This window comes from Puniceispirillum sp. (SeqCode) (assembly GCF_965657105.1).
In the GTDB taxonomy this organism is placed as follows: Bacteria; Pseudomonadota; Alphaproteobacteria; order Puniceispirillales; family Puniceispirillaceae; genus Puniceispirillum.
On sequence record NZ_CBFHNB010000007.1, the window covers coordinates 1 to 45,425 of the forward strand.

At 50.0% G+C, this 45,425-nt stretch carries 44 protein-coding genes and 2 pseudogenes; 23 read left to right on the forward strand and 23 right to left on the reverse strand.

The window, feature by feature from the left end; translation table 11 throughout:
* Positions 1 to 255, forward strand: a pseudogene (locus tag ACTF7Q_RS01870) (DNA mismatch repair endonuclease MutL); the annotation flags it as partial.
* A 1-nt stretch (position 256) separates the two neighbouring features.
* On the opposite strand, the gene rsmD reads toward ACTF7Q_RS01870, so the two are convergent.
* Positions 257 to 826: a 16S rRNA (guanine(966)-N(2))-methyltransferase RsmD gene (gene rsmD, locus ACTF7Q_RS01875; RefSeq protein WP_438996155.1), complete on the reverse strand. Its 570-nt coding sequence runs from the start codon at positions 824 to 826 to the stop codon at positions 257 to 259.
* Positions 768 to 1,706: a pseudouridine synthase gene (locus ACTF7Q_RS01880; protein ID WP_438996156.1), complete on the reverse strand. Its 939-nt coding sequence runs from the start codon at positions 1,704 to 1,706 to the stop codon at positions 768 to 770. Before ACTF7Q_RS01880 ends, rsmD begins: the two co-directional genes overlap by 59 nt.
* Positions 1,707 to 1,769: 63 nt before the next feature.
* On the opposite strand from ACTF7Q_RS01880, the gene ACTF7Q_RS01885 reads away from it, so the two are divergent.
* Entirely contained in the window at positions 1,770 to 2,246 is a 477-nt protein-coding gene (locus ACTF7Q_RS01885; protein WP_438996157.1) for a nucleoside deaminase, read from the forward strand.
* On the opposite strand, the gene purD is transcribed toward ACTF7Q_RS01885, so the two are convergent.
* Positions 2,153 to 3,472: a phosphoribosylamine--glycine ligase gene (gene purD, locus ACTF7Q_RS01890; protein WP_438996158.1), complete on the reverse strand. Its 1,320-nt coding sequence runs from the start codon at positions 3,470 to 3,472 to the stop codon at positions 2,153 to 2,155. The genes ACTF7Q_RS01885 and purD overlap by 94 nt on opposite strands.
* Positions 3,473 to 3,545: 73 nt before the next feature.
* Here purD and xseA point away from each other — a divergent pair, with 73 nt between their 5' ends.
* The gene (gene xseA / locus ACTF7Q_RS01895) at positions 3,546 to 5,024 is read left to right on the forward strand and encodes an exodeoxyribonuclease VII large subunit (protein WP_438996159.1); all 1,479 of its coding nucleotides are present in this window, start codon (positions 3,546 to 3,548) and stop codon (positions 5,022 to 5,024) included.
* A gap of 41 nt (positions 5,025 to 5,065) precedes the next feature.
* On the opposite strand, the gene ACTF7Q_RS01900 is transcribed toward xseA, so the two are convergent.
* Genes ACTF7Q_RS01900 through ACTF7Q_RS01915 form a run of 4 tightly spaced genes read right to left on the reverse strand, consistent with a single transcriptional unit; the run spans position 5,066 to position 8,928 of the window.
* On the reverse strand, positions 5,066 to 5,962 hold the full coding sequence (locus tag ACTF7Q_RS01900; RefSeq protein ID WP_438996160.1) for a lysophospholipid acyltransferase family protein: 897 nt from the start codon (positions 5,960 to 5,962) through the stop codon (positions 5,066 to 5,068).
* Positions 5,955 to 6,959: a tetraacyldisaccharide 4'-kinase gene (gene lpxK, locus ACTF7Q_RS01905; RefSeq protein ID WP_438996161.1), complete on the reverse strand. Its 1,005-nt coding sequence runs from the start codon at positions 6,957 to 6,959 to the stop codon at positions 5,955 to 5,957. Before lpxK ends, ACTF7Q_RS01900 begins: the two co-directional genes overlap by 8 nt.
* Positions 6,956 to 8,248 carry a 3-deoxy-D-manno-octulosonic acid transferase gene (locus tag ACTF7Q_RS01910; protein ID WP_438996162.1) on the reverse strand — a complete coding sequence of 431 codons (1,293 nt, stop codon included), beginning with the start codon at positions 8,246 to 8,248 and terminating at the stop codon, positions 6,956 to 6,958. Before ACTF7Q_RS01910 ends, lpxK begins: the two co-directional genes overlap by 4 nt.
* Positions 8,248 to 8,928, reverse strand: coding sequence for a lysophospholipid acyltransferase family protein (locus ACTF7Q_RS01915; RefSeq protein WP_438996163.1), 681 nt, complete (start codon positions 8,926 to 8,928; stop codon positions 8,248 to 8,250). The genes ACTF7Q_RS01910 and ACTF7Q_RS01915 overlap by 1 nt, the downstream gene beginning before the upstream one ends.
* 180 nt (positions 8,929 to 9,108) lie before the next feature.
* Here ACTF7Q_RS01915 and ACTF7Q_RS01920 point away from each other — a divergent pair, with 180 nt between their 5' ends.
* Together ACTF7Q_RS01920 and ACTF7Q_RS01925 are read left to right on the forward strand one after the other, a co-directional pair.
* The gene (locus ACTF7Q_RS01920) at positions 9,109 to 10,191 is read left to right on the forward strand and encodes a glycosyltransferase family 9 protein (protein ID WP_438996164.1); all 1,083 of its coding nucleotides are present in this window, start codon (positions 9,109 to 9,111) and stop codon (positions 10,189 to 10,191) included.
* The gene (locus ACTF7Q_RS01925; protein ID WP_438996165.1) at positions 10,184 to 11,953 is read left to right on the forward strand and encodes an ABC transporter ATP-binding protein; all 1,770 of its coding nucleotides are present in this window, start codon (positions 10,184 to 10,186) and stop codon (positions 11,951 to 11,953) included. Before ACTF7Q_RS01920 ends, ACTF7Q_RS01925 begins: the two co-directional genes overlap by 8 nt.
* Before the next feature lie 15 nt (positions 11,954 to 11,968).
* On the opposite strand, the gene ACTF7Q_RS01930 is transcribed toward ACTF7Q_RS01925, so the two are convergent.
* The gene (locus tag ACTF7Q_RS01930) at positions 11,969 to 12,628 is read right to left on the reverse strand and encodes a fused DSP-PTPase phosphatase/NAD kinase-like protein (RefSeq protein WP_438996166.1); all 660 of its coding nucleotides are present in this window, start codon (positions 12,626 to 12,628) and stop codon (positions 11,969 to 11,971) included.
* On the reverse strand, positions 12,625 to 13,962 hold the full coding sequence (locus tag ACTF7Q_RS01935; RefSeq protein WP_438996167.1) for a TldD/PmbA family protein: 1,338 nt from the start codon (positions 13,960 to 13,962) through the stop codon (positions 12,625 to 12,627). Before ACTF7Q_RS01935 ends, ACTF7Q_RS01930 begins: the two co-directional genes overlap by 4 nt.
* Positions 13,963 to 14,070: 108 nt before the next feature.
* Between ACTF7Q_RS01935 and argC the strand changes: the two genes are divergently transcribed.
* Together argC and ACTF7Q_RS01945 are read left to right on the forward strand one after the other, a co-directional pair.
* Positions 14,071 to 15,012 carry an N-acetyl-gamma-glutamyl-phosphate reductase gene (argC, locus tag ACTF7Q_RS01940; protein WP_438996168.1) on the forward strand — a complete coding sequence of 314 codons (942 nt, stop codon included), beginning with the start codon at positions 14,071 to 14,073 and terminating at the stop codon, positions 15,010 to 15,012.
* A complete protein-coding gene (locus tag ACTF7Q_RS01945) occupies positions 15,005 to 15,847 on the forward strand; it encodes a hypothetical protein (protein ID WP_438996169.1) in 843 nt (280 codons plus the stop codon). Before argC ends, ACTF7Q_RS01945 begins: the two co-directional genes overlap by 8 nt.
* On the opposite strand, the gene ubiA is transcribed toward ACTF7Q_RS01945, so the two are convergent.
* Entirely contained in the window at positions 15,842 to 16,783 is a 942-nt protein-coding gene (gene ubiA / locus ACTF7Q_RS01950) for a 4-hydroxybenzoate octaprenyltransferase (protein ID WP_438996170.1), read from the reverse strand. The two genes, ACTF7Q_RS01945 and ubiA, sit on opposite strands and share 6 nt — an antisense overlap.
* 104 nt (positions 16,784 to 16,887) lie before the next feature.
* Between ubiA and ACTF7Q_RS01955 the strand changes: the two genes are divergently transcribed.
* The 3 genes from ACTF7Q_RS01955 (at position 16,888) to ACTF7Q_RS01965 (ending at position 20,338) form a co-directional block, all read left to right on the forward strand.
* Positions 16,888 to 17,649: a 16S rRNA (uracil(1498)-N(3))-methyltransferase gene (locus ACTF7Q_RS01955; protein WP_438996171.1), complete on the forward strand. Its 762-nt coding sequence runs from the start codon at positions 16,888 to 16,890 to the stop codon at positions 17,647 to 17,649.
* A gap of 45 nt (positions 17,650 to 17,694) precedes the next feature.
* Positions 17,695 to 19,059: a glutamate--cysteine ligase gene (locus ACTF7Q_RS01960; RefSeq protein ID WP_438996172.1), complete on the forward strand. Its 1,365-nt coding sequence runs from the start codon at positions 17,695 to 17,697 to the stop codon at positions 19,057 to 19,059.
* A gap of 79 nt (positions 19,060 to 19,138) precedes the next feature.
* Entirely contained in the window at positions 19,139 to 20,338 is a 1,200-nt protein-coding gene (locus tag ACTF7Q_RS01965; RefSeq protein WP_438996173.1) for an MFS transporter, read from the forward strand.
* On the opposite strand, the gene tldD is transcribed toward ACTF7Q_RS01965, so the two are convergent.
* Positions 20,335 to 21,774 carry a metalloprotease TldD gene (gene tldD, locus ACTF7Q_RS01970; RefSeq protein ID WP_438996174.1) on the reverse strand — a complete coding sequence of 480 codons (1,440 nt, stop codon included), beginning with the start codon at positions 21,772 to 21,774 and terminating at the stop codon, positions 20,335 to 20,337. The genes ACTF7Q_RS01965 and tldD overlap by 4 nt on opposite strands.
* 300 nt (positions 21,775 to 22,074) lie before the next feature.
* On the opposite strand from tldD, the gene coxB reads away from it, so the two are divergent.
* From coxB to ACTF7Q_RS02015, 9 genes are all read left to right on the forward strand, one after another.
* Positions 22,075 to 22,983, forward strand: a complete 909-nt coding sequence (coxB, locus tag ACTF7Q_RS01975) for a cytochrome c oxidase subunit II (protein ID WP_438996175.1) — start codon at positions 22,075 to 22,077, stop codon at positions 22,981 to 22,983.
* Between the two features lie 22 nt (positions 22,984 to 23,005).
* On the forward strand, positions 23,006 to 24,595 hold the full coding sequence (gene ctaD, locus ACTF7Q_RS01980) for a cytochrome c oxidase subunit I (RefSeq protein WP_438996176.1): 1,590 nt from the start codon (positions 23,006 to 23,008) through the stop codon (positions 24,593 to 24,595).
* Positions 24,596 to 24,644: 49 nt separating this feature from the next.
* Positions 24,645 to 25,565, forward strand: coding sequence for a heme o synthase (locus tag ACTF7Q_RS01985; protein ID WP_438996177.1), 921 nt, complete (start codon positions 24,645 to 24,647; stop codon positions 25,563 to 25,565).
* Complete coding sequence (locus ACTF7Q_RS01990; protein ID WP_438996178.1) at positions 25,562 to 25,717, forward strand: hypothetical protein; 156 nt, start codon at positions 25,562 to 25,564, stop codon at positions 25,715 to 25,717. Before ACTF7Q_RS01985 ends, ACTF7Q_RS01990 begins: the two co-directional genes overlap by 4 nt.
* Before the next feature lie 8 nt (positions 25,718 to 25,725).
* Positions 25,726 to 26,274, forward strand: a complete 549-nt coding sequence (locus ACTF7Q_RS01995) for a cytochrome c oxidase assembly protein (protein ID WP_438996196.1) — start codon at positions 25,726 to 25,728, stop codon at positions 26,272 to 26,274.
* Positions 26,275 to 26,349: 75 nt separating this feature from the next.
* Positions 26,350 to 27,135 (forward strand): cytochrome c oxidase subunit 3, encoded by a 786-nt coding sequence (locus ACTF7Q_RS02000; RefSeq protein WP_438996179.1) that lies wholly within the window; start codon positions 26,350 to 26,352, stop codon positions 27,133 to 27,135.
* A gap of 130 nt (positions 27,136 to 27,265) precedes the next feature.
* Positions 27,266 to 28,018 carry an SURF1 family protein gene (locus ACTF7Q_RS02005; protein WP_438996180.1) on the forward strand — a complete coding sequence of 251 codons (753 nt, stop codon included), beginning with the start codon at positions 27,266 to 27,268 and terminating at the stop codon, positions 28,016 to 28,018.
* The gene (thrC, locus tag ACTF7Q_RS02010) at positions 28,018 to 29,427 is read left to right on the forward strand and encodes a threonine synthase (protein ID WP_438996181.1); all 1,410 of its coding nucleotides are present in this window, start codon (positions 28,018 to 28,020) and stop codon (positions 29,425 to 29,427) included. The genes ACTF7Q_RS02005 and thrC overlap by 1 nt, the downstream gene beginning before the upstream one ends.
* Positions 29,424 to 30,689, forward strand: coding sequence for a M16 family metallopeptidase (locus ACTF7Q_RS02015; RefSeq protein ID WP_438996182.1), 1,266 nt, complete (start codon positions 29,424 to 29,426; stop codon positions 30,687 to 30,689). The genes thrC and ACTF7Q_RS02015 overlap by 4 nt, the downstream gene beginning before the upstream one ends.
* Positions 30,690 to 30,710: 21 nt before the next feature.
* On the opposite strand, the gene ACTF7Q_RS02020 is transcribed toward ACTF7Q_RS02015, so the two are convergent.
* A complete protein-coding gene (locus tag ACTF7Q_RS02020) occupies positions 30,711 to 31,307 on the reverse strand; it encodes a YqgE/AlgH family protein (protein ID WP_438996183.1) in 597 nt (198 codons plus the stop codon).
* A gap of 229 nt (positions 31,308 to 31,536) precedes the next feature.
* On the opposite strand from ACTF7Q_RS02020, the gene ACTF7Q_RS02025 reads away from it, so the two are divergent.
* Together ACTF7Q_RS02025 and ACTF7Q_RS02030 are read left to right on the forward strand one after the other, a co-directional pair.
* Positions 31,537 to 33,615, forward strand: coding sequence for a protein-disulfide reductase DsbD family protein (locus ACTF7Q_RS02025; RefSeq protein ID WP_438996184.1), 2,079 nt, complete (start codon positions 31,537 to 31,539; stop codon positions 33,613 to 33,615).
* 96 nt (positions 33,616 to 33,711) lie between these two features.
* Complete coding sequence (locus ACTF7Q_RS02030; RefSeq protein ID WP_438996185.1) at positions 33,712 to 34,173, forward strand: peroxiredoxin; 462 nt, start codon at positions 33,712 to 33,714, stop codon at positions 34,171 to 34,173.
* Positions 34,174 to 34,181: 8 nt separating this feature from the next.
* Here ACTF7Q_RS02030 and rnhA read toward each other — a convergent pair whose 3' ends face one another.
* From rnhA to ispH, 3 genes are read right to left on the reverse strand one after another with little or no spacing between them, the layout of a single operon-like run.
* Positions 34,182 to 34,619, reverse strand: a complete 438-nt coding sequence (gene rnhA, locus ACTF7Q_RS02035) for a ribonuclease HI (RefSeq protein ID WP_438996186.1) — start codon at positions 34,617 to 34,619, stop codon at positions 34,182 to 34,184.
* Positions 34,616 to 35,581, reverse strand: coding sequence for a homoserine kinase (locus ACTF7Q_RS02040; protein ID WP_438996187.1), 966 nt, complete (start codon positions 35,579 to 35,581; stop codon positions 34,616 to 34,618). The genes rnhA and ACTF7Q_RS02040 overlap by 4 nt, the downstream gene beginning before the upstream one ends.
* 24 nt (positions 35,582 to 35,605) lie before the next feature.
* Positions 35,606 to 36,562 carry a 4-hydroxy-3-methylbut-2-enyl diphosphate reductase gene (gene ispH / locus ACTF7Q_RS02045; RefSeq protein WP_438996188.1) on the reverse strand — a complete coding sequence of 319 codons (957 nt, stop codon included), beginning with the start codon at positions 36,560 to 36,562 and terminating at the stop codon, positions 35,606 to 35,608.
* Between the two features lie 70 nt (positions 36,563 to 36,632).
* Between ispH and ACTF7Q_RS02050 the strand changes: the two genes are divergently transcribed.
* Entirely contained in the window at positions 36,633 to 37,118 is a 486-nt protein-coding gene (locus tag ACTF7Q_RS02050; RefSeq protein WP_438996189.1) for a hypothetical protein, read from the forward strand.
* A gap of 67 nt (positions 37,119 to 37,185) precedes the next feature.
* Here ACTF7Q_RS02050 and atpF read toward each other — a convergent pair whose 3' ends face one another.
* The 8 genes from atpF to ACTF7Q_RS02090 all read right to left on the reverse strand — a co-directional run bounded on the left by atpF (position 37,186) and on the right by ACTF7Q_RS02090 (position 44,773).
* Positions 37,186 to 37,674, reverse strand: a complete 489-nt coding sequence (gene atpF / locus ACTF7Q_RS02055; RefSeq protein WP_438996190.1) for a F0F1 ATP synthase subunit B — start codon at positions 37,672 to 37,674, stop codon at positions 37,186 to 37,188.
* Positions 37,674 to 38,279: a F0F1 ATP synthase subunit B family protein gene (locus ACTF7Q_RS02060; RefSeq protein WP_438996191.1), complete on the reverse strand. Its 606-nt coding sequence runs from the start codon at positions 38,277 to 38,279 to the stop codon at positions 37,674 to 37,676. Before ACTF7Q_RS02060 ends, atpF begins: the two co-directional genes overlap by 1 nt.
* A gap of 64 nt (positions 38,280 to 38,343) precedes the next feature.
* Positions 38,344 to 38,571, reverse strand: a complete 228-nt coding sequence (locus ACTF7Q_RS02065) for a F0F1 ATP synthase subunit C (RefSeq protein ID WP_013045974.1) — start codon at positions 38,569 to 38,571, stop codon at positions 38,344 to 38,346.
* A gap of 85 nt (positions 38,572 to 38,656) precedes the next feature.
* Complete coding sequence (locus ACTF7Q_RS02070) at positions 38,657 to 39,418, reverse strand: F0F1 ATP synthase subunit A (RefSeq protein ID WP_438996192.1); 762 nt, start codon at positions 39,416 to 39,418, stop codon at positions 38,657 to 38,659.
* Positions 39,411 to 39,785 (reverse strand): AtpZ/AtpI family protein, encoded by a 375-nt coding sequence (locus ACTF7Q_RS02075; RefSeq protein WP_438996193.1) that lies wholly within the window; start codon positions 39,783 to 39,785, stop codon positions 39,411 to 39,413. The genes ACTF7Q_RS02070 and ACTF7Q_RS02075 overlap by 8 nt, the downstream gene beginning before the upstream one ends.
* 295 nt (positions 39,786 to 40,080) lie before the next feature.
* Positions 40,081 to 43,479, reverse strand: coding sequence for an AAA family ATPase (locus ACTF7Q_RS02080; RefSeq protein ID WP_438996197.1), 3,399 nt, complete (start codon positions 43,477 to 43,479; stop codon positions 40,081 to 40,083).
* Positions 43,480 to 43,531: 52 nt separating this feature from the next.
* Positions 43,532 to 44,209 carry a DsbA family protein gene (locus ACTF7Q_RS02085; RefSeq protein ID WP_438996194.1) on the reverse strand — a complete coding sequence of 226 codons (678 nt, stop codon included), beginning with the start codon at positions 44,207 to 44,209 and terminating at the stop codon, positions 43,532 to 43,534.
* A gap of 108 nt (positions 44,210 to 44,317) precedes the next feature.
* On the reverse strand, positions 44,318 to 44,773 hold the full coding sequence (locus tag ACTF7Q_RS02090; protein WP_438996195.1) for a DUF721 domain-containing protein: 456 nt from the start codon (positions 44,771 to 44,773) through the stop codon (positions 44,318 to 44,320).
* 206 nt (positions 44,774 to 44,979) lie between these two features.
* On the opposite strand from ACTF7Q_RS02090, the pseudogene ACTF7Q_RS02095 reads away from it, so the two are divergent.
* A pseudogene (locus tag ACTF7Q_RS02095) lies at positions 44,980 to 45,425 on the forward strand (A/G-specific adenine glycosylase); the annotation flags it as partial.

Consider the following 45,425-nt stretch of genomic DNA (forward strand, 5'->3'; position numbering starts at 1 on the left):
CTGGTTCAGGATATTGCCGAAGAATTGATCGAACTGGGCGATAGCACCAGCCTTGAAGATCGAATAAATCACGTGCTGGCTACGGTATCCTGTCATGGTTCGGTGCGCGCAGGGCGTGTTTTGAATGGTGACGAGATGAATGCGCTTTTGCGCGAAATGGAAGTCACGCCACGTTCGGGACAATGCAATCATGGTCGCCCAACATGGGTAAGCCTTAGCTTGACCGAGATTGAAACCCTGTTTGGTCGCAAATAAGCTAACTGACTTTTGTTAGGAAATGAAGCGAGGCCTTTCCATAGGTCCGGCTTTCATGGCATGTCAGTTGGTGCGTCTGCATCACATCCGCGTCGAGTGTCTCAGATTTTGCCGTTTCAACGACGATCAAGGCATCTGTCGCCAGCGCACCGATGGTCAGCATATGTGCGACTGCCAGCAAACCGTCACCAGTACCATAGGGGGCATCGGCCAAAACCAAACTGGCTTTATCGCCGCGAATCCCTGTTAATGAGAGGGCGTTTCCAGCAATAATCATACAGCTATTTTGTTGTTTCAGGCGGGCGATATTGGCACGTATGACCGATAGGGCGTTGTGATCTTTTTCGACAAAGCAGGCGGTGCGTGCGCCGCGGGATAGGGCTTCCAGCCCCAAAGCACCAGTGCCAGAAAACAGATCAAGCACATGGGCATCTCTTAGCTGTTCACCATAATTGCCGCCAGCCAGAACATTGAACAGATTCTCACGCACACGATCGGCAGTTGGGCGGGTTTTATCGCCGTCCAGATCGGCCAGTTTTGTGCCGCGATGACGGCCCCCGATTATGCGCATCTTTGCCTCGTTTATCGTCTTGTTGTGATGAGCTCGATTTACCTTGATAGCGTTCGCCACCTGATCGTTTCATGCCTGGTTTTGCACGCAGACGTGGTTTGGCTGTAGCATGACCATCATCTTCAGGATCGGTCAGGCCAAGTTGATCTGATAAAACGCGGGCTCGTATTAGCTCGACATCGCCGTCACGCATATCACCTAGCTGAAATGGTCCATAGGAAACCCGGATAAGGCGGCTAACCTTATGACCAAGATGCTCCATGATACGACGTACTTCGCGGTTTTTACCTTCGCGGATGGCTATCGTTAGCCAAGCATTGCTCTGCATTTGCCGGTCAAGATTTGCAACAATACGTCCATAGCGCACCCCGTCAATGGTGATGCCCTTTTCAAGCGGTGCCAGTGCAGCTTCATTTACATGGCCTTGAACCCGCACCCGGTATTTACGACTCCAGCCGGTTGCTGGCAGCTCAAGATGACGCGCAAGGTCGCCGTCATTAGTCAAAAGCAATAGACCTTCTGAATCAATGTCGAGCCGACCAACGGTCATGACGCGTGGCAGTGAGGCGGGCAGATGATCAAAAATTGTTTCACGGTCTTTTTCGTCGCGATCGCTGACCACCAGCCCACGTGGTTTATAATAGCGCCATAATTTAGCCGGTTCACGATGCGGCAATGCCTGTCCATCAACATTGATCCGGTCAGTGTCAGATACATTCAATGCGGGGCTAGTGATGACCTTGCCATTTACTTTGACGCGGCCTTCATTGATACGTGCCTCGGCTTCACGGCGTGAGCAGACCCCCGCCCGTGCAATGCGCTTGGCAATGCGTTCGCTGTCACTTTTTTTATCAAGCGTAAATGTTTCGTTATTAGCCATATCGATGACATAATCTTAAAAACGAGGCTTGGAAACAATTATCTTATATGTCAGGACTGTTTGATGATGAAAAATAGCCTAATGGATGATTTGCTGGTGGCAGCACAAGATGCTGCCAAGGCCGGAGATGTGCCTGTTGCGGCGGCCATTGTTGCGCCAGATGGAACCATAGTTGCGCTTGAGTCCAACCGTATGATGCGTGATGGCAATGCCTTGCATCATGCTGAAATACTGGCAATTAATGCTGCATTGGCTAAAACTGGCGGATCGCGACTTGATGGCTATGATCTATGGGTCACGCTCGAACCATGCGCGATGTGTGCAGGCGCGATTGCGCATGCGCGACTAAGGCGGGTCTATTTTGCCGCTTATGACGCAAAGGCAGGGGCGGTTGAGTCAGGCATCCGCTATTTTGACCACCCAAGCTGTCATCATCATCCAGAAATCTATGGTGGCCTGTCTGAAAAGGCGGCCAGTGTCATGCTATCTGATTTTTTTGCTGCGAAACGCTCGCTAATAGCGGCGATATCGCTACGGTAAAATCCTTCGGGCCAGTCGATTTTGTCAACGGCGTCATAGGCCTTTTGGCGGGCTGTGGCGGCATCATCACCCATGCCGGTTACGGCCAGAACGCGGCCACCTGCGGCAATAAGCTGTCCATTGCTATCGCGCGCTGTTCCCGCGTGAAAGACAATGCAATTCGGATCATCACGTTCATTAATAGTGATAGCACTGCCTTTGTCATAAGCCTCTGGATAGCCCTTAGTTGCCATCACAACGGTCACGGCATTGGCATCGTCCCAGCGCATATCAAAATGACCAAGCCCGCCATCGGTTGCCGCCAGCATGGCGCTGATGATATCGGTTTTTAGACGCGGCAGAATAACTTGGGCTTCGGGATCGCCAAAACGACAGTTGAATTCGATAACTTGAGGACCTGTTGCCGTCAGCATCAAACCAACATAAAGAACCCCCCGATAGGGAATATCTTCATCTGCCATACCGCGCGCAAGCGGACGAACAACATTATCCATGACCTGTTCAATCAGCGCGTCATCAAGCCGTGGCGATGGCGAGATAGCCCCCATGCCACCAGTATTGGGACCTTTGTCACCATCATAGGCACGCTTGTGATCTTGGGCACTCGCCATATAAAGCGCGTCGCGGCCATCAAGCAAAGCGAAAAGCGAGGCTTCGGGACCAGTGATACGTTCTTCGATTAGAATGGTTTTGCTCGCATCACCAAAGCGACCGCCTAGCATGGCATCGGCGGCGGCCTTTGCCTCATCGGCTGTATCGGCGACAACAACGCCTTTTCCGGCGGCCAAACCATCAGCCTTGATCACGCAAAATCCGTTCATCGCATCAATATGTCGATAGGCAGTGTCACTATCTTGCGCCGCAAAGAAGCCCGGTTGAGGAATATTGTGGCGCGTGCAGAAGTCACGGGCAAATTCTTTTGACCCTTCGAGTTGCGCCGCTGCCGCGGATGGTCCAAAGGCACGAATACCAGCATCACCTAGCCGGTCAGCAAGTCCGGCAACAAGAGGGGCCTCGGGGCCGATGACAACCAGATCAATAGCTTCGGTTACAGCATAATCGAATAAGGCGTCATAATCGTCTGCTTTGATTTGAATAAGTGTGCCTAGCCGTTCCATGCCGGGATTGCCCGGTGCGATGCGTAAATCCGAGACGAGTGGTGAGTCGGCAATTGATCGGGCAAGCGCATGTTCGCGTCCACCACTACCGATCAGTAGAATTTTCATTTTGCTTTGTTTCCTTTGGAGTTGCAGCCGCGCCAATATGCCATAGAATAGTCACAACATGGAAGAGATCCCAATGACCGAATCTAACGATATTTACAGTAGCCAGAATGATGTCGCCCCAGCAGGTGATAACGCACCCTATATGACGATTGGTGAATTGTCCAAACGCGTCAAGGCCACGGTTGAAGGGGCGTTTGACTATGTAAGGGTGCGGGCAGAAATTTCACGACCGACGCGGGCGCCATCTGGCCATGTCTATTTCACCTTGAAAGATGACCGATCAACCTTGGCAGCGGTATGCTGGAAAACGGTAGCTGGTAATTTGCAGGTTCAGCCAGAAGAGGGGCTGGAGGTTATTTGTTCAGGCAAGCTGACCACATATCCCGGTCAGTCCAAATATCAAATTGTTGTCACTCAGATGGAAATAGCTGGCGAAGGTGCAATGTTGAAAATGCTCGAAGAACGCCGCCGTATGCTGGCGGCCGAAGGGCTTTTCGATGCTGACCGTAAGCGACCAATTCCCGAGATGCCAACAACGATTGGCGTCATTACCAGCCCCACTGGTGCTGTTATCCGGGATATTCTACATCGTCTCAACGCCCGCTTTGGGGTGCATGTTTTGGTGTGGGGCACGCTGGTTCAGGGCAAAAGCGCTGCAGGGCAGGTCGCCGCGGCTATCCGTGGATTTGATGCGATGCCAGCTAATGGAGCGATCCCGCGCCCCGATATGTTGATTGTTGCACGTGGTGGCGGGGCACTTGAAGATTTATGGGCATTTAATGAAGAAGAAGTTGTCCGCGCTGTTGCCGATTGTTCACTGCCGGTTATTTCGGCTATTGGTCATGAAACCGATACAACATTAATTGATTTTGCCGCCGATTTGCGCGCCCCAACGCCAACCGCAGCAGCCGAGTTGGCGGTGCCGGTGCATGCTGACCTTGCGGCTTATATAAGTGAGACCGAAGCCCGATTGAAACGTGGTATCAGTCAGCGGCTGGAAACAGTAAATCAGCTTGTGCGTATGGCCACCCGTGGCTTGCTTGATCCAGCTGAGATGATTGCCCGTCGTGGGCAAATGCTTGATTATGCGCTGGCTGGTCTTAATACGTCGCTGGAACGGGTAATGGCCGCCCGACGGCTTGATTTATCTGGCTTGGCGGGACGATTACGCCCACCAGAGACAAAACTTGCCGAAATGAGTGGGCATTTCACCCAGCTATCAGACCGCCTTGCCAATAGATTTGGGCAGATGATCGAGCGACATGAACAAGCTGTTAAGTCTGCCGGAAAATTGCTGGATGCGCATTCATTTGAACGAGTTCTGGATCGCGGGTTTGCGCTGGTAATCGATGCCGAAGGAACGCCGCTAAAGCGTGCTATTGACGCGCCGCAGGGCGCCGAAGTTACCTTACGTTTTGCAGATGCTAGCCGTCAGGCATTGCTTGATCCAGATAGCACTGGCCATGCGGTGTATAAGCCCGCTAAACCGGCAAAGAAAGCTAACGCCAAGCCTTCCACTACAAAAGATACCAAACAGGACAGCCTGTTCTAGACATCCCCGATCTAAACATCCCCGGTCTAGACATCCCCGGTCTAGACATCTTTAGTCCAGCGGCGATGCGGCCAGAACCATTGTTCAGGATGCTGGATAATCCAGTCTTCGATGGTCTTGTTGATCGCGGTCGCGGCGTCCAGAACATTGGCATCATCGTCATGATCTGGCAAATTGATGGCAGGTGAAATCGCCAGTCTGAAATGGCAACCAGAAATCCGCACCATCTGCACATAGAAAATAGGCACCTTTTTTTTGATGGCGACTTTGATGTGGCCAATCGGCGTGTTTGCCGGATGCCCGAAAAAGGGAACCGCCATGCCCTCGCGTAGCTTCTGATCAATAAGCAAGCACATGAACTGTTTTTTGCGAATGGCGCTTATCATGCCTAACGCGGCTTCACGGCCCTTTGGGAACATTTCGCCGCCAAAGGTGCGCTGGCGCCGGGCTAGCAACCCTGCCAGAAACGGATTGTTGAGTGGGCGATAAATGGCCGCCACCTTTTTACCGACACTGCGCGCGGCAAAGGGACCTAATTCCCAGTTGCTCATATGGGCGCTGATCAGAAAACCACCAGTTTCGACATCGCGGATATGTTCCTGTCCGATAAATTCGACATAGCCTTTATCGACAAGTTTGTTGATATGCGGATATTCGCCAATAACACGCCCAAGATTCATCCACATGCCTCGCAAAATTCGGCTTTGTTCGGCGTATGATAAATGCGGCATGGCATAGACAAGGTTACGCCGGGCACGCTTATGCCATGGGGTTAAAGGCCCCAATAGTGACATCACCAGCCCCATACAGGCACTAGCAATGGCAACGGGCAGAATGCGCGCTGTCCCGAACAGAATAAAGACTAGCAAGGCTTCTAGTGGCCAGAAGATGATCTGACGTATCAAACGCAAAATGACTTTTGGTAATGGGTCAGACATTTATATTGTCACGCGTTTTTGAAGCGGCAACTGCCATGATGCGCTCCAGCATGTCATCAATGCTGTCAGTCTGCATGGTGATCGGCATAAATGAAATCCGTTCACGCCATTCGGCAGGCAGGCGAACCCAGTCTTTTTGCGTAGTGATCAGGCTGGCACCAAGCCGGATTGAATCTTCTTGTAAACGGGTGAGGTCACTTTGCGTGTAAAGGTGATGATCTGCAAATGCCAGACTTTGCACAATAACGCCGCCAACTTTTTCAATGGTGCGGAAAAAACGCTGTGGGCGGGCAATACCGGCAAATGCCAATAAGGGTGTCTCACCAAGATCAGCAATGATTGTCTGGTCGGCAACTACTGTTCCGGTCAAGATTGGCACGCGGCCATCTATTGCCGCTGTTAATTCATGTTCATCATCACCGTTGATAAAGGCAATATCAAGGCTGGCAAGGCCATTTTCAAAGCCGATGCGCATCGGGCCAGCTGGTAAAAGCCTGCCATTACCTATGCCGACGGAACCGTCAAAAACGCCGATAGCCATATCTTTCTTCACATAAGGGTGCTGTAAGCCGTCATCCATCAAAATGATATCGTGAATACCACGATTTGAAATGGCCTGGGCCGCCACAACCCGATCCCGTCCGATGATCACGTCACGCCCTTCAGCAAGCATTAGCGGCTCGTCGCCACAATCGGCGGCTGTATGAATGGTGCCATCAACCCATAATGGCCCTTTTTGTGACCCGCCATATCCCCGGCTTAGAATAACTGGGTGCATCCCCGCTTCGATAAGGCGGTCATATAAAAGTGATACAAGTGGGGTTTTTCCTGTGCCGCCAGCGCTTAGATTGCCAATACAGATCACTGGCAAGGCGGCGCTGACCTGCTTTGCAAGACGATCACGCAAAAACGTTGCTGTCGCCCAGACTGCGGCAAGCGGTAACAGGGCGGTAGATACGATCCCCTTATGATTCCAGAATTCAGGTGTTTTAATCATTTATCCACTGCCTTGGCATTGACCACTGCAAAAATCATTCGTGCAGCTTTAAGCGGGCGTTGGCGGGCGCTTTCAACATAGTTTTTTGCCGCCGCGGCTTGCTGTTGCTTTATGTCTGCATCAAACGATAGCACAGAAGTGACCATCGCGCCCAGATCATCTGGCTGATCAATCATATGAATGATATCACAACTAAAAAGTGCGTTAAACTCGGCTTCATTTTTGAAAATATGCGTGCCAGTGATGATTGGCATGCCAAAGCTGGCAGGTTCCAGCGGGTTATGCCCGCCTTTTGGCACCAGTGACCCGCCCAAAAATACAACATCGGCAAGGTCAAAAACACTGCCCATTTCGCCCAGACTATCCAGCATATAAAGTGCTGTTCCGCTGTCTGGCGTTTGCCCTTTGCTTCGTTGCGGTATAATTTGCCCAATCGCCTTATGCGCCATAACAGCGATCGCATCGGCACGTTCGGGATGTCGCGGTGCGATGATTGTCAATATTTTATCAGCATGTTGCTGGGCAACAGCAATGGCGGATTCGTCCTCGCCTTCATGGGTTGAAGCGGCCAGAAAGATAGCGCGTTTACCGCTGGCTTTACGGATGAGATTTTGCAGATCTGCATCAATAGGCAAGCTTGCCGTAGTCATTTTTAACGATCCACCGACATGCACGTGAGAGGCTGTTGCACCCAGTGTGATAAAATGCTGTTGCTGATCTTCATCTACGGCCAATATTAAATCAGCGCATCCAAATATCTGACGCGCGATGCTGGCCTGGCGCCGCCATGATGTGACGGCTTTTTGTGATAATTGCGATGATGCAAATATGACTGGAATATGACGGGCGGCAGTGCGGGTAACAAGGTTCGGCCAAAAATCAGATTCCAGAAAAATGGCAACCTGCGGGGAAAACATATCCAGAAAGCGATCAACAAAGGCAGGATGATCAAGGGGCTGATAGATATGCGTGATCGACGCGCGCGTCTTGGCACGGGCGATCATCTGCGCTGCTGTAATGGTGTTGGTGGTGATGATAATTGGGGGGTGATCATTATGTTCATCATGAAGGGCATCCGCCAATGCCAAGGCGGCAATCGTTTCCCCGACGCTGACCGCATGTAGCCATATACTTCCACGCTGATATATTTCGGCATAGCGCCCATAGCGCCCATAGCGTTCACCAAGGCGGGCTGTGTCTTCCTTACCAGCTCGCGCGCGCCGTGCCAGTAGCAATCCGATAATAGGATACAGGCATGTCCATAGAAAATTATATAGACGCAGTGACATCAACGCTGACCATCCTCCTCGGTAAACAGGCGATCGGCCCTATCGGCAAGGTCATTCATGGCGGCCTCAATCTTTAGCCGGCTGGCTTCCATCGTGTCACGATCACCTTTTGGCACATCAATTGGATCACCCCAGATAAAGCGCCCACGGGCAAATGGCTTGGGAATGATCGTGCCATCCCAACCAGGAGCCCGCCAGTAACGATCAACAGCCCAGCATATAGGCACCACTGGCTTGCCAGCCATTGCGGCAAGCGCAACAGGCCCAACTGCCAGCTTGCGGGCTGGACCACGCGGGCCATCGGGTGTGATGGTGGCGATTTGACCCCGATCAAGAACACGCTTTAGCCCGCGTAAACCGGAAATGGCGTTGCGGTTTGAACTGCCCCACACTGTCCGGATTCCCATGCGATTGACGGTATAGGACATAAGCTGTCCATCAGCATGTGGTGATTGCAGAACATACATCGGGTGCCGTCTCGGCCACAGCCATGGCACGGCAAAAATGCGCTCATGCCATAAAACCAAAACAAAGCCATTATGGTTATTCAATATCTGGTCGGCAAGTTGACGATTAACCGTTTTCCAGCGTGTGGTGATCATAATCGACGCAATAATGCCCGCAACAATCCAGCTTAGGCACCATATGACAAATTTATTTCGGATAAAGCGTTTGAACATAAGTATGCCGGGTTCGGTTAAGATGTTGTAGCAAGCATAAGCCAGATGGCAAATAGCTAGGAATAAATATAGAAATAGCCTATTAAGACCTGACTGCGTTACTGTTATTTATAGCAAATTTGCGAAACTTTGACATTACCGTAATCGCCGCCACCGGATTGGGATTAGTTTTAGATATCTATGACGTCTTTATTACGACTTGAAATCCCCGAAGAGGGGATGCCCCGCCGCCGTTTGCTTGTGATACAGCCGCTTGTTGGCATAGGTGATATGGTCTGGCACAAGCCATGGATTGATCATCTAGCCGCATTTTATGATGTCATTCTGGCCACCAAACCAACAGTTCAGGCATCGGTGTTATTCGCCAAAACCCCCGGTGTTATCGATATTCTGGATATTGACAGGTCGCAGCGCGGTAAACGTGGTCAGCATGATGGTATTATGGGTCTGTGGCGCTTGGCACAGCGTTTTCGCCAAGCAGACGTTGATCAGGTTGTTATTATGCATCACAGTTCCACCTATGCCATTGCCGCGTGGCTGGCAGGCATTCCCGCCCGTTTTGGCTATGGCATTGGTGGGCAGTCACGCTGGCTGAATCGAGGCTATTTTCTGCCAAAGTCAGCGCGCCTTCAGCATCCGACCAGCAAGATGGCTATATTTGCTGATATAAATGGATTTGCACCGGTTACAACCAGCTGGCAGATCACCCCAACCGATTTTGCCTTTGATGAAGCTGATAAATTTCTGGCAGCACATCATGTTGGGATCGACAAGAATGGAAAATGTCCCCTCATAATCCTGGGAGTGGGGGCGATGCATCCTGATCGGCGCTGGTCAGCTGAAAACTTTGCCAAGCTTGTAGCGCAGATGCGTCTTGCCCGGCCTGATATTCATATAGGTTTGATGGGTGCCCCCGCGGAACAACCTGTCATTGATGCGGTGTTGTCTCATCTTGCCGATACAACCGGAGTGATTAGTTGTACCAATAAGCTGGATGTTGCCATTGCCCTGTTTGTTCGTGCCATTTGCTATGCAGGCAATGACACTAGTCTGCTAAATTTATCGGCGGTGGCTGGCACGCCATCAATTGGTTTGTTTGCACAGTCGGGACCTTTGACATACAGTCCCAATATTCTGGCTGTTTGTGTTGATGAGGACAAAATGGGTATTCCGGGACAGATTGATACGATCACGCCTACGCGTGTGTTGGTGGCGATTTCCGCACTTTTACCACCTATCAAGATGGTTAGGGCTGATGGCTGAACGTGACGATAAACGCGGCATGAACCGCAAGATATTTAACCGCATATGGCAAGGCTGGGTGCGCCGCTATCGCGGCCAGCTGGCAGGCACAGTGGTCTTGATGGCTTTTGTCGCGGCGACCGCAGCAGCTTATCCGCTTTTGACCAAATATATTTTCAACGCATTGGCTGATGGCCGCGCTGGTGAAGTGATCCTGTATGCCCCTCCCATCATTATCATGCTGGCCTTGTTAAAAGGCGGCGCGCTATTTGCACAAACGGTTCAGGTCAACAAACTGGCTTTGCGGGTGACAACCGATTTGCAAAAGGATATGGCAAAAAGTCTGATCGAAGCTGATCTATCGGTGGTGACACGCGAACCGGCTGGTACTTTCATGTCACGGATCATGAATGACCTTAATCTGGTGCGGGAAGCCTTTGTCCGGCTGGCCAACAATCTGGTTCGCGATGCGCTGACCGTGATCGTGCTGATTGGGGCGATGATCTATCTTGATTGGCTGATGACACTTATAGTCATGGCGGTCTATCCAATCGCTATCCAGCCTATCATTCGCATTGGTAATCGCCAGCGTAAAGCTTCGGGCAATCTGCAATCACATATGGAAGGCGTGACCTCACTGCTGGCCGAAACATTGCAAGGTGTGCGTATGGTCAAAGCCTATCAGATGGAAAATGCCGAAATCAAACGGACTTCAGTTGCCTTTGATGGTTTGTTTGCACGGCTTGTTGCCTTGTTAACCGGACGTGCGATGATTGACCCCATTCTTGAGGTCATTGGTGGTCTTGCTGTTGGCGGTGTTGTTGCGTTGGCTGGTTGGCGTGTAGCCAATGGCGATATGCAGGTAGGCGATGTAATCGCCTTTATCACCACCTTGATCATGCTGGTGCAACCTGTGCGCGGCATTGGCACCTTGAATGCGGTGACGCAAGAAGCGTTGGCCGCGGCCGAGCGTATTCTGTCATTGCTTGATATTCCCAAATTGATAATAGATGCGCCTAATGCCAAAACCATTCAGCTGGGCAAAGGCGATAAGGGTGTTATCAGTTTTGACAAAGTTGATTTTACCTATGGAAAAGAAACCGCATTAAGTGATGTGAGCTTCACCGCATCAGCAGGGCAGACCGTCGCTTTGGTTGGGCCCAGTGGGGCTGGTAAAACAACGATTATCAATTTGTTGCCGCGTTTTTATGATGTCAGCGCAGGTGTGATTTCGGTGAATGGTCAGGATATCCGCAATCTGACAATCGAAAGCCTGCGGGCAAATATAGCGTTGGTCAGCCAAGAAGCGGTTCTGTTTGAAGACACCGTAGCGGCAAATATAGCTTTTGGCCGACCTGATGCCACCGACGAAGACATTATCATTGCCGCCAAAGATGCTGCGGCACATGATTTCATAATGGCGCTACCAGACGCTTATCAAACACAGGTTGGGGCTATGGGTAACCGCCTGTCAGGTGGCCAGCGGCAACGTATTTCGATTGCCAGAGCGATGCTAAAAGACGCGCCCATTTTATTACTTGATGAAGCCACTGCTGCGCTGGATGCCGCCTCGGAGAAACAGGTACAAACCGCACTCGAGCGACTGCAAAAAGGCCGCACCACATTAGTGGTTGCGCACCGGCTGGCAACTGTGCGCAATGCCGATATGATTCTGGTGATGGAAGATGGCGGCATTACCGAAACTGGCACGCATGATGATCTGATCGCCAAAGATGGCCTTTATGCAAGGTTATGCGCGCTTCAGTTCTTTTCTGAAAAATAAATCATACAGCTAGCTCTATTCGCGGCGCAGGATGCTGTCGATAAGGCGATCTGCCCAGCCTTGTGAACGGAATTCGGCCAGCATGGCTTCGGGGTCATAGATATTATCGACCCAGTCATAAAACGCCATGCCCTGATCTTCATAGGGGAAATAGGCTTTGAAAAAAACATCCAGCAGACCGGTTTTGGCCTGTTTGACATGCCCGTATTTCCAAGCTAACTGCTTGGCTGCTTCGCGCGCTGGGCGCTCCTCGGCAACCAGCATATATAAGGCAGACATTAATCCGGCGCGGTCGGCACCTGATTTGCAATGCATCAATGCTGGCTTTTCGATGGCTTTGAAAATGGCTTTGGCGTCATGAAGCATGGCCTTGTCCGGCGCCGCGCGCGAACGCGCGGTGAAATCAAGCAGGGTAATGCCAGCTTTGGCACATGCCTCGGCCTCTAGCTGCCAGACGCCATCATCTCGTGGTCCACGCAAGTTAATGATTGTTTTGATACCGCTGGCGGCGATTCTGCTGACCTCGACAGGGCCAGGCTGATTGGCGCGCCACATGCCGGGGGCTATTTCATGCCGATTATGCCAGAACAGCCGCAAAAATCCGTGATCTTTCAGGATGAGGTCAATCCAGTCGGCGGCACCGCGCCGCTTTACCGGCGGGGCAAGCCATTTCATGATCCAGCAACCATCATACCATCAATCCGCAGCGACGGCGCCGCGATGCTGTCACGCATATCGATGTCATTAGCTGTCGTTATGGCCATAAGCATATCTTTAAGATTGCCAGCGATAGTGGCTTCGGTAACCGGGCCGGTGATGGCACCGTCAACAATCCAGAACCCACCAGCACCACGGCTATAGTCGCCCGTGATCATATCAACCGAACTACCCATCATTTCGGTTACCAGAAACCCTTCTTTGATATCGGCAATCATATCGGCGCGCGACAGGGAACCATTTTCGAGGTAAAAATTGCTGGCAGACGGCGAGGGGGCACCCCCCATTGACCGGCGCGCATTGCCGGTAGGCGTCATGTTCAGCTTGGCTGCGGATGCCAGATCAAGAAACCAGCCTGTCAAAACGCCATCTTCGACCATCAATCGCTGGCTGACAGGCAGGCCTTCACCATCAAATAAACGTGATCCCATGCCGCGTGGCCGCAACGGATCATCAATGAAATTCAACCCTTTACTGGCTATCTGTTGACCAAGACTATCCTTTAGAAAGCTGGTGCCCCGCGCGATTGCCGCCCCATTAATGGCGCCAGCCAATGTGCTGACAATCGATGATGAGACACGTTGGTCATAAATCACAGGAAATTGTCCAGTATTTGGTTTGCTGGCGCCTAGCCGAGATAGTGTTCGGGTTGCCGCACTATGACCAATGGCATCTGGCGCATCAAGATCTTCGGCAAACACAGCGGCGCTGTAATCGTAATCGCGTTCCATCTGACCGTCTTTTTCGGCGATGACCACGGCTGAAACGCTGGATGAAGACCGTTTATAGCTTGCTGAAAATCCGTTGCTGGTTGCGATCAGCACATTGACCACACCATAGCTGGCAGATGCGCCATCAGAATTTGTAATGCCTTTATGGGACAGGGCGGCGTCTTCTGCCTGTTTAGCACGTTCTGTCAATGTCTCAACGCTGGTTTCGGTTGCGTCATACATATCGAGTTCGGGGAGTTCCGATGCTAGTTCATCAAGGTTGGCAAGCCGCACATAGGGATCTTCAGGTGCCAGTTTGGCCATAGCAACAGCACGTTCTGCCAGCTGTTTGATGTTTTCGCTATCAAGCTGGCTGGTTGAGATCGATGCTGTACGTTGTCCGACAAAGACGCGCATACCGACGTCATAATCTTCAGATCGTTCAGCCGCCTCGACTTTGCCAAGGCGGATATCGACGCTATTGCCTTCTCCACGAGCTAATGTTGCGTCAGCACCATCGGCACCTGCGGCTTTGGCTGCATCAAGAAGTTCGGAAATTAGATTTTGTTCATGTGTTTTCATGTCTTATCAGATAACCCGCCCGTGTTAAGTTTTCAACTGTCCAGCGTCAAGCTGGCCTGAAAAATTGAATTGGTTGATGCTTTTTGTTTTTCCGTTTATTACTGCGCCATGAGTTATAAAGTTTTTATCGATGGTGAAGCTGGTACAACCGGCTTGAAAGTGGCGTCAAGATTGGCTTTGCACCCGCATGTGCAAATTCTGCATCTTGATGATGCTGTTCGCAAGGATATGTCTGCACGTCTCGACATGATAGCCAAGGCAGATGCGGTAATTCTATGCCTGCCTGATGTAGCTGCAATCGAAGTGGCAACAGCGGCCAATGATATGGATATATGTCTGATTGATGCGTCTACAGCGCACCGGACTGACCCTGAGTGGGCATATGGTTTTGCCGAAATGGACGCCGCGCAACGTCGTTTGTTGGCATCATCAAAGCGGATTTCTAACCCTGGATGTTATCCAACAGGGGCGATTGCTTTGCTTCGGCCTTTGATAAAATCCGGTATAATTCCAGCCGATGCAGATATTACCGTTCCCGCCGTCAGTGGTTATAGCGGTGGTGGCAACGCCATGATCGCGCTACATGATGCAGGGGATATGGCACCGTATCTGGCTTATGCAACTGACTTGAAACATAAGCATGTCCCTGAAATGCAGTTATATTCAGGTCTCAATAAAGCACCATTATTCATGCCATCTGTTGGTAATTTCTATGCGGGCATGCTGGTGCATGTACCTCTTCATGCGCGTCAGTTAGTAATGCCCATTTCGGCATCGGCAATTTATGATCTGTTGCGGGATTGGTATGCTGATAGTGCCCTTGTTGCTATGGGTGCGGCTGGTGCCAATGACCTAGCTGGTCAGACCACCATGGCTGTTGATGCTCTGGCAGGTCGCAACGATATGGAGCTGTTTGTTTTCGCTAATCAGGATGAAAGCCAGTTCTGGTTGACAGCACGGCTTGATAATCTGGGCAAAGGCGCGTCGGGTGCAGCTGTTCAGAATATGAATATCGCGCTTGGTATTGCGGAAGATACGGCCCTTGTCTGATAACCCAACGTCATCTGATCAACCATTACATAAAGCGCCACCGTTTGATGTTGAGGTTTATCTGCCCAACCAATCTGAGATTGATCGTGCATTACGCTATCCATATGATGCGCCATCTGGTGCCTTTATTCTTGATTCTGGGCGTTTGAAACCTTTAATAGACGTTGGCATTCTGGATGGGCGTACGGCTGTTTTATCGGTTGGATCAAACCGGGCGCCGGTGCAGCTTCGGCGTAAATTTGGCAATGATGCTGTTGTGCCGGTGACGCCGGCTATCTTGCATGATTGCGATATCGTACATGTTGCCATGCTGGGCTATTATGGTGCGGTGCCTTGTACAGCTTTTCCGTCTGAAGGATGTCATGTCCAATTGAATGTAGCATGGCTTGATGCCAGCCAACTGGCTGAAATGCACCGAACCGAGGCCGTCGGTGTTGCTTATGACTATGTCCGTTTTTCAGAAGGGGCTGTCACACATGTGGATATCCCCGATGCGGATGGCCATGTTGTGCCTGCTAGCACCCCGCTATATGGTTATAACGCTCGTTCTGGTGTGCTTGATATCGGTGGCGCTATGCCAGCATCTTTGCCTGTGATTGAAGCCAAAGGTCGCCAGTTTTCGGCTTTCACCCAGGCTGAAGCCGTCACATTTGTGCGCCGCCTATGTCAGCATAATGACGACCGTGATCACGCTGCCTTTGTGACCGATATGCGGAACAACAAAGCGGCGCGTGATGCCATTCGCGAAATATTGTCCGCACATGCGCTTTTTGCAACAAATGCGCCTTGGACAGTTATTGATACCGAATGTGATAATCTGGACGCGTTTCTATAGCCCCACGCGTAGCATATGGTCGGCAACAGCAAAGACGGTCAGGATAAGTCCGGCATTGCGGTTTGATTTGAACAGGCGCAAGGCCATGGCTGGATCATCGGCGTCAAGCTGTCGCAGTTGATGTGCCAGATGCAACCCCATCAAGCACATCCCCACAAACCATAGACCAAAACCCATGGCCATATAGAAACCGGCTGATAACAATAAAATGCTAAGCGCATAGGCAATACCAACGCCTTTATGCAAATTTTTCCCTAGGCCAAGGGCAGATGATTTGACCTCGCTTTGGCGATCATCAACCATATCCTGAACGGCATAAATTGTATCATAGCCAAAAACCCAGGCGACGCTTCCGGCATATATTACCCAGAATGCTGCCGATGGAGCCTGATTCGTAGCGGCGGCAACGCCCAGCGGCACCCCCCATGCAAAGGTCAGGCCGAGAACAAATTGGGGAAACCATGTAACCCGCTTGGCCAGCGGGTATAACGCGACCAACGGCAGGGACCCTATACCGATGAAAATAGCCATTGGTGGTAATTGAACAAGCACAGCAAGCCCGATAACGCCAAGACAAGCAAGAAACATGAATGCCATGCCCATACTTACAGTGCCAGCCGCCAGTGGACGCGATTGTGTCCGCTCAATTTTTATATCAATATCTCTGTCCCACATATCATTGATTACACAACCGGCAGCGCGCATGGTGATAGCGCCAATCATAAATAACAGCATCAGCAAACCCATTTGTCCGCTGTCAGCGCTGGTAACGGGTATCACCCACCATGCTGGCAACAGCAAAAGCCACCAGCCAATCGGTCGATCCAATCGCGCCAGATAGACATACGGGTGCCAGCCTTTTGGCAGATTTTGCCACCAACCACGTAATTGTATGTCGGTATGGCCTTGCGGCGTATCTGTTTCGTGTGTGTTCATATTTTACCATTATTGGCTTCGGGCAGACTTATCAAGTCACTACTGATGGCATGCAGTGTAATTGATATATTGAATTGTTCCATCAAGGTGGCTACTAAAACCTTATGGACGCAATTCGTAAAAATCATTCAGCCAAAGCACGCCTTTATGTTGACGCGCCATTACAGGCTAGCGGTTTTGTGACTGTCAGCAAGGAACAGGCGCATTATCTAGGTAATGTAATGCGCTTGCCACTGGGTACAGTCATTGCCCTGTTTAATGGACAGGATGGTGAATGGCATGGCGTTATTGACGCGCTTGACAAACAGGGTGCGCAGATTGCCCTGATTAATCAGACGCGGCCACAAACCAACAGTCCGGATTTATGGTTGCTGTTTGCGCCTGTCAAAAAGGCACGGCTTGATTTCATCGCGCAGAAAGCAAGTGAGCTTGGTGCCAGCCGAATTTGGCCGGTTCGTACCGAATTTTGTCAGATATCACGGGTCAAGGATGAGCGTCTCGTGGCCAATGCCATTGAAGCGGCTGAACAGACTGAACGTCTTGATATTGCCCGAATCATGAAGTTTGAAAAATTAGCAACGGCACTTGCCGCGCGTGAAGATGACCGCCTTCTGATCTGGTGCGACGAATCCAGTGCGGGGGCGGCAAAACATAATATAACAACTGCACTTGCGGCGATTGATCCCCCAAAAAAGGCCGCCATACTGATTGGCCCCGAAGGTGGTTTTTCACCAGCAGAGCATAAAATCTTGACGCAAATAAATAATTGTCTAACAACTTCACTCGGTCCACGTATTTTGCGTGCGGACACAGCAGCTATTGCGGCACTAGCCTGTTATCAGGCAATTTGTGGTGACTGGCGTTAAACATAAACAACCCATCAACTAATAAGACGAGCCAAGGATAAAATCATGACCGATAACGGTATGCCGCTTGCGGACAAACAACAGATGATTGACTGGATTGCCAAAGGCGCCAAACCCGCTGATACATGGCGCATTGGAACCGAGCATGAAAAATTCCTTTTTTACCGCAATGATTTGCGACCGGTTGCCTATGATGGTGAAAATGGTGTTCGCGTCATGCTGAATAACCTGCGCGCGCGCCTTGGTGAAAAAGCACGACCAATCATGGAGCATGGCAATATTATTGGCATTCAGGATGGTGCTGGCGGCTCGGTGACACTGGAACCTGGCGGACAGCTTGAGCTCTCAGGCGCGCCACTGGAAAATCTCCATCAAACATGCGCCGAAACAGGGCGTCATCTCAAACATATGCGCGCGGTATGTGATGCACTTGGCATTGGTATGCTTAGCCTTGGTTTCAATCCCAAATGGGGGCGTGACGATATCGAATGGATGCCAAAAGGCCGCTATAAAATCATGCGAGACTATATGCCAAAAGTTGGCTCACTTGGCCTCGATATGATGCTGCGATCATGTACGGTTCAGGTCAATCTGGACTATGCTGATGAAGAAGATATGCGGCGCAAATTTCGCACCTCGCTGGCGCTTCAGCCTGTGGCTACAGCATTATTTGCCAATTCACCATTCAAAGATGGTGCGCCATCTGGACTGGTTTCGACGCGCGCGCATGTCTGGACTGATACGGATAATGATCGGTGCGGCGTACCAGCTTGTGTGTTTGATCCGGCGTTCGGCTATGAACAATGGATTGATTACATTCTCGATGTGCCTATGTATTTTCTGCATCGTGGCGATGATTATCTGGATGTTGCAGGCAAGTCTTTCCGTGATTTTATGGTGGGAAAACTGGAGGGTTTTGAGGGGCAAACCCCGACGATGGGTGATTTTGAAGATCATATCACCACTGCATTTCCCGAAGTACGGCTGAAACAATTTCTTGAAATGCGAGGTGCTGATGGTGGCTCATGGGGCAATATCTGTGCTTTGCCTGCTTTCTGGGTAGGGTTGTTATATGATACGGAATCATTGGCTGCTGCCGAGGCGCTTGCGGCATCGATCACCGCCAATGATGTGATGGAAGCCAGGCTTTCGGTAGCGCGTGACGGCTTAAAGGGAAAGCTGGCGCATTATGATGTTTATGACCTGGCGACCCAGCTTGTTGATATTTCGCGCGCTGGCCTGCATCGTCGTGCCATTCTGGATGGTGGTGGCAATGACGAAACTGGCTTTTTAAGCCCGTTACAGAATATTCTGCGCACACGAAAAACCTATGCAGATGAAATGTTGATCCGCTATGATGGGGCTTGGAATCAATCGGTTGACCCGGCCTTTATCGAGCATATCTATTAATCGCCAGTTAGCCCTCTTGATAGCAGACCGACTTGATAAGCAGGCACTTTTTATGTAGCTAGAAAGATTACGGACAAATATGTTTGCGCTTCTGCTTGTTGTTTTTATCAATTTTGTCGGCATAGGCGCGCTGATACCTATTCTGCCTTATACCGTTGTTGATACGCTTGGGCAGTCGGCAACGGTGATGACAGCCTTGCTTGCTTCTTTTGCCTTAGCGATGTTCGTTGCCAACCCTATTCTTGGTTGGTTGTCAGACAGAATTGGTCGGCGTTCAGTTCTGGTTGTATCATTGTTAGTTGGTGCTTTGGCACATATCTGGTTCGCCTTTTCGAATGAAATTTTTCACATGTTTGCCGCGCGTATTCTGGCTGGTCTTGCTGCGGGTAATACCGGGGTTATTCAGGCCATTATAGCTGATCGCGTTAAAGCCGAGGAACGTGCCAAATATATGGGGCTTCTTGGGGCGGCAATTGGCACGGGTTTTGTTGCGGGGCCAGCGCTTGGCGGTCTCTTGAGTGGCCTAGGTGGCGGCCCGTTGCATCAGGCACCTTTCCTTGTGGCGGCTATATTTTCGATTATTGCGTTTGGGTTGGCGTTACGCCTTAGTGAGACCTCGATTGCCGCACCAATAAAAAGCACAGATCAGATCACCACACCTTTGATGCGCCGTATTCATGATATTCTGACAAGCCCACTGGCCCTTTATGCGATTGCCTATTTTTGCCTTAACCTGGCCTTTGCCCAAGTTGAAGCGTCCTTTGTTCTTTTGCTGAAAGACTATCTTGATTTTGATGCTAGGGCGACTGGCTGGTTATTCACCTATGTCGGCGTCTGTATCGTGCTTGTGCAGGCGGGGTTGATTAATCCGGTTGTGCGCAAATTTGGCGAAGTCGGCACAATTGCGATTGGCGTTATTTTGCTGGGGACAGGGCAAGCCATGACCGTGCTGATGTCACTGGATATGTTTTTTGGAAATGCGTTTCCCCTTGCCCAGATGTTACTCGCAACAACCGCAGTCTGTTTTGGCTATGCGCTTAGCAATCCATCTTTGACCGCGGCGGTCAGCAATATTGCAGGCAGAAATGTGATGGGCGGATCGCTAGGTACCGTCCAGGGGTTTGGCTCATTAGGGCAGGTTCTGGGGCTGATCATAGCGGGTCCGTTATACGAGCTTGGTGGGGCCCACTATTCCTTTAGTGTTGGCACAATCGTGACGGTCTTTTTGCTTATTATTGTGACAAAATTGGCACGTCCAAAACCATCAGCAGTCAATTAGGCAGCTTCAGTACCACCCACAGTAATGCCACCCATTTTCACTGTTGGCTGACCAACACCGACAGGCACGCTTTGGCCTGACTTGCCGCATGTACCGATGCCGCTATCAAGGGCGGTATCATTGCCGATCATGCTGATCTTTGACATAGCGTCTGGACCATTACCAATAAGGGTTGCGCCTTTAACGGGTGCGCCGATTTTTCCATTTTCAACTAGATAAGCTTCTGCGGCTGAGAAAACAAATTTGCCTGAGGTGATATCGACCTGACCACCGCCAAAATTCACCGCATAGATGCCCTTTTTGATTGAGGCGACAATTTCCTGCGGATCATCCTTGCCGTTTTCCATATAGGTATTTGTCATCCGTGGCATGGGCGCATGTTCATAGGATTGACGGCGACCATTACCGGTTGCGTCAACGCCCATAAGGCGGGCATTCTGCCTGTCTTGCATATAGCCTTTTAGAATGCCATCTTCGATCAGAACATTTCGTTTGCTTGGCGTGCCCTCATCATCGACGGTGATAGAACCGCGGCGATCGCTAATGGTACCATCATCGATAACGGTAACACCTTTTGAGGCAACCTGTTCACCAACACGACCACTAAATACAGATGTGCCTTTGCGGTTAAAGTCACCTTCCAGACCATGTCCGACAGCTTCATGCAACATCACACCTGGCCAGCCAGACCCTAGAACGACTTCCATTTCGCCAGCTGGTGCGGCAATCGAATCAAGATTTAGCACTGCCATGCGCAAGGCTTCATCAATTTGCGCTTTCCAGACCTCTGGTTGCATATAATCAGTAAACATGACCCGCCCACCGGCGCCAGTACCGCCTGATTCCATGCGGCCATTCTGTTCAACAACGACTGTCACGCCTAGCCGGACAAGCGGACGGATATCAGCAACACGGACGCCGTCGCTGCGCATGATTTGAACAGCTTGCCATGAACCAGCAAGGCTGGCACTTACCTGAACAACACGTGGGTCGGCACTGCGCGCATAGGCATCCATTTCCTGAAGAAGCGTTACTTTATGTTCGAAAGGTGTGTGGTTAAGCGGATTCGCATCTGAATAGAGTGGCTGGTTAGCACCAGCCGCTGGGCCAACAGACAGACTACCATTATAACCGCTGGTCACCGCTTTGACACTGGCCGCGGCCCGGCGCAACGCATCTTCGCTTAGCTCACCTGCATGGGCATAGCCATGTGCTTCACCAGCAATTGCGCGCAGACCAAAGCCACTAGACTGATCATAACTGGCAGACTTCAAGCGACCATCATCAAATACCAATGATTCAGAGTGCCGCATTTCCATGAATAATTCGCCATCATCAGCGCCAGCCAAGGCATCACGCACAATGGCCTCGGCACGATCTGGGTCAAGTCCGGTACGAGTAAAAAAGATGTCATTAGTTTGAGCGAGCATATCCATTTTGTGTCCAAACATTATAATATATTAACGAAACGATTATCTGAGTATGAGCTAAGAGAATGGGGTAAAAAGTACTAAATTTCAAGGGAAAGCCATGATCCATATTGTTGTATGTGCCTACATATTTTGGTAACAAAGCCTAAAACTGAAAAAAAGATAAAAATTATCGCGACAGGCTGCCGCATGGGGCTATCATCTTGTGTTGAAACAGTCTAAATATTCATGGTTTGAAAATTGAATTACGATTTACGAGCATGCTTATAGATCTTTAACGGATCTCGATATTTGGGAGAAAAATCCATGCCGTCTTTGGCTAACATCTTGTTGGATCTGAAAACTGGTTCGCGCCGCACCGGCGTAACGGCCTTTACCGTTGCATTGAGCAGCTTTATTGGGATTGTTTTTGCTAGCAACATGGCATTTGCCGCGGTGCCGCAGCCATGGCAAATAGACTTGCAGCCACCTGCAGGTAGTATCGCCGAAATGGCCACCGACCTTCATAATCTTTTGTTGGTGGTGATCACGGCCATTACGCTATTTGTTCTTGGCCTGCTGATTTATGTTGGTGTCAAGTTCCGCGCTGCGGCTAATCCAGTGCCGTCACGGACATCGCATAATGCTGTAATTGAAGTTTTATGGACAGTTATTCCGGTGCTTATCCTTGTTGGTATCGCTATCCCGTCCTTCCGCCTGCTTTACTATATGGACCGTACAAATGAAACCGACATGGTGATCAAGGTAACGGGCAACCAATGGTACTGGAATTATGAGTATCCGGATGATGGTGTGGCCTTTGACAGCTACCTTATTGAAGAAGCTGATCTTCAGCCGGGTCAGATACGGCTGCTATCGGTTGATAACCCGATGGTGGTGCCGGAAAACACCCGCATCAAACTGCTTATTACCGGAAATGATGTTATGCATTCGTTCTTCGTGCCCTCACTGGCCGTGCAGATATATGCCTTTATTGGCCGGACCAACGAAGCATGGATTGATGTGCCAACGGGTGCCAATACCTATTATGGTCAGTGCAACCAGATTTGTGGCATCAACCATGCCTATATGCCAATCGAAGTAAAGGCATTGCCAAAAGACGAATATGCGGCATGGCTGGCGAACGCCAAGCAAGAATTTGCAAGCGCTGACGCGGTCGCGCCTGTCATCGAAAACATCACATCTGAAACAACTGTTTTAGCGTTAGCCAAATAACGCAAACGAAGAGGAAATTAATATGAGTGCGCAAGCCCATGCCCACGTTGATCACGGTGCCCCTTCAAGTTTTGTGCGCCGTTGGCTTTATTCAACAAACCATAAAGACATCGGTACTATGTATCTGGTGTTTTCTATCCTTGCTGCCTTTATCGGTGGTGGCCTTTCAGTCTATATGCGTATGGAATTGATGGAGCCAGGAGTTCAATATATGGCTGATGGCCATGTATGGAATGTGTTCACCACAGCCCATGGTCTTATCATGGTGTTCTTTGTGGTCATGCCTGGATTGATTGGTGGTTTTGGTAACTGGTTCGTGCCCATTATGATTGGCGCGCCGGATATGGCTTTCCCGCGGATGAATAATATCAGCTTCTGGCTATTGCCGCCGTCATTTATTCTGTTGCTGTTATCGGCTGTGATGGATGGTGGTGCTGGTGTTGGCTGGACTATCTATCCGCCTTTATCATCATCTTCTGGTACGCCAGGCATGTCGATGGATCTGGCGATTTTCTCGCTTCACCTTGCTGGTGCTTCATCAATTTTGGGTGCTGCAAACTTCATCACAACGATCTTTAACATGCGCACGCCTGGCATGACATTGCACAAGATGCCTTTGTTTGCCTGGTCAATGTTGATTACTGCATTCTTGCTGTTGCTGGCAGTGCCGGTTCTGGCAGGTGCAATCACCATGCTGTTGACAGATCGTAATTTCGGCACAACCTTCTTCATCCCTGAAGGCGGTGGTGATCCAATTCTGTTCCTGCATTTATTCTGGTTCTTTGGTCACCCCGAAGTGTACATCATGATTTTGCCGGCCTTTGGTATTGTCAGTCATATTGTATCGACCTTCTCGAAGAAGCCTGTATTTGGTTATCTAGGCATGGCCTATGCGATGGTGTCAATTGGCTTTGTCGGCTTTATCGTTTGGGCACACCATATGTACACCGTTGGCATGAGCGTTGATACGCGCGCTTATTTCACTGCGGCAACTATGGTCATCGCGGTGCCGACTGGTGTTAAGATATTTTCATGGATTGCGACAATGTGGGGCGGATCAATTACTTTCCGCACACCAATGCTGTGGGCAATCGGCTTTATCTTCCTGTTTACCGTTGGTGGTGTGACTGGCGTGGTGCTGTCGAATGCGGGTCTTGATGTTGTTCTGCACAATACTTATTACGTGATTGCGCATTTCCATTATGTCTTGTCGCTTGGTGCGGTGTTTGGTCTGTTTGCAGGCTTCTATTACTGGTTCCCGAAAATGACCGGTTATGAATATTCGGAAACACTTGGCAAGCTCCATTTCTGGATTACCTTTATTGGTGTGAACCTGACCTTTTTCCCGATGCATTTTCTGGGTCTGGCAGGTATGCCACGTCGTTATATTGACTATCCTGACGCCTTTGCAGGCTGGAACATGGTGGCGTCGATTGGTTCATTCGTGGGTGCGTTTGGTGCCTTGTTGTTCCTGTTCGTTATTGCCGAAGCCTTTTATGCAAAGCGTCGTTCTGCAGATAATCCATATGGCGAAGGCGCTACAACGCTGGAATGGCAGGTCGCTTCACCGCCGCCTTACCATACCTTTGATGAGCTACCAAAGGTCAAATAACCCTGTCATGACGGGCTCATAAGCTAGTCATGGTAAAAAAGGAAACGTGATGTCAGTCACATCGGATCATCAAATTGCGTCAACTGCCGACGGCTTTAACGGGCCGTCGGTTGGCGACTTCTGGGCGTTGTTAAAGCCCCGGGTTATGAGCCTGGTGATTTTCACTGGCTTTGCGGGCATGTATCTGGCACCTGGGACATTGCACCCTCTTGTATTTGGGATCTCTTTATTTGCCATTGCCGCGGGTGCTGGTGCGTCTGGTGCTATCAACCAATGGTATGACCGTGACATTGATGCGGTTATGTCGCGTACAAAGAATCGTCCAATTCCGGCAGGGGTTATGATCCCTGCTGAAGCCTTGACATTAGGGCTGGTCATATCGGCGTTTTCGGTCTTACTGCTTGGCCTTGCGGCGAACTGGCTTGCGGCGGGGCTGCTTGCTTTCACGATCTTTTTCTATGCCGTTATCTATACGGTGTGGCTGAAACGAAGCACACCGCAGAACATTGTCATTGGCGGTGCGGCCGGTGCCTTGCCCCCCGTCATTGGGTGGGCCGCGGTTACGGGTGGTATTTCAATCGAACCAATCTTGCTTTTTGCCATTATCTTTATCTGGACGCCGCCGCATTTCTGGGCTTTGGCGCTTGTTAAGAATGATGATTATAAAGCGGCTGGTGTGCCGATGCTGCCGGTTGTGGCGGGCGACGATGAAACCCGTAAACAGATATTGATCTATGCGGTGCTTCTGGCACCTGTGGCTGTGATGCCGTCCTTTATCGGCATGGCATCATGGATCTATGGTGCGTTTGCTGCTGGGGCAGGTGCTATATTTATTGCCATGTCATGGCATATATGGGCCAGTAAAAGCAATGTTCTGGCGATGCGCCTATTCGCCTATTCAATCGTCTATCTGTTTCTTATATTCCTTGGTTTGGTGGTTGATCAATTTGTGACGGGTTTGGTGCTATGAGCAAGCTAGATCAACAAGCCCCAACACCCAAAACGGCCGAAGAGATGCAACGTATGCGCAAAGGCCGTAATCTGGCCGTGCTTGGCATTATCGTTGGTTTGGTTGTGTTGTTCTATGTATTGACTCTGGTTAAAGTTGGCGGTGCGTCATGACTGTGCAGATGATTCCAGCGCCATCGCCAGCTAAGGGTAACAAGCGTATGCTCATTATCCTTGGCGCGCTGGTCGCGGCAATGGTTGGCCTAGCTTATGCGTCGGTGCCACTTTATGATCTGTTTTGCAGGGTCACTGGCTATGGCGGCACAACGCAGATAGCCGAAAATGTGAATGACGATATAATTTATGATCATCCTGTCAAAGTCCGGTTTGATGCGAATGTGATACCGGCGCTAAATTGGTCATTTATGCCTGTTGATAAACCTGTCACGTTGAATCCGGGCGAAGAGATTGTGATTAACTACCGGGCAACTAATCTGGCTGATGTGCCGACTACTGGCACCTCTACATTTAATGTTACGCCGGTCAAAGCTGGTCAGTATTTTATGAAGCTTGATTGCTTTTGCTTCATTGAACAGACATTACAGCCTGGCGAGTCGGTTGATATGCCAGTCCGGTTCTTTGTCGATCCCGAAATTGCCAAAGATGAGAATACGCTTGATGTGAATGAGATCATTTTATCATACACTTTCTTTCCGGCGATAGACGGTTAACTGATTAGAGGCTAAAATAGTCGTGGTGAGGTGGCGCTACCCAGACGGTAGAAGCCAGATTATAAGGAGACTAACATGAGCGGTGCAAACAAACACCCGTATCACCTTGTTGAAGCTAGCCCGTGGCCAATAGTGGGGTCGGCAGCGGCCTTTACGATGGCAATGGGTGCCGTGATGTATATGCATGAAGTTGCATATGGCACAGCGCTATTGGGCGTAGGCTTTGGTTTGATATTGTTGACCATGTTCATGTGGTGGCGCGATATCATTCGTGAAGCTGAATATCAGGGACACCATACCCCGATTGTTCAAATCGGTATGCGTTATGGCATGATGCTGTTTATCGCGTCTGAAATCATGTTCTTTGTGGCTTTCTTCTGGGCGTTCTTTGATCGTGCGCTATTTCCGAATGATGGTATTTGGCCGCCAGAAGGGATCGTAACTTTTGATCCGTTTGATCTGCCGCTTATCAATACGCTGATCCTGCTTTTGTCGGGTTGTACAGTCACTTGGGCGCATCATGCCATGCAGCATGGTAACCGCAAGGATTTCATGAATGGTCTTGGCATTACAGTATTGCTTGGTATTAGCTTTACCGCTTTGCAGGCGCTGGAATATTCGCATGCGCCATTTGGTTTTACCGATGGTGTTTATCCATCTGTGTTCTATATGGCGACAGGCTTTCACGGTTTTCACGTGATTGTCGGTACTTTGTTCTTGGCAGTTTGCTGGTTCCGTGGTGCGGCGGGGCATTTCACGCCACAGCAACATTTTGGTTTTGAGGCTGCCGCTTGGTATTGGCATTTTGTTGATGTCGTATGGCTATTCCTGTTTGCCGCTATCTATTGGTGGGGTGGGTGATCGCCAATTCTTGAAAAGTCTTGAGGAGCGCTTACTCTATAGCGCTCCTTTTTTATTGCACGACTTATGGTAAAGCGGCCTTTATAGTGGGCATCTATAGATACGCACATAGAATGGTAACAGGTACTACATGATTAAATTCCGTCCCTTTCTCTGGTTAAGTGTTGTGGCAATTCCGGCTTTTGCTGTTTTGCTGATGCTTGGCACGTGGCAGTTGCAACGCCTGCAATGGAAAAATGATATTATCAGCAGCTTTGAAGCCCGGTCATTGGCGCCAGCCATAGCGCCGCCTGCGGTTGATATGCTGACCGACGACTATGAATTTCGTCGTCTTGAACTTGTCGGCAGTTTTGCGCATGACCAAGAATTATATATGACAGGCAAGACCTATGAAGGTAATGCTGGCTTTCATGTGGTGACGCCCATGACATTGACTGATGGCCGTATCATTATGGTCAATCGGGGGTGGGTATCCGAGGATTATCGTGATCCGGCGAAACGAACCTTTTCGCTTGTATCAGGTCAGGTGACGGTTGATGCCATTTTACGTATGCCTGGCCAAAAGGGTTATTTTGTTCCTGAAAATGAGCCTGCTAATGGCTTTTGGTTTACCGTGAACCCGCAACAGATGATCACGCATCTGGGCTTGGCTGATAATGGTATCACCGCCTTTTATGCGGATAGCTTGCGTATTAGTGATGTCGTAACCTTGCCAATCGCGGCAAAGACCGAACTGAATTTGCGTAACGCGCATCTTAGCTATGCTATGACATGGTATGGTATCGCACTTGGTTTGCTAGCTGTATATCTGGCATTTCATCATCAGGCTGGTCGTTTGACATTCGCAAACGCCGCGGCAAAGCAAGATGACGGAGACGCATAATGCACTATATAAGCACCCGGGGTAATGACGGGCCGTTAGGCTTTGAAGATGCGCTGCTGAGCGGGCTTGCGCGTGATGGTGGCCTGTATCTGCCAACGGCATGGCCGCGCTTTTCTATCGACGAAATCCGGTCAATGCAGGGGCTATCCTATTGTGAGCTGGCGGGTCGGATCATGGCGCCTTTCTGTGAAGGTGAGATTGATCAGGCCGAACTCACCGCGATGGCGCGTGACGCTTATGCTGGGTTTGACGATCCGGCGATCGCCCCTTTGGTAAAGCTGAATGATAACATCCATGTATTAGAGCTGTTTCATGGCCCAACCATCGCCTTTAAAGATTATGCGATGCAGTTTCTGGCACGTGCATTTGACCGCGCCTTGCGGGCGCATGGTAAGCAAGCTGTTATTTTGGGTGCTACTAGCGGCGATACAGGCTCGGCGGCGCTAGAGGCTTTTCAGGGGCGCGATGCGGTTGACGTGTTCATTCTGTTTCCCGAAGGCCGTGTTTCACCAGTTCAGCAACGTCAGATGACATCAGTGGATGCGCCGGGTGTTCATGCGGTTGCTGTACCAAGTGACTTTGATGCGTGCCAAGATATTGTCAAAACGCTGTTCAACGAACATGAATTCCGCGATCAGGTAAATCTGTCGGCGGTTAATTCGATCAACTGGGCGCGTTTAATGCCGCAGATAGTCTATTATTTTTCATCGGCACTCAGCCTTGGCGCGCCAGATACAAAAGTCGCCTTTTCGGTGCCAACAGGTAATTTTGGCAATGTGTTTGCTGGCTATGTTGCCGCGCAGATGGGCTTACCGATTGAACGTTTGATCGTAGCGTCGAATCAGAATGATATTCTCACGCGCTTTTTTGAAAGCGGCACGATGCAACGCGAAGCTGTTGCCCCCTCGCATAGCCCATCGATGGATATTCAGGTATCAAGCAATTTTGAGCGGTTGTTATTCGAATTGTTGGGGCGCGATGGCAATGCGGTGAATACGGCTATGGCTACATTTGCCAAGACCGGACGCTTTGATGTTGACGCATCGGTGCTGGAAAAGGCGCATACTATATTTGCTGGATACCGGCTTGATGACGCAGCTACGATTGCTGAAATACGCCACTGCGCAACTAACGATCATATGGTGCTTGATCCGCATAGTGCGGTTGGGGTTGGGGCGGCACGAATGGCGCTGGCCGATGGCACAATTCCGGCAGGTGTGCCGGTCATATCACTGGCTTGTGCGCATCCAGCAAAATTTCAGGATGCTGTCGCCACGGCAACTGGCGAAACACCTTCTTTGCCAGCGCATTTGTCTGACCTGATGTCACGGTCAGAAAAACAGCTATTCGCAGATGCCACACCAGATGCAGTAAAAGCGCTGGTGTTACAGGAAAAACGCAGCATATGAGTGCCGCAAAGCTGACCAGGCTCGACAATGGTTTAGGCGTTGCAACCCGGACCATGCCACATGCCCAGACCATTTCTATTGGAATCTGGGTGCAAGTTGGTGCGCGTGATGAGCGGGATAATGAACAGGGCATTGCCCATATGCTGGAACATATGGCCTTCAAAGGTACCAGCAACCGTGATGCGCTGGCGATTGCCACCGAGGTTGAAGATGTTGGCGGTTTCATGAACGCGCATACTAGCCGTGAAGAAACAGCCTATTATGTAAGGATTCTGCCTGAACATCTTGATTTAGGTATCGACATTCTGGCTGATATTCTGACCTGCTCGACCTTGCCTGAAGATGAAATCGAACGTGAACGCGGTGTTATTATTCAAGAAATAGGCCAGGCGGCTGACACGCCGGACGATATGGTTTTTGATTTATTTGCCGAATCAACGCATGGCAGCCATACGCTTGGCCGCCCTATATTGGGTACAGTGGATAGTGTTTCGGCCTTCACCCAGCGGGATCTGGCGGGCTTTATGAAGCGGCATTACGGTGCTGGGCAGATGCTTGTCTGCGCGGCAGGTAAAATCGATCATGATGATCTTGTTAGCCGTATTACAGATGCGATAGGGACAATCAAAACAGCTGAACATCCCACCCGAAATAGACCGGCTTGGTTGGCTGGACGCAGTATTTTGACACGTGAGCTTGAACAGGCGCATGTTATTTTTGGGTTGCCAGCGCCATCAGCGACTACGCCTGATCGTTTCTCTTTAATGGCATTATCAACGCTTTATGGTGGCGGCATGTCATCACGTCTGTTTCAGCAAGTGCGTGAAAAACGTGGGTTATGTTATTCGATTTTTTCCTTTCCAACACTTTATTCCGACTCTGGTGTCTTTGGCGTTTATGCAGGCACATCAGCCGACAAGGTTGACGAGATGCTTCGCGTGTCAGCAGGTGAACTGGCAGCTATCGCAGCAAAAGTGACCGATGAGGAAGTCGCCCGCGCCAAAGCCCAAATTCGTGCCAACTTGTTGATGAGCCGCGAGTCAGTTGCGGCATGCGGTGATGCGCTAGCGCGCCAGATTACTTTGTTTGGTGGGCCGCAGGATGATGGTGATCTGCTTGAAGCTATTGATGCGATCACCCCAGCCGCCGTTAGCAAAGTGGCAGCCGGATTGATCGCGGCGGGTGATCCGGCAATAGCGTTGGTTGGGCCGACGGACAATATCATGTCCAATAGTCAGCTTAGCGCGGCGTTGTCAGCTTAATATATTGATAAATTGAGTGTTTCAGGCGTTACCTGCCATGTCCGTATAATGCGCGGGGTTAATGCCAAGCGCGGCATAGGTTTCATCCCATATGTCGTCAGCGTCGCAGTCAAACACAAGCTCATGTGATGCTGGCAGAGTTAGCCACGCATTTGCGGCGATTTCGGCATCTAGCTGGCCGCTCCCCCATCCTGCATAGCCGAGTGAAATGATTGATCGCGATGGTCCGGTTCCATTGCTGATATCTTCCAGAATATGCAGGCTTGTGGTCAGGCCAATTTCATGAGTTACGGGGTTGCTTTCGGGCAGCATATGATCTTGCGAATGCACAACGAAGCCGCGATTGCCATCAATAGGCCCCCCAATGAAAACGGGTTGCTCGGCGCAGAAGCGCGGTGTGCCTATTTCAAGTGTTTCATACAGGCTACCTAAATTCAGCTGGTCTGATTGCTGATTGATAACAAAGCCCATGGCTGACTGGCTGTCATGCTGGCACATCAGGATAACGGCCTTTTTGAAACGAGGATCAAGCATTTGCGGCACAGCAATCAGTAAATGCCCCTGTAATCCTTTTGGCGTATGTATCGCGTTTGGTGAAGCTGGACTTGATGAAGACACGGTTCGGCTTGTTTCCTTTGTTTTATTACCTATCTAGATTAGACAGCTAATCGGATAATTGGTAAAGAGCTATTCTAGTTTTACCTAAAGTGCCGGTCACATGGATCAGCTAATGAAAAACAGCCTTTCATTAAAATCAGACAGATACAGACTGTCGGTTTGGCATATATGCCAGCGGCTAATCGCCAATTTGACGATGGCGCTTATCACACTAATTACATTAATTTTTATGCCGTTAACTGCCAAGGCGGCAGACAGCATATGGATAGGCGATCCGGCGATGGCTGAAATGCGGCTGGTTTCGGCTGTTGACGGCACTGGGCGCTTGGAAAATATTCCACTAGGGCTCGAATTCCGGATGGCACCAGGCTGGAAGGTTTATTGGCGTACTCCGGGTGAGGCGGGTTTACCACCCACTATCACTTTAGATCAGAATTTTAATAAAGCCCTATCGGCGCGGGTCGCATGGCCAGCCCCAAAAAGATTTAATGCTTTTGGCTTTGATAATTTTGGCTATGCCGAACATGTTGTTCTGCCGATTTCGCTTGCGGGACATATAAGCGGCACACCGCTACAGTTAACCGCTGATGTTGAAGCACTTGTCTGTGCGGATATCTGTGTTCCTCTTGCTGGCACGCTGGATCTTGATATAGCCGATGGCACCGCATTACCGACCATTCATACCCAAATGATCGCCGAATATGCGTCGGCAGTCCCACGGCCAGGTTCAGCCCCCACTATCAACGCTCAGGCACTATGGCATGATTCTGAAAATCTCTATGTTAGCTTCGCGGCACTAACGACGCCCATAGAGGATATTTTTGTCGAAGGCATTGATGGCGTCGCATTTAAGAAACCGGAGATGAACGGCCAGACAGCCCGTATCGCCATGCAGGGCAAGTTACCTGAAAATATGATCGGCATGCCGGTCACATTGACCGTTGTGGGCCAGCCATCACGTGCGGGGCTTGGCAAAGGTGATGTTGAACTTGCCGAGGTGCGATTATTGATTGGCACGGCGCCTGAGGCTGTAAATTCTGACGCAAAGACTACCGCTTCACTTGTTACCGCTTCACTTGCGCTTGGCGCGATCTTGTTTACGGCGTTTCTGGGTGGCCTTATTCTGAATCTGATGCCATGTGTTTTGCCTGTTCTGGCGATCAAGGTGACATCGATATTATCGGTGGCTGGTATGTCGGCAGGGCATGTAAGGCGACGTTTTCTGGCATCTGCCACGGGCATTTTGGTCAGCTTTATGATCTTGGCGGTAGGTCTTGGTAGCTTACGATACGCTGGGGCACAAATTGGCTGGGGTATTCAATTCCAGAATCCGGTATTTTTGATTGTCATGGTATTGGTCATAAGCCTGTTTGCTCTGATTATGCTTGACCGGGTAACGCTTCCGATACCGGCTTTTGTATCGCGATTGTCGGCTGGTGCAGGCTCAGGTTACGCGGGAGACTTTCTGGCAGGTATGCTGGCGACCTTATTGGCTACACCTTGTTCGGCGCCTTTTGTTGGCACCGCTGTCACCGTGGCTTTGACAGGTGATAATATCATGCTTTTTGGTATTTTTGCCGCTATGGGGTTTGGCCTTGCATTGCCGTGGTTGTTGCTAGCGCTATGGCCGCAAGCAGTTGCCTTTTTGCCAAAGCCAGGCCGCTGGATGGGGACGATGAAATATGTGCTAGCTTTATTCCTGGGTGGCACAGTGATTTGGCTTTTAACTATTTTTCATACATTAGGTGGGTCTGACGCAACACGCGCTGTTGTGGTTATTTTGCTGTTAGGCTTCGGATTGGTCGCCTTTCGTGGCTTTACGGTTCGTATCACCCGCCTGATTATGTCCGTTACGGTGGTTGCGGCAATGGCTGTGCCCATTATAATGTCACCGAACTTGCCGGAAAAGCCATTACCAGAGGCGGGGCTTGGCGTTGATGTAGCGTGGCAACCATGGCATCCCAAAGGCATAGATATGTATCTGGCTAAAGGTCAGGTGATTTTTGTTGATGTAACTGCTGACTGGTGCATCACTTGCAAGGTAAATAAGCGGTTTGTTATAAATGATCCGGCGATTGCCGCACGCCTAGACACAGCGCAACAACAGGGTAAGCTAGTCATGTTACAAGCCGATTGGACTCGTCCTGATCGTGATATATCGCGGTTTCTGGCGCAATATGGCCGCTTTGGAATCCCCTTTAATGCTATTTTCAGCCCGTCGCATCCAGACGGTATTATCCTGCCTGAATTGCTGACGACGGATATTGTCGATAGGAATCTTGATTTAGCAGGGTTAGACGTTAACTAGATTTGATTTATGGTCATGCTCGTTGTACTAGTGTGATTGAATATAATCATCAACATGTGAAAGACTTAAATAATGACCATTGAATCAGGACAAGCTATGCCTTCTGCAAACTTTCAGATCAAATCTGATGAGGGTATAAGTGCGTTTTCAACAGACGATTACTTTAATGATTGTCGTGTTGTTATGTTTGCTGTACCAGGAGCTTTCACGCCCACTTGTTCTGTCAAACATCTACCTAGCTATCTTGAACATGCGGGCGCGCTAAAGCAGGCTGGCATTGATAAGATCGCCTGTCTTTCGATAAATGACGCTCATGTGATGCATGCTTGGGGCGAAGCAAATGAAGCCAACGGTATCATAGATATGATGGCTGATATGGATGGTTCATTTTCACAGGCACTTGGCATTGAAGTCAATATGGGCGCGATTCTAGGTAAGCGGGCTACACGCTGTGCCATGATTGTCGATAATGGGCTTGTCACGCATGTGTTGATGGAACAACCAGGCGAATTTGCAGTCTCAAGTGCCGAGAATGTTTTGACAATATTAGGCGCATAGCCAGCAATTTATTTAAGGCTTTCGGCTGCGCTTCGTGCCAGTACATCGCAACGTTCATTAAGTTCGTTGCCAGCATGACCTTTAACCCAATGCCAGTTGATCTGATGGCGTTGGGTGGCTGCATCAAGCTGTTCCCATAAATCCTGATTGGCGACAGGTTTTTTTGCCGCCGTACGCCAGCCATTCGCTTTCCAGCGTGCCATCCAGTCAGTGACGCCATTCATGACATATTTGCTGTCGGTATGAAGTTCGACCTGCATCGGTCGGCTTAGCGCATTCAATCCTTCAATGGCTGCCTGCAATTCCATTCGGTTGTTGGTTGTATCGGCTACACTACCTGACAACTCTTTTTCCGTGCCACGCCAATTCAATATCGCCGCCCAACCACCTGGGCCAGGATTGCTCAGACATGATCCGTCAGTATGGATTATCACATTACTGTTCATTGATAGAACCCATAGGCAGAAGGGCCAGAAACCGATTGATGAAACCGCAATATTGACCAATATTCCATTGGATCTTTCGGACTGACCAGTGCGTTTTCCGGCGTGTTCATCCAGTCATAAAGCCGGGTCAGAAAGAAACGCATAGCTGAACCTGCGGCCAGAACCGGAATAGTGTTGATCTCATTCTCGCTTAGCTGTCTGACGGACTGATAGCCGTTAATCAAGGCTCGGGATTTGGTCATATTGAAACTACCATCAGCTTCAAAACACCATGAATTAAGACATATGCCGATATCATAGGCAAGAATATCTTCACAGGCAAAATAGAAATCGATTAGTCCGGTTAGATCATCACCCATAAACAGTACATTATTGGGGAAAAGATCAGCATGGATAATGCCGCGGGGCAGATCATTTGGCCAGTTGCGGGTAATATGCGCCAAACGCTTTTCAACCTGCATTAACATATCATCACCAAGTTCATTGGTTCGGCTACCGACAGAGTCAAGCAGTGGCGCCCATGATTTGGGTCCAAGCGCGTTGGCGCGTGTTCTGGAAACACCCTCAGCATTGATATGTAATTGGGCAAGTGCGATGCCAAGATTGCGGCATTTAGCCCGGTTAGGGTAACGCGAAGATGTCCCGTCCAAAAACGTAAAAATCGCACAAGGCCGCCCCATCATCTCAGCTAGAACAGAGCCGTCTCGCGCTGCGACCGGCAACGGGCAATTCATCTCTTTGCCTGCCAGATGTTCCATCAATTCGACAAAAAATGGCAGATCATCTCGATGTACCCGCTTTTCATATAGCGTCAGGATAAAATTTGCCTTCGTTGTGCGCAGTAGATAGTTGGAATTTTCAACACCTTCGGCAATACCGGCAAAGCTGACAACGGTGCCAATATCATAACATGACAGAAATTCTGTCAATGTGGTGTCGTCAACTTCGGTGTAAACGGCCATGAGATGCTTCTGTTGCCTAGATAATTATTTTTGTAAAATGGACGGTAACTTAAAGGTCATATTCTCTTTTACATGCCCATGCTCGACAACATCAATATCGTAGCGTGATTTTATCGCCTCTAGTAAAGCGCTGACCAGAATTTCAGGGGCTGATGCGCCTGCTGAAATGCCGATATGTGAGGCCGCTTCGACCATATCCCAATCGACAGCATTTTTATCGGCAATCAAGAGTGCCTGTTTGGCGCCGCTTCGTAACGCAACTTCGACAAGGCGTTGTGAGTTTGAAGAATTTTCCGCGCCAATCACCAGCATCAAATCTAACCCTTTGGCCATATCTTTGACAGCATTCTGACGATTTGTCGTGGCATAACAGATATCTTCACCTCGTGGGCCTGTGATGTCAGGAAAGCGGAATTGCAAAACGGAAATGATGGCTGCCGTATCATCGACCGACAATGTGGTCTGGGTTGCAAAAGCTAGCGCCGCATCATCTGGTGGCATCACCTTTTGGGCGTCTTCAACAGTTTCAATCAGGGTGATTTCATCGGTGGCAACCTGTCCCATTGTGCCTTCGACTTCGGGGTGGCCTGCATGTCCGATCAGCAGAATATGCCGTTTCTGAGCGGCATGGCGCTGGGCTTCGATATGTACTTTTGTCACCAGCGGGCAGGTGGCATCAACAGCAATCATATTATGCTCTTTGGCTTCGGCAACAACGGCCTTGGCAACGCCATGCGCGGAAAACACAACCGGTGCCCCTTTAGGCACTTCGTCAAGTTCCTGAACAAATACAGCGCCTTTATTGGCCAGATCATCGACCACGGTTTTATTATGCACAATCTCGTGTCGTACATAGACGGGTGCGCCAAATTTTTCCAGCGCAACCTCGACAATACGCACTGCCCGGTCAACGCCAGCGCAAAATCCACGAGGTGCGGCTAGGGTGATTTTTTTAATAGTTGTTTTTTCATTAATATCCATAGACTGTTCATGCGCGATTAGGGCGATTAGGTCAATTGCTGTTAGATGAAAAAAACGCTAGAATGTACATATGAAACATATAAAATCCTCTTTATTTTCGTCTTCGCGGCTGTTTGGCTGTTTGATTGGATGTTCGTTCGTGGCAATGGCGGCATGTTCCAAATCAGACTCTGTGGTCATGTGCCCATCGGTAACTGCACCAGAAGAAGGTGCCAGGGTCTTTGTGCAGACTGATGAAAGCAAGCAGATTGTCAATGCTCGCTTTAATGGTGTGCGGTCGAGCTGCAAAGCGCAGAATGATGGGACCATTAAAATGGAAATTAAAGCCGGATTGAAATTATCACGTAATCTTAATCAGAATGCGTTGGCAGATATCGTAGCGGTGCCCATGATGACCGCTATTCTTGATGCTAATGATGTTGTGATCTCTAACGATGTGTTTGGGTACCGCAACGGTTTTGATAAAGATGTTGCTAAACTCTATCCGGTTGCCGAGATGGACTTCGATGTGCCTGTTGGTGGCCGTATCGTTCTTAGTTTGCAGCCAAATCACTAAACCTTATATCAAAGACAAAGAAAAAGGCTCCGTGAGGAGCCTTTTATATATTGGGTGCTGATCTAGTCTAGTTCATCTTTTCGATTTCTGCCGCAGCTTCGTCAATCATCGCCAGGCTGGCATCTTTGTCCAGTTTGTTACTTATGATTTCAGTGGCGGTGGCGACCGCCAGACTAGCTGCACGTTCCCGAAGTTCGGCAATCATATTGGCTTCAGCCGCCTTGATTTTGGCGGTAGCCTGCGCTTCGCGCCGTTTAACGGCATCATTAGCGTTCTTTTCAGCCGTCTCGCGAATACGTTCAGCTGTTATTTCGGCATTTTTGATGATTGCCTTTGCCTCATCGGCAGCTTCGCGATGAAGGCGTTGATAATTATGTAATTCGGTAATGGCGGCATCGCGTAGGTTTTTTGCCTCTTCAAGATCGGATCTGATTTTCTCAGACCGTTCATCCAGCATAGTGGCTAAAACCGCACCTGCTTTTTTCCATACCAGTATAACAAAAAACACAAAGGCAACGGCAACCCAGACTGACTCCATTACGATACCGTCTTCCATCAGTTACTCTCCTGCGGGGTCATCGTTTTAGCCAGCGATTTGACCGTTTTTTCGGCTTGCGCTTTGGTGGCCTTGATGCCTGTCAAATGCTGGGTAGCGGCAATCGCGGCATCAACAGCAACAGCATTGAGACTTTCCATAGCTTCAGCCCGCGCCGTTGCCAGCTTGGCTTCAGCTGCCTGGGCTTTGGTTGCTAGCTTCTTACTAAGTTTGGCGTTGGCCGCGTCTAAACTCTGTGTCGCTTTGACAGCCGCGTCTTTGGCATATGCTGCAGCCTCTGATCTGGCTGTTTCCAGTGTTTCTTCGTAGCCAGCGCGAATTTTGGCAGCATCGTCGCTTGCTTCACGTGCCTTGGCTAGATCGTCATCAAGCCGCTTGCGACGTTCTTCAAGCACAGTGCCAATGCGTGGTGTCACGATGCGGGACATGATGACATAGCCAATAGCGAACAGCACAATAAGCCAGAAAATCTGAGATGGCCATGTTGTGATGTCAAGTTGCGGCAGGCCTGGTTTACCAGCGTCAGCGGCAAATGCAGAATGTGTTAGGAGTGTCATTGTCGATACAATTGACATGCACTTCGATATTTTAAATTGGTTCTTCATTAATATCCCCTTGCTTGTCTGCCGGTATCCCGACAGACAAGTCATGGAATGAAATGGCCTGCCTTTAAAGAGCAAACAATAGCAATAGCGCAACAACAAGAGCAAACAGCGCAATAGCTTCGGTCAAGGCAAAACCAAGAATACCGATGCCGAATACTTCGCTACGTGCCGCAGGATTGCGTGCAATAGAGGTTACAAGTGCCGAAAAGATGTTGCCAATACCAAGAGCAACACCATGAAGAGCGATAACGGCCAAACCGGCACCGATCATTTTTGCAGCTTCTGCGTCCATTTTAATAGTCCTTCCATGTTTAAGACAGTTCGGTTAATCAACACCGCTATTGATTACGCTAGCGGAATGCGTTGCGCCTCATCTCCTAGTGAAGATGCAAAGCGTCATTCAAATACATACATGTCAAAATGGTGAATACATAAGCCTGAAGTACGGCCACCAATACTTCAAGTCCCGTCAGTCCAATCAGGGCGAGAAACGGGAAGATCGACCCTGCCATAGCGGCACCGCCGACGCCAGAAATCATCACTGCCAGACCGGCAAACACCTTCAGCATAGTATGACCAGCAAGCATGTTAGCGAACAGTCGAACCGAAAGGCTGACAGGGCGCACAAAATACGATATCACCTCAATAATAATGAGAAACGGTATCAGCGCCTTTGGCGCACCTGCTGGGACAAAAAAGCTGAAGAAATGCAGTCCATGCTTAAACAGCGCGAGCACTGTCAACGCCAAGAAAACAAAGGCTGCCATAACGAATGTAACAACGATCTGTGATGTGAATGTGTATGAATAAGGTATCAGACCCAGCAAGTTACCGAACAGCAAAAACACAAACAGCGTGAAAATAAATGGAAAGTAAGGACGGCCTTCATTGCCGGCATTACTGCGCACCATATCAGCGACAAACTCATACATCATTTCGGCCAGACCCTGCATACGGCCAGGGATCAGTTCACGCTTGCGCATTGCCGAAATCAGAAATACCGAGCTCACCACAATTGCGAGCAACATGAAAAGGCTGGAATTGGTAAAGGAGACGTCGAGACCACCAATTGAAAGATCAAAAATAGGCTTGATCTCAAATTGCGCGACCGGTGAATGCATTCCTTGAGAGTTACTCATTCCTCTCTCGCTCCTTATCTGTATCCGACGACCGCTTATGCTCGTCGAAATAACCTGCCGCTAAACCACGACCGGTAAAAATACGCCACACATTAAGCATACCGGAAATGGCCCCTAGGAAAAACAACACCAATAGAAATAATGGTGATGTACCCAACCATTTATCCAGCGCCCATCCGATAAAAGCCCCGACTATGACACCAGCAACCAATTCGGTTGCTACCCGGCCCATGATTGCCCCCATTCCCTTGGGAAGGGCAGACTGGCTAGGTTGGTCACCTTTCTGAGTCTCCTGTTGCATCGCATTGATGCGGCGTTCGATGTCTTTTAGGCGCTTATCGCCGCCTTCATTATCATCAACGCTCATTCAGCAGTTCCAGATTCCCGACTCATCACTATTAATGAGGTGGGTTTATACCGTTATCCAACTTGAATAACAAAGGTTTCCTGTCGTTTGTCTAATGCACCTTTTTCGCTTGGGTGTAGCCAAATTGATACAATGTTGTATTTCATTCAGCCACGCTTAAAACGCGCTCAAAATAGGGGACTGCATCGGCTTTTGTCAAGCATTCAATAGAGCCAAAATTGCCGCAGCTTCTGGGGGTGCTATGGGGGGTGCAAAAGTTGCTAATTTAGTCAGTCTTTCAGACGCCATAACTAAGCTAAGCTACAGCCGTATCGCGCATTCTTTCGGCAGCTTGTAGATCGACAGATACCAGTTTTGACAACCCACGCTGTTCCATCGTAATTCCAAATAGCCGATCCATACGAGCCATGGTCATCCGGTGATGTGTGATTACAAGGAATCGGGTATCGGTTTTGCCGACAATATCACGAAGCAAGTCGCAGAAACGCGCTACATTTGAATCGTCAAGCGGGGCATCAACCTCATCAAGCACACAAATTGGCGCTGGATTGGTCAAAAATACTGCAAAAATGATGGCTAATGCTGTCAAAGCTTGTTCGCCGCCCGATAGTAACGACAGTGATTGCAGGCGTTTACCTGGGGGGCTAGCCATAATTTCCAACCCAGCTTCAAGGGGGTCGTCGGCTTCGGTAAGCTGTAATTCGGCAGTGCCACCGCCAAATAGTTTCTTGAATAATTCTTTGAAATGGCCATTCACTTCGGCAAAGCTGGCCAGTAGCCGTTCACGTCCTTCGCGGTTCAGATGGCTGATTGCGGCGCGTAATTTTGCTATGGCGGCCAGCAAATCTTCACTTTCGGCTTCCATGCTGGCGATACGACTTGCGACTTCTTCCATTTCGACTTCGGCGCGCAAATTAACCGGGCCAATATTGTCACGTTCGCGCAAAAGCCGTTGCACCTTATCATCCAATGTGGCCACTGGTGGCAAAGCATCAGCCGATTCTACATTGGCAATCTCGGCAGTCTGATCGGGTGTGCAATCAAGTTTTTCATGAATGCGGTCTTTAATATCCTGTAACTGCGCTTTGCCACGCTCTTGCGCGCCCTCGGCACGAATTTGGCTTTCCCGGGCTTCACCAAGGGCGCCTTCGGCAATCCGCTGGGCGGTTTCGACCTCACCAAGCTGGCTTTCGGCTTTGATCAGCAGATCGCTGGCTTCCTGACGGGCGGTATTTGCAGCTTCCAGCCGATCTCCCATTTCCAGGCGGCGCTTTTCGATATCGGCGGGCATCTGTTCAAGGCGTTGTTGTTCTTGCTTGCCACTTTCAAACCGCGTTTCTAATTCGGCGACACGGCTTGCGGCACCATCAAGCCGGCGTTGCCATGCGGTCTGCTCGGTGCTGGATGTTATCAATCTTTCGCCAGCAGTGCGCAGAATCTCTTCAAGTCGTGTATCTGCCTGCATCGCTTCGCTTAGTGTCTGTCGGGCTTGTTCGGCCGTATTGCGGCATGATGTTTCTTGATTGGCAAGCATGGTTTCGTCGCCAAGCTCTGCCAGTTGTGTTTCACAGACCTTTATATCGGCAATAAGCGTATCAAGATTCGCGGCCAGTTCGGTTGCGCGTTCCTCACCAGCAGATAGCTTGAGGGCATCTGATTCGGCATGGCGGCGTGCTTCACCAAAAAGCTGTTCACTGGTAATTGACGCCTGTCGGGCATTTTGAACATCCGCGCGGTTTGCATCAAGAGCTTGCTGTGCAGATGCAGTTTTTTCTGCCATTTTTTCGGCATCTTTGCCTAGTTTAATGGCATCTGTCTGAAGCGTTTCAAGACGACGTCGCTGGCGGATTCGTTCGGCACTTCGGTCATTCTGGTTAGCGTGCCGGACAAACCCGTCCCATCGCCATAGATGTCCGCTTTTGGTGGTAATCGCCTGTCCGGGGCGAAGTGATGGCTGTATGGATTCGGCTGTGGCTTCATCCTCGACTACGCCAACACCGGCAAGGGTACGATTCAGTGCATTTGACCCGCTGACAAAATCAGCCAGCGGTAAAGTGCCTTCAGGCGGTGTTAGATCGCTATGTGCCATGCCATCACGCCAATAGCTATGCGTGCCAGCATCGGCCGGGGCGGTCAATTCATCAGCCAGATAGGCGGCCAAGGCTGTTTCCATATCATCTTTGACCGAAAGCTGATCAACAATCGGCGTATCTTCATTATCACCATTATCAGCAAGCAGATATTCGAGCGCGTCGATTTCAGCCTGAATACGGGTGATTTGCGCTTCTGTTTCACGCTCATCAGCTTTGGTTGTATCGGCAAGCGTCTGGGCGTCTCCAAGCGTGGCTTCGACTTTTACCAATGCCTTTTGTGCGTCAGCAAATTTGGCCTCGGCCTCTACAAGTCCGGCACTTGATAATTTGGTCTGGGCGCCAAGCGCGTCCAGTGACAGGTCAGCAAGATTACGTGACGCTTTTTCCCGCCTAGCAAGTAAATCATTTAGCCGCGTTGTCAGGCCATTGCGTGATGTTGCCGCAGACCGCAACAGGGCGCTGGCATCAGCAAGCGCCGCTTCGGCGGTGTTGGCATGGGTACGGGCGGTTTCCAATTCGGTACGCGCCGCTTCACGGTGCGGTACGGCGTCATCGATCTGTTGCTTAAGCGTTTCGGTTTCGCTGGCAAGGGCTTCAATGGCAATCTTGGCGTCTTCGCGCAAACTATTTTCGCGGCTGATATCGGTGTTAATCTGTGCTTGCTGGGCGTCTAGCTGCCGCAACGCTTCTTTCAGGCGGGCCTCTTCGCGGTCAAGTTCGTCATGGCCGATGGCCAGGCGTTGATATTCGGCAGCACGCGCGGCTTCGGCATCGCGAAGTGGGGGCAATTGCGCCGCAAGCTCACTGCGTGTTGTGGCAATAGTGGCTGCGTCTTGGGTTCGGCTTGCAACTAACAATTTTGCCTGATTTAGATCGGTTTCGGCGCTGGTCAGATCATTCTGGGCGCTTGTCCAGCGGGCAAAAAGTAATTGCGCTTCGGCTTGCCGGATACGATCAGCAACCGAACGGTAACGTGCTGCCTGACGCGCCTGTTTCTTCAGGGAATCGCGTTGTTCGATAAGACCTGCAATAACGTCATCGAGCCGCTCAAGGTTGGTTTCGGCAGCCCGCAACCGTAATTCGGCTTCATGGCGGCGAGCATGCAAGCCGCGGATATTGGCCGCTTCTTCCAGCAAGGCACGTCGATCCACCGGTTTCGCCCCCACAATCGCCCCAATACGTCCCTGACTGACAATTCCAGATGAACGTGCGCCTGTCGCGGTATCGGCAAATAGCAGTTGAACATCACGGGCGCGGGCTGGCTTGGCATTGACATAATAGCTACTGCCTTTGCCGCGTTCGATTTTACGGGTAATTTCCAATTCATCGTCATTGTTGAATTCGGCAGGCGCACTGCGCGAGCTATTGTCAAGTTTCAAGGTGATTTCAGCAAGGTTGCGTGCTGGACGCTGGTCGGTGCCGGCAAAAATCACATCATCCATTTCGCCGCCACGCATCTGCCGCGCCGAACTTTCGCCCATCACCCAGCGTAAACCCTCGACGACATTGGATTTGCCACAGCCATTCGGCCCGACAATGCCAGTCAATCCGGATTCGATTTCAACTTCGGCCACTTCGGCAAAAGATTTGAAACCTGCCATTTTCAGGGTGCGAAAAATCACGTGTTTGCGCTCATCAAATCTCTACAGCAACCTAAGCGCCATAAGCGTTTATTTCTTCGACAAATGTTTCATAATTCATATTGCCTGATAACACTTTGTCATCATTGATGACAAAACTTGGCGTTGAACTGACATTCCAGTCATTCAGCGCAGTTTGACGCATTTCGACAAGCTTTTCCAGCAAAGCGCGATTGCTCATAATTTTGTTGAATTCGGCACCGCTAATGCCAGCAAGACGAGCAATTTTCATAAGCGCAGCCAATGGATCTTCGGCGCGCACCCATTGTTTATGTTGTGACATCAACGCCTTAACCATCGGAAAATATCTGGCCGTTGGTAATGACCGTGCTAGCGCATGACCGCGCAAAGCAAGTCCGTCAAGCGGGAAGGGGCGCATTTCAAACTGAATAAGCCCACGTTCGATCATATCGCTTTTGACCTTTGGAAAGGTGACATTATGAAAATTGGCACAATGCCCACAAGTCATCGAGAAAAATTCGATAACTTTGATAGGTGCTTTGGAATCGCCCAGAATACGTGGGGCACTGATATGGGCAATTATATCATCGTCAGCTGCCAAGGCTGTCATGCTTGCCGCAAACGGACTTGCCACGGTGATAGCTGCGCCAAACAGGCCTGAAGAAAAGCGCCGCCGCGAGATGCTGTTGCTGGCTGTAATAGATTTGTATGTGATGTCGGTATTTGTCATGGTTCTCATTATAATCCACGGGTTTAAGGGGAGCAATCGATGAATCTGGCTATAGACTAAATATTTTTCAAGTGTATGACATGTTTAAGGATAAAGACGCGCCTGAATTCAGGTTTTATCAAGTGGTGTCCCAAGTCGGCGCAAGGCGGCGCGTAATTCGGGCGAGGCCACCTTTTTCAGCTTTTCATCCAGCGACCATATATCAGGCGCGTTGGTGTCGTCTAAAGACGTGCTTTGCTCGGTCGATTCGGTCTTTGCCGGCGGCGATAGGCTTTGTACCAGCGTGATTCGGCCAACCGCATTATAACCAAAGGCCGCATTCACACGATCTATGATCTGCGCATTCATCGCTTGTGCTTGGGGTCCCCGCCCATAAGTGATTGCCAGTTTTAAAACCCCGTCATTTTGTTTGCCACGATCAAATGACAGGCTGGCAGGCTGGCACCATTCGGCAATATCCCCAACAATGTCTGGCCAATGTGAAATCAGGCGGCTGATAACAAATCCGCGTGCCTGCGCGCTTGGCGCTACCATCCCCTCGACCATCGTCGACAGTCTGGACATACGGTTTTTGCGATGTGGTTGTTTTGGTTCGCTCATCGGCATTCTGGTTTATATGTGCGCTATGGGTTTGTATAATCTGTCGATCAAATGTCATATGTATATTTTCATTCTGGCATGCTTAACCACAATAATGTAGTTAAATAAATGCCAATCGCTATCCGATGGGTGGTGTATGTAACCCCTTCACAGTGGGCAACAAATTCATCATGCCGAATAAACATGCCGATACACAAACGCCTATCAACCATATTGAAACTAGTGTAAATGATACCGCCTTTGATCCGGCGGCTTTATTTGCATGGTATGATCGTCATGGACGGGATTTGCCATGGCGCCATCGCTGGCCATCCTTGGCACCAGCCTATCATGTCTGGCTATCCGAAATAATGTTGCAGCAGACTGTTGTGGCGACGGTGATTCCCTATTTTCTTGATTTCACGCGCCGCTGGCCTGACGTGACAGCCCTTGCCACTGCGCCGCTGGATGATGTGTTGGCGGCATGGGCGGGGCTTGGCTATTACGCCCGTGCGCGCAATGTGCATAAAGCGGCTAACAAAGTCGCGTTTGAGCTTGGCGGTATATTTCCAGCCGATGTAACAGGGTTGCGGGATTTGCCTGGCATCGGCCCCTATACAGCAGGGGCTATCAGCGC

Bases quoted from the DNA above. Each gene is read 5' to 3' on its own strand.
- rsmD (WP_438996155.1), bottom strand. From the start codon at position 826: ATGCGCATAATCGGGGGCCGTCATCGCGGCACAAAACTGGCCGATCTG.
- ACTF7Q_RS01880 (WP_438996156.1), bottom strand. From the start codon at position 1,706: ATGGCTAATAACGAAACATTTACGCTTGATAAAAAAAGTGACAGCGAA.
- ACTF7Q_RS01885 (WP_438996157.1), top strand. From the start codon at position 1,770: ATGATGAAAAATAGCCTAATGGATGATTTGCTGGTGGCAGCACAAGAT.
- purD (WP_438996158.1), bottom strand. From the start codon at position 3,472: ATGAAAATTCTACTGATCGGTAGTGGTGGACGCGAACATGCGCTTGCC.
- xseA (WP_438996159.1), top strand. From the start codon at position 3,546: ATGACCGAATCTAACGATATTTACAGTAGCCAGAATGATGTCGCCCCA.
- ACTF7Q_RS01900 (WP_438996160.1), bottom strand. From the start codon at position 5,962: ATGTCTGACCCATTACCAAAAGTCATTTTGCGTTTGATACGTCAGATC.
- lpxK (WP_438996161.1), bottom strand. From the start codon at position 6,959: ATGATTAAAACACCTGAATTCTGGAATCATAAGGGGATCGTATCTACC.
- ACTF7Q_RS01910 (WP_438996162.1), bottom strand. From the start codon at position 8,248: ATGTCACTGCGTCTATATAATTTTCTATGGACATGCCTGTATCCTATT.
- ACTF7Q_RS01915 (WP_438996163.1), bottom strand. From the start codon at position 8,928: ATGTTCAAACGCTTTATCCGAAATAAATTTGTCATATGGTGCCTAAGC.
- ACTF7Q_RS01920 (WP_438996164.1), top strand. From the start codon at position 9,109: ATGACGTCTTTATTACGACTTGAAATCCCCGAAGAGGGGATGCCCCGC.
- ACTF7Q_RS01925 (WP_438996165.1), top strand. From the start codon at position 10,184: ATGGCTGAACGTGACGATAAACGCGGCATGAACCGCAAGATATTTAAC.
- ACTF7Q_RS01930 (WP_438996166.1), bottom strand. From the start codon at position 12,628: ATGAAATGGCTTGCCCCGCCGGTAAAGCGGCGCGGTGCCGCCGACTGG.
- ACTF7Q_RS01935 (WP_438996167.1), bottom strand. From the start codon at position 13,962: ATGAAAACACATGAACAAAATCTAATTTCCGAACTTCTTGATGCAGCC.
- argC (WP_438996168.1), top strand. From the start codon at position 14,071: ATGAGTTATAAAGTTTTTATCGATGGTGAAGCTGGTACAACCGGCTTG.
- ubiA (WP_438996170.1), bottom strand. From the start codon at position 16,783: ATGAACACACACGAAACAGATACGCCGCAAGGCCATACCGACATACAA.
- ACTF7Q_RS01955 (WP_438996171.1), top strand. From the start codon at position 16,888: ATGGACGCAATTCGTAAAAATCATTCAGCCAAAGCACGCCTTTATGTT.
- ACTF7Q_RS01960 (WP_438996172.1), top strand. From the start codon at position 17,695: ATGACCGATAACGGTATGCCGCTTGCGGACAAACAACAGATGATTGAC.
- ACTF7Q_RS01965 (WP_438996173.1), top strand. From the start codon at position 19,139: ATGTTTGCGCTTCTGCTTGTTGTTTTTATCAATTTTGTCGGCATAGGC.
- tldD (WP_438996174.1), bottom strand. From the start codon at position 21,774: ATGGATATGCTCGCTCAAACTAATGACATCTTTTTTACTCGTACCGGA.
- coxB (WP_438996175.1), top strand. From the start codon at position 22,075: ATGCCGTCTTTGGCTAACATCTTGTTGGATCTGAAAACTGGTTCGCGC.
- ctaD (WP_438996176.1), top strand. From the start codon at position 23,006: ATGAGTGCGCAAGCCCATGCCCACGTTGATCACGGTGCCCCTTCAAGT.
- ACTF7Q_RS01985 (WP_438996177.1), top strand. From the start codon at position 24,645: ATGTCAGTCACATCGGATCATCAAATTGCGTCAACTGCCGACGGCTTT.
- ACTF7Q_RS01990 (WP_438996178.1), top strand. From the start codon at position 25,562: ATGAGCAAGCTAGATCAACAAGCCCCAACACCCAAAACGGCCGAAGAG.
- ACTF7Q_RS01995 (WP_438996196.1), top strand. From the start codon at position 25,726: ATGATTCCAGCGCCATCGCCAGCTAAGGGTAACAAGCGTATGCTCATT.
- ACTF7Q_RS02000 (WP_438996179.1), top strand. From the start codon at position 26,350: ATGAGCGGTGCAAACAAACACCCGTATCACCTTGTTGAAGCTAGCCCG.
- ACTF7Q_RS02005 (WP_438996180.1), top strand. From the start codon at position 27,266: ATGATTAAATTCCGTCCCTTTCTCTGGTTAAGTGTTGTGGCAATTCCG.
- thrC (WP_438996181.1), top strand. From the start codon at position 28,018: ATGCACTATATAAGCACCCGGGGTAATGACGGGCCGTTAGGCTTTGAA.
- ACTF7Q_RS02015 (WP_438996182.1), top strand. From the start codon at position 29,424: ATGAGTGCCGCAAAGCTGACCAGGCTCGACAATGGTTTAGGCGTTGCA.
- ACTF7Q_RS02025 (WP_438996184.1), top strand. From the start codon at position 31,537: ATGCCGTTAACTGCCAAGGCGGCAGACAGCATATGGATAGGCGATCCG.
- ACTF7Q_RS02030 (WP_438996185.1), top strand. From the start codon at position 33,712: ATGCCTTCTGCAAACTTTCAGATCAAATCTGATGAGGGTATAAGTGCG.
- rnhA (WP_438996186.1), bottom strand. From the start codon at position 34,619: ATGAACAGTAATGTGATAATCCATACTGACGGATCATGTCTGAGCAAT.
- ACTF7Q_RS02040 (WP_438996187.1), bottom strand. From the start codon at position 35,581: ATGGCCGTTTACACCGAAGTTGACGACACCACATTGACAGAATTTCTG.
- ispH (WP_438996188.1), bottom strand. From the start codon at position 36,562: ATGGATATTAATGAAAAAACAACTATTAAAAAAATCACCCTAGCCGCA.
- ACTF7Q_RS02050 (WP_438996189.1), top strand. From the start codon at position 36,633: ATGAAACATATAAAATCCTCTTTATTTTCGTCTTCGCGGCTGTTTGGC.
- atpF (WP_438996190.1), bottom strand. From the start codon at position 37,674: ATGGAAGACGGTATCGTAATGGAGTCAGTCTGGGTTGCCGTTGCCTTT.
- ACTF7Q_RS02060 (WP_438996191.1), bottom strand. From the start codon at position 38,279: ATGAAGAACCAATTTAAAATATCGAAGTGCATGTCAATTGTATCGACA.
- ACTF7Q_RS02065 (WP_013045974.1), bottom strand. From the start codon at position 38,571: ATGGACGCAGAAGCTGCAAAAATGATCGGTGCCGGTTTGGCCGTTATC.
- ACTF7Q_RS02070 (WP_438996192.1), bottom strand. From the start codon at position 39,418: ATGAGTAACTCTCAAGGAATGCATTCACCGGTCGCGCAATTTGAGATC.
- ACTF7Q_RS02075 (WP_438996193.1), bottom strand. From the start codon at position 39,785: ATGAGCGTTGATGATAATGAAGGCGGCGATAAGCGCCTAAAAGACATC.
- ACTF7Q_RS02080 (WP_438996197.1), bottom strand. From the start codon at position 43,479: ATGGCAGGTTTCAAATCTTTTGCCGAAGTGGCCGAAGTTGAAATCGAA.
- ACTF7Q_RS02085 (WP_438996194.1), bottom strand. From the start codon at position 44,209: ATGACAAATACCGACATCACATACAAATCTATTACAGCCAGCAACAGC.
- ACTF7Q_RS02090 (WP_438996195.1), bottom strand. From the start codon at position 44,773: ATGTCCAGACTGTCGACGATGGTCGAGGGGATGGTAGCGCCAAGCGCG.